Source organism: Streptomyces europaeiscabiei, assembly GCF_036346855.1.
Lineage (GTDB): Bacteria > Actinomycetota > Actinomycetes > Streptomycetales > Streptomycetaceae > Streptomyces > Streptomyces europaeiscabiei.
Window position 1 is genome coordinate 9821585 of record NZ_CP107841.1, and the last position, 57335, is coordinate 9878919.

The window sequence follows — 57335 nt, forward strand, 5'->3', positions numbered from 1 at the left end:
GCGTGTAGTCGCCGCGTATACGGACGGTGTGGTCGCCCGTGGCCAGCGTGCCGCCCTTCACCCGCAGGTCACCGCGGCCGAAGGCCTCCGGCGAGCCCGCCGCGAGGACGCCGGCCTCCACCACGGTGTCGCCCTTGTACCGGTTGGCGCCGGTCAGGGTGAGTGAACCGCTGCCCCGCTTGACGAGACCCCCCGAGCCGTCGATGTCGTTGCGCCAGGTGTCGGCCGCGTCGAAGCCGCCGAGCGCGGCGTCCAGCGTGACGGTGACATCCGAGTCGAAGACGCCATAGCCGTCGGCCGCCGCGAACAGGTTGAGCCGGCCCCACTGCTCCCAGCCGTCCAGCAGGACGTACCCGGACGGCAGCGCCGTCGTGCGCAGCACCTCGCGTCGCTGCGCCGCGTCGAGGTACGGCAGGCGCGTCTCCAGCAGGACCTCGGCGCCCTTCGGCACGGTGAGCCCCTCGGCACCGCCGCGCCGGCGCAGCACGTACGTCAGCTTGGGCTCGACCACACGGGCGTTGGCCAGGCGGTCGGCGTACCGGTCGTCGGCGTCCGAGTGCGCGTAGGCGAACAGTGTGTCGGCGTTGGTGCCGGTCTCAGCCTGGAAGTACTCGGCGGCCTGCTTGCGCGCGGCGGCCTTGAGCGCGGCGTTCTTCGGGTCGGCGAGCGCGGCGGCGGCCAGCGCGGTGGCCATGACCCGGCCACCGAGGACGTCGACCGTGGAGTGCATGCCGGACATGATCCGGGTGTGGCTCAGCTCGAAGGCGCGGGTCACGATCTCCTGGAAGCGCTCCGGGACCGCGTACGCGAACGCCAGCGCCGCCAGGTGGAAGGCGTTGGTGTGGCCGCTGGGGAAACCGCCGTCCTCGGCCGGGTTCTCGCCGCGCTGCCGCAGCAGCTGCTTCACGACGACGACGTCGGAGTCGTAGACGGGGAACCCGAGCTCGTCCGTCCTGCCGGTGTCGACGACCTCGCTGTCCTCGTTCATCCGCCACGGACGCGGGTACTGGAACGTGAACTTGGCGGGGTTGCCCGAGGCGAACGGGCCGCGCACGGTGTCGACGAGCCGGGCCACCTGGCCGAGGTCCGAGTCGTACGAGCCGGCGCCCAGCGCGGAGCCGGCGGGTGCGCCGGCGGGCACGGCGTCGTTGATCTTGCCGGCCGGGATGCCGTCGGGGGCTTCGGTGATCGAGGTGACCGCCTTGGCGCCCGAGCGGTACAGCCCGGCCAGCGGGCCGAGTGCGCCGATCATGGCGTAGCTCTGGTGCTGCCGGTCGTGGACGAACGCCTCGCGGGCCTGCGCCTCCGTACGGCGGCCGGTGAGGCGCGCGCAGTAGCGCATGTTGTCGCGCAGGATCTCCGGCAGCAGCGGGGTGCCGGTGTTCCAGGCGCCACCCGTCTTCCAGATCTCGGCGAAGCCGCCGAGCGCGCGGACCACGGCGTTGGTCTCGGCGGTCTGGTTCGCAGTGATGTTGGTCGTGTAGTCGTCGACGAACGCGGCGAACGCGGTGGCGGCCTTGGCCTCGGGGGCCTGCCACAGGTTCGCGAGGGTCGGAGCGGCGATCAGGCCGGCCGAGACGCCGAGGGAGTTCCTGAGGAAGACGCGGCGGTTGAGAGCGTGGTGCCCGGCAGATGACGGCATGGAGCGCCGCTCCTTTCGCGAGGTGATGATCGGGTGCGGGCTGAGCGTGAGGTTGACGAATGACCGGTCGATGTCCGGTCGGTGACCGGACGGTGATCAGCGGGTGACCGGTCGGAGGAGAGTACGTGAGAGTGCCAACGCCCCTTCGACCGGAGGCACTTGGAGCACATGCGGTCGCGCGGACGGTACAGCGTCCAGGAGTGCTTCGGCGAATGCGGAGTACAGGGCGGGTCTGGAGAGGATCGTCCCGCCGGCCACCACCACGTCGTCCACGGCGACCCCGCGGGCGGCGAGCCGTGCCACGAGCGAGGCGAGCGCGCGGGCTCCTTCGGCGATCACCCGGTGGGCGAGGAGAGATCCCTCCTCGGCGGCCTCGAACACCACGGGCGCGTGCCGGCCCCAGTCGGCGGACACGTCCGTGGCCGCCTCCAGAGCCCCGCCGAGAGCCGGGACCTCGCTCACCGCGAAGGCGGCGACGAGCCGGTCGGCGAGCGCGTCGGGCGCCTCGCCCCGGTCGTGCGCCGCCCAGACGGCACGGGCCGCCTCGCGGACGAGACCGGCGGCGCCGCCCTCGTCGCCGAGAACCGCCCCCCAGCCGCCGACCTGCACCGAGGTGCCGTCGACGGACCGGCCGACGGCCACCGAACCGGTGCCCGCGACCAGGCCCACCCCCCTGTCGAAACCGGCGGCGGGTGCGAGCAGCTCGGCGTCCCCCACCACCAGGCACGGCACCTGAAGCCGTTCCTGGAGTGCGAGACGTATCCCCTCGCACTGCCGGGGTGTCTCGCAGGCATGGGCGCCGACGGCCACGGCGGACGGGCGGGTGTGCGCGGGCAGCACCTCCCCGACCAGCGTGGCCAGCCATGTGGTCGCGGCCGCCGGGTCGTGCGGCCGCCAGCCGCGGCTCGTACGGATGTGATCGGCGACGGAGTCCGTCCCCGCGACAGCACGGAGATGGGTCTTGGTGCCGCCCACGTCGATACCGACCGCGACGGGCCGTGAGTCCTGCACGTAAGGCTTCTTTCGTCGTTGCGTTGCGAGGGCGCAGCGACGGCTGGGCGAAACCGTGCCTGGACACACAGGGTCTGTGGGGGGTGCTAGGGAAGCCCCGGGACGGGCCTCTGCTGGTGCGGCAGGCGAGTACCGCTTGACTTCGTTAGGAAATTAACTAACGAATTAGAGTGCGTCAAGGGTTCGGACCCGGATACCGCACGACCGTGCGGCCGGATGATCGCGGTACGACTGGGGAGAGCATGCAACTGAGCGAGAGCGCCCGCGCTGTCTTCGCCGTACTGGCCGCGTCGAGCACCGCCACTCGCCCCCAACTGGCCACCGGGGCACGGCTTTCCAAGCCGACCGTCTCCACCGCCGTGGCGGAGCTGGAGGCCGCCGGTCTCGCCGCCCGCTCCGGCACCCTCAACGGCGGAACCGGCAGGTCGGCGGCCGTGTACGACCTCGGACTCGCCGCCGGCGCCGTACTCGCCGTCGACCTCGGACCCAGCGTCACCCGGGTCCGGGTCTGCGCCCTGGACGGCACCCTGCTCGCCGAGGGCACCGGCCTGCGGGCGGACACCGTCGACGTGGTCGCGGACGCCCTCGCGGGGCTGTCGGCCGGCGCGCCGCTGCGCGCCATCGTCGTCGCCGTGGGCGATGTCACCACCCAGGGCCGGGAGGGCGCGGCCGTGCGCCCCGCCACCGCCAAGGCGGGCCCCATCTTCGACGCCCTGACCGTGGCGCTCCCGCCCGGAGTGCCCGTCCACGTCGAGAACAACGTGAACTGCGCCGCGCTGGCCGAGCTGCACGAGGGCGCCGCCCGGGGCCGGGACACCTTCGGCTATCTGCGGATCGGCGTCGGCATCGGTCTCGGTGTCGTCATCGGCGGCCAGGTGCTGCGCGGCGCGAACGGCGCCGCCGGTGAGGTGGCCCGGCTGCCCTACCCGTGGGACGCCGACCGGGAACCGCGCCACGAGGGCCTGGAGGCGCACATAGGGGCGGGTTCGCTGCTGCGCCGGGCGGTGGGCGCCTGGCAGGGCCTGGACGACCCGTGCCCCGACACCGTCGACGGGCTGTTCGCGCTGGCCGACGCCGGACACGCCACGGCCTGCGCCGTCGTCGGCCGACACGCCGCCGACGTGGGCAGACTGGCCGCCGCGGCGACCGCGGTCCTGGACCCCGGCCTGATCGTGCTGGGCGGCGCCGTCGGCTCCAAGCCCCGGCTGCTGCCCGGCGTACGGGCCGAACTGGCCCGGCTGAGCTGGCCCACCGAGGTCGTGAGCAGCGCGCTCGGCGACAGCGGCACCGTCGTGGGGGCCAGTCGGCTGGCCGTGGCCCGGGGAATCCAAACCGTGACCGGAGGCGCGGCGGTGAAGCATTGACGGACTCCACCGGCATCTGCCAATGTCCGGACAAGCGCTTTCTAAGTCGGCCGGGACGCCGGCTTGGGGCGAGCCTCCCGCCCGTACTCGACGTACGGCAACCGCACGAGGGCGTGCCCGTGACGGTGACGGCCAGACGGCCGGGGATCCCGCCCCGCGTGGACGACGCGGCCGGGCGAGGCCGTGCCCCCCGGAAAGCAGCCTTCCTGCAAAATGCACCCGTGCCGCCTCGGTCGGCGCCGTGCTCCGTCCCCTACCGAAAAAAAGGGATCGAAGATGACCACTGTGGGTGTGCGGCGCTCAAGCCGACTCGGCCGCGGCGGTATGCGCCGCATGGTTCCCCTCGCTGCCGGTGTCTCGGCGGCCGCCCTGCTGCTCTCCGCCTGCGGAGGAGGGGAATCCGACTCGGGCGGTACCTCCAAGTCGCTGACGTTCTGGATCTCCACGGTTCCGGGGCAGGACGCGGGCTGGAAGAAGATGGTGGCGCAGTACGAGAAGGAGACCGGCGTCAAGGTCAAGCTGGTCAACATCCCCTACGACGGCTACGCGACGAAGCTGCGCAACTCCGCGCAGGCGAACTCGCTGCCCGACGTGGCGGCCGTGCCGGCGCTCGACCCGATCTGGTCGAACAAGCTGATCGACCTCAGCGACATCGCCAACAACAAGACGAACAAGATCAACGCCAACTTCGTCGCCAAGGACTCGTCCGGGAAGGTGCTGTCCATCCCCTCGGACGTCACCGCGTCCGGCATGTTCATCAACAAGTCGCTCTTCGAGAAGGCCGGCGTCGACTACCCGACCTCGCCCGACAAGACCTGGACCTGGACCGAGTTCATCAAGGCGGCCGACAAGGTCCGGGAGAAGACCAAGGCCAAGTACTCCCTGACCTTCGACCAGTCGCCGTCCCGGCTGCGCGCCATGGTGTACGAGATGGGCGGGAAGTACGTCCACGCCGACGACTCCGGCAAGTTCTCGGTGGACGCCGCGACCAAGAAGGCCGTGAACACCTTCGTCGGATGGAACGACGACAAGACCATGCCGAAGTCGGTGTGGACCAGCGGCGCCGACCCGTCGGCCATGTTCCAGAGCGGTGACGTCGTCGCCTACTGGTCCGGCGTGTGGCAGGTCGCCGCCTACGCGGAGAGCATCACGAAGTTCGAGTGGGCGAGCGTCCCGACCCCCGCCCAGCCTGTGCAGGCCAGCGACGTCAACAGTGGCGGCATGACGGTCGGCTTCAACAACAACGCCGACGCGGCAGCCGCCGCGCAGAAGTTCCTGTCCTGGCTGTACGAGCCCGACCACTACCAGGCGCTGTGCGAGGCCTCCGGCTTCCTGCCGGTCGAGAGCGGTCTGAGCCCGAAGTACCCCTTCAAGTCCGAGGCGGCGCAGGCGGCGTTCAAGCTCTACAACGAGTCCATCCCGCTCTACGACCCGATCTCCGGCTACTTCAGCGGCGCGCAGACGAACTGGGTGCTGAAGGGCAAGAGCCTCGCCGACGACCCGACCAAGGCGGAGCTCGGCAAGGCGATCAACGGCGAGCAGTCGGCCGACAAGGCCCTGCAGAACATCGTGGACGGCTACAACCAGCAGGTCGGCGGCTGATCACAGGCCGGTAGTCCCGGGCGGCGGGGTCGAGACACCGCCGCCCGGGACCGCGGACCCCACCCACGTGATGCCGGGCTCATGGCCTGAGCCCCAGGATCCAATCCACCAGCACGGAGTCAGGAAGATGACAAAACGCGCCCCGGACGCTTCGGACGTGTCCGTGAGCCCGCCCAGGAGACGAAGCAAGTACACCCTCGCCCCGCTCGTCCTCATCTCGGGCAACGTCGTGCTCTTCGCGCTGTTCTTCGTCTGGCCGGCGGTGATCGGGCTCGTCTACTCCTTCACGAACTACACGGGCGTGGGGGCGTTCCAGTTCGTCGGACTGGACAACTACCAGAAGCTGCTCGGGGACTCGACCTTCTACTCCGCGACGACCCGCACGCTGCTGTACACCGTGCTCTTCGTCCCGCTGAACTTCGTGTTGTCGCTGCTCATCGCCAACGTGCTGGTGAGCAAGCACGCCAAGGGCACGTCGGTCGCCCGCATCTTCTTCTTCATCCCGTGGCTGCTGTCGCCCATCATCGTGGGTGTCCTGTGGCGGTGGCTGTTCGGTGAGAACTTCGGACTGGTCAACTACTTCATAGAGAAGGTCGGCGGAAGCGCCGTTCCCTGGCAGTCGAACGCGGACCTGTCACTGCTCGTGGTCGTGGTGGCGGCGGCCTGGGCCTGGACGGGCTTCTCCATGCTGCTGTTCATCGCGGCGATCAAGAACGTACCGACGTCGTACTACGAGGCGGCGGCGCTCGACGGCGCCGGTCCGTGGCGCCAGTTCATCAGCATCACCCTGCCGAGCATCGCTCCCACGTCCTTCATCGTCATCCTGCTCAACACGATCCACGCGATGAAGGAGTACGCGGTGTTCGCCTCCCTCAACAACGGTGGACCCGGAACGTCGAACAACCTGCTTGTCCAGTACATCTACCAGACGGGGTTCAAGTCGGGCCAGATCGGCTACGCGAGCGCCGCGTCGTTCGTGCTCATGCTCATCCTGATGGCCGTCGCGATCATTCAGATGATGGTCAACCGGCGGGTGGAGAACCGATGACAACCACAGACATGCCGCGCAAGGTCGACGCCGACTCCGTACGCGCCGTCTCCAAGAAGAGGCCCCGTGGCTCGGCAACCGGAGGGCTTCGGCGCGCGATCGCCCCGACCACTCTGCTGTGGGTCCTGGCGGCCCTCTACGGGATTCCGGTGCTGTGGTTCGTCCTCAGCTCCTTCAAGCCGGCGGGAGACCTGTTCTCCCTTCCGCTGACGGTGTTCCCGGACGACCCCACCGTGTCGGGTTACAAGGAAGCGTGGGCGAGCGCCAACTTCTCCGGGTACTTCATCAACACGATCATCGTGTGTCTGATCGCGACGATCCTCACGGTGGGTGTCAGCTGCTGCACCGGGTACGCGCTGGCCAAGTACGACAACAAGTGGCTCAAGGCCTTCTTCCTCTGCATCCTGGCCACCACGATGCTGCCGGCCGAGGTCATGCTCGCCCCGCTGTTCCTGGTGGTCCGCGACCTAGGCTTCTACAACTCGCTCTCCGGCATCATCCTCCCGGCCCTGCTCACCGCGACCGGCTGCTTCATGTTCCGCCAGTTCTTCCTGACGGTCCCCGACGAACTCATCGAGGCCGCCCGCATCGACGGCGCGAAAGAGCTCTCGATCTTCCTGCGGATCATGGTGCCGCTCTCTCGGCCCATCATGCTGACGCTCGCCATCCTGTCGTTCCAGTGGCGCTGGAACGACTACATCTGGCCGCTGCTGATGCTGAACGACCCCGAGAAGTTCACCGTGCAGATCGGCATCCAGAGCCTCGTCGGCGCGCAGAACATCAACTGGTCGGTGCTGCTCGGCGGATCGGTCATCTCCATGGTCCCGCTGATCGTCGTCTTCCTGGTGTTCCAGAAGTACGTCATGAACGCCGACATCAACGCCGGACTGAAGGACTGACCTTGCCCACCCCGCTCGACCACGAGTTCGTCCGGTCGGCGGCCCGCGCCGCCGACCGGCAGGCCGCCCCGCTCGCGGCCCGCCCCGACGAGGAACCCGCCGGTGTGCCACACCGTGGTCTGGCGCGGCGGGTGAAGACCCTGGTCGCGGCCTACCGTTCCCCGGACTCGGCACTGCACGGCAGCGGGCAGGCCGTCGCCGCCGCGATGACCCATCTCCGCGCCCTGCGGGCCGCGCAGACCACCACCGGCCTCTTCGCCGGCGGCGACAACGTGCAGTCACCGCCGGACTCCGGCTTCACCGTCAACGACGTGTGCGACGCGCACGTCCTCGCCGCCGACGCGGGCCCGGAACTGCGCGACGTCACGGCCGCGCTCGCCGAGATCGCCGGCGCCGCCTCCGGCAGCCTCCTGACGGGTGGGGTGCACACCCCGAACCACCGCTGGGAGCTGTGCGCGGCGCTGGCCCGGCTGCACCGGTCGTTCCCGGACGACCGGCTGCTCGACCGCGTCGAGCAGTGGCTCGCCGAGGGCGTCGACATCGACGCGGAGGGCCTGTACTCGGAACGGAGCGCCAACTACGCGGCCCATGTGTCCAACCCGTCGCTGCTGCTGCTGGCCGAAGTGCTCGGCCGCGCCGACCTGCTGTACGCCGTCGAACGCAATCTCGCCACGACCCTGGACCTGATCAGGCCGGACGGCACGGTGGAGACCGTCCACTCGCGACGCCAGGACCAGTACCACCCGTTCCCGCTGGCGCCCTACCTGCCGCACTACCGGCTGCTCGCGATCCGCACCGGCCGGGGCGACTTCGCACGGGTGGCACGGCTGGCGGCCGCCGGCGGTATCGACGACCCCGACCTGCTCGCCGAGACCCTCCTCACCCCGGACCTGTGCCGCGCCCTGCCGGCCCCGACCGCGCAGACCCTTCCGCGTGACCGGTACCTCACCACCGCAAGCCTCGCCGCCCGCGCCTCGGCCACCGCGCACACGGTGGTGTACGGCGGCTCCGACGTGCCCGAGCACCGGCGCATCCGCTCGGGCCTCGCCTGCAACCCCACCTTCCTGCGCCTGTTCGCCGGCGACGCCGTCCTCGACGCGGTCCGTCTGACGCGGGGGTTTTTCGACCTGGGCCCGTTCCGCGCCGCCGACATGCAACGGTCCGCCGACAACCGGTACCGGCTCACCCAGACCCTCACGGCCGCCTACTACCAGCCGCTCCCGAAGGACGAGAGGCGGGACGACGGCGTCTACCGACTGGTGGACGACGGACGCTTCTCCGCCTCGATGGCCTTCCCGGACCGGCCTCGGGACGAGGTCTCGCACACGACCCGCGTCGAGGTGGACCTGCGGGAGGACGGTGCCGACCTGCGGATCGACATCAGCGGACCACGGGTGCCCTGGGCCCTCGAACTGACCTTCCGGCCGGGCGGCGTGCCGACGGGCGCCGTACCGATCGGCGACGGACGCTGGTGCCTGACGACCGGCCCGATGACCTACCGGGTCGGCGACGACGAGATCCGGGTCGAGGCCGACATCGAGGCAGGCGAACCGCTTGCCGGGCCGGACCGGAGCGACGTACTGCGGTACGACCCGGGTCAGGACTACACGGTGGTGGGCGGCACCGATGCAACGACCGGGAACCATGTCTACATCGGTGGACTCGGCCCGCACACCCTGACCGTCGCACTGCGCGCCCGCCGGCCCGCACCCGTCGTGTGACTCGCTCGACGAACCACGTCATGGCCACCCCAGGCATGAAGGATTGATCCCGTGCACCTCCCACGCCAGCTCGGTTCGCTGCACGACCTGCCGGACACTCCGGAGGCGTACGACGCGGTCCTCGCCGACGTCGTCGAGCAGGCCCTCGCGCGCATCACGCCCGAGGACAACCTCGAACACCCCGACTGTGTCGACGACATCGGCGACACGTCCCTCGGCATCACCTCACTGCTGGCCCTCGCCTGGCACCGCACCAAGGACCCGCGCCTGCCGGAGGCCGTCCGCCGCAGCACGGACTTCCACCTCCGGGAGCGCGTCTACACGGACGACAACCCCGGCTACCCGAACCTGCGCGTGCGCAACTCAGGTTTCCCGTACGCCCGTTACACCCTGGCGCCCGGCGCCCACCCCATCGGCGACTGGCCGAGCACGGTGTGGGCGCTGCTCCAGGCGGTCAACCTGCTCGACCTCGCGGACGGCCTCCTCGACGAGGAACGGACCACCGCCCTGCGGGGGGTGAGCCGCGGCTACTGGCGCTGGCTCACCGAGGCGACCTTCTTCAACCCGCAGGAGGCCGGCAACCAGGCCATCGGCTGTGTCGTCGGCGGCCTGATGCTGGCCCGCCACCTCCCGCCGGAGGAGGGGGAGAAGCTCCGCGCCGACGCGATCGCCCTGTACGCCGAGGAGATCCGCGCCCACCGGGTACACGACCGGGGCGCGCTGCTCCCGCCGGAGCACGGCGGCGCCTGGGACAACAACTACGGCCCGATCTCCCTGTCCTTCCTCGCCCAGGCCCACCGGGTCGGCGGCGAGGAGATCTTCGCCGAGGACGGGGAGGAGGTCGCCCGCTACCTCGACGCCCGCCTCACCAACGGAGGCTTCGACTTCGGCGGCCCCCGCTACAGCGAGCAGCACTCCGGCTTCGAGTCGGTCCTCGGTCTGCGCTACTTCGGTCACCGTATCGGCGCCGACCTGGGCCGCTACCGGGGCGACACCGGCTGGGGCCGGCACGCGGTCAAGCCGGACGGCGGTGTCGACGGCCACTTCGCGTGGATGCTGGTCTGGCAGATGCAGGACACCACCCCTTGGCACCGCACGCCCTCCACCAAGTCGGCGCGGCACCAACTGCGGGCGGGCGGGGTCTCGGTCGCCTTCGACTCGAAGATGACCGCCTCCCTGATCGAGGCGGACGGGACGTACTTCCTCCCGGCCGCCGTCAACCGCCAGCACGGCTTCGGCCCGGTCGTCGACGGCTTCCTGCTCTGCCGCCCCATGGGCGAGACCCGTGTCCGGGACGTCCGGGCCGACGGTCTCGCGGCCAAGCTGGTCACCAAGCCGGTCGTCACCCGCGACCACGTCCTGCGCCACGTCCAGTCCCTGTACGTCACCGACGGCACCCGCCTGTGGACCACGGTCGCCGTCGAACGCCTCCCGGGCGAGCCCTACCTCCTGGCCGGACTGCCGTACCTGTCGGACGACGGCGACGGCCTGCGCCGGATCGCGGACGCCGAGGTCGCCTCCGCCGGTGACCTGTGGCTGACCCACCCGTCCGCCGAGGGCCCGGAGTTCTTCGACGCCCGCGCCGACACCACCCAGGAACTCACCGCCTTCGCCCTCGCCGCCGACCCCCGCGGCTACGGCAACCCCGACGAGGGCTGGTCCCACCTGGTGGCCTCCACGGCCATCGAAGCGACACCGGCACCGGGCGCACCGGACGACCTGAACGTCTTCGCCGTGCGCTACGGCGGCTCCGGAGAGGTCTTCGACCCCGGCTTCACCCGCACCCCGGAGGGCCTGAGGGTGCGCACGGAGGCGTTCACGGCCGTGATCGGTGACCCGGCGGGCGACGAGCGGGGCGAGCCGACCCTGACGCTCCGCGCCTGAGGACCGGCCTCAGACCAGCAGCCCGACGTTCCTGACGACGTCGGGCTGCTTCATGTCCACGCCTGAACCGTCGGCATCGCCGACGCCGGCACCACCAGGTCCGCGCGACGTCTGCTCGCCGCCACCAGGCCGGCGTTGCGCTGGTCCGTGCCGAGGACCCAGGCGACCGCCTCTTCGTGCCCCTTGCCGAACTCCTCGTGGCGGGCGACGAGGCGGCGTACCCGCTCGGCCTCGTCGAGGTCGCAGAACCAGACCTCGTCGAGGTGGGAGCGGACGCGGGTCCAGGGCTCGTGGTCCAGGAGGAGGTAGTTCCCCTCCGTGACGACCAGACGGGCGGTGGCCGGGACCGGGATCGAGCCGGCGATGGGCTGTTCCAGAGTGCGTTCGAATCCCGGTGCGTACACGACGTCGTCCTCGTCGCCGCGCAGCCTCTCCAGCAGGGCCGCGTAGCCCGCGCCGTCGAACGTGTCCGGCGCGCCCTTCCTGTCCCGGCGGCCGAGGCGGTCGAGTTCCACGTCGGCGAGGTGGAAGCCGTCCATGGGGACATGGGCCACCCAGGGCTCGCCGTCGCCGTTGAGGCCCCGGGTCAACCGCTCGGCCAGGGTGGTCTTCCCCGCACCGGGGCTCCCGGCGACACCGAGAAGGGCCCGGCGGCCGGGGCGGGCGAGGGAGGCGGCCCGATGCAGCAGGTCGTCGAAGGTCACAGGCATACGGACGACGGTAGACCCGATCCGGCGTATCCGGCGTACTCGGGCCGAGACCGGGCAGACGAGCCGTGCTGTCGGTCGGAGCGAGCAGGGCGGAAGGTGCCGGATGAGAGAGAGGTCCTGGTCGGAGCCCCACGGCGAGGGCGAGGCGGTGCGGGAGGAACTGACACGGCTGCGCGCGGAGGTACGGCAGTTGCGCAACCGGACGGAGGGCCGGCCGCTGGTCGCCCAGGCCCAGGGCATGCTGCGGGAGCGCTATGCCCTGCCGGACGCCGAGACCGCGTTCGCGCTGCTCCAGCGGGCCTCGCAGCAGTACAACGTCAAGCTGCGCACCCTGGCCGAGGCGGCGGTGAGCGTGCCGCGTCCGGACGGCCCGAGCGCCCTGTGGTTTCCCGGCCGGGCGCGGCACGCGATGCCGACGCTCAGCTTCGAGGAGGCACGCAACCTCCGTGTCGGACGCGGCAACCGGAGCGAGGTCCTGACCGCCGTGCTCAGCCAGGCCCTCTCCGTCGTCGGCACCGACATGGGCAACGTACAGATCGTCGACCGGGCCGAAGGCGGACTGCGCATCGAGCGACACACGGGACACACGGAGGACTTCGTCGACTTCTTCGCGTACGTCGGCGAGGAGGGTACGTCCTGCGCCAAGGCCGCGCGGGACGTCGCCCAGGTGACCGTCCAGGACGTGGCGACGGACCCGGTGTTCAGCGAGGACGCCCGGGCGGCGATCCTGCACGCGGGCAGCCGCGCCTGCCACAGCGTGCCGCTGACCAGCTCCTCCGGGCGGTGCGTCGGCATGGTGTCGGCCCATCTCGAACGCCCGCTGCGGGGTCTGACACGCGCCCAGCTCAAGGCGTTGACCGTCGTGGGCGCCGAAGCCGGCGAGTGGCTGTCCTGGTACGACCGGACCGTCGTGCTCGACGCCCTGGAACACCTCCACACCCTCGGCCGGGCCCACGGCGGCGGCAGCATCAGCCGCCGATGACCGATCTCCCACCTGTCCGGCCCGCTGACTCCCCGCGCCGGAACAGCTCCCGCACCGGCGTCCGGACGGGCTGAGACGCGAGTGCGGGGTGCGGACCGGCGTCGGCCGTCAGCCGCAGAACGTGGACTCCAGCGTGCGGTTCACGGTCGCGTACACCGTGCCGTTGTTGGACGTGTTGGCGAACGACGTCACACTGCGCTTGCCGCTCTTCGAGGTGAACGCCCAGGTGTAGTAGCCCTGCACCGTTCCCGTGTGCCCGTACACCGAGACCCCGCACGACAGATCACGCCGGCGCAGCCCCAGCCCGTACGCCTGGGTGCTGTTCACCGGCGTCCACTTCAGCATCTGCTTCAGCTGGGCGGCCGAGGTGAGCTTCCCCTGCACCAGCGCGGACATGAACTTGTTCAGGTCCTTGGCACTGGACACCAGGGCACCCGCGCTCTGCGCCCACGACGTCGTCTGCTGCGTCGAGTCGATCTTCCGTCCGGCGGAGTCGGCGGTCATGTAGCCACGGGAGTACTTGCCGGGGATCGTGTTCTTCGGGTGGACGTAGAACGTGTCGTCGAGCTTCAGCGGCTTGATGACGCGGTTCTGGTACGCGGTGGCCACCGGCTTCTTGGTGACCTTCTCGATGAGCATGCCCGCGACCACGAAGTTGGCGTTCGAGTACGAGTAGACCGCGCCCGGCTTGTTGGTGAGCGGCTCGGCCAGCGACAGGTCCATCAACTGACGGTAGGTGTAGACCTTGTTCCGCACCTTCTCGAAGCCCGACACGCTGGGGGAGAAGAGGGTGTTGGCGTAGTCGTACAGCCCGCTGCGGTGGCTGAGCACATGGCGCACGGTGATCCGCTTGTCGGGCAGCAGCCCCGGCAGATAGGTGTCGACAGAGGTGTCGAGCTTGATCTTTCCCTCGTCGACCAGCTGCAGCAGGACCACCGCCGTGAACGTCTTGGTGACGCTGCCGACGCGGATACGGTCCCCGGTGCCGAGGGCCCGCTTGGTGGACCGGTCCGCGACACCTTCCGCCAGATGATGCACCGTGCCGCTGTCGTCGATCCTCGCGAACGCGCCCGGAGCTCCCTGCGACAGCGCCGTGCGCAGCAGTTTTCGCAGTCCGGTCGTGTCGGGCCCCGCCTGCGGGGCCGCGTGGGCGGGCACCGTCATGAGGGACAACACGACCGCGCCCAGCGTGGCCACGCCCGTGCCCACCGTTCTCGAAACCATCTGATTCGTCTCCCGTCGCTTTCCGTCATCGACAGGTGCATTGGAGTCGAGTGATCACGGAGAATCAAGTAGCCCGGTGCGGGGGCGAGTTGAGCGACTCGAAAGAGGGACAGTCGCGGCGGATCGGTTTCAGCCGCCGAAGAGCTGGGTCCAGTACGTGCCGGCCGCGCCCCCGCCGGCGAAGCCGACACCTATATGGGTGAAGTCCGGTTTGAGGATGTTCGCCCGGTGCCCGGGGCTGTCCATCCAGCCGCGCACGACCTCGGCGGCTGAACGCTGGCCGCACGCGATGTTCTCCCCGATGGACCGCCGGGTGGAGCCGGCCGCCGCCGCGCGGTGCCAGGGTTCGCCGCCGTCGGGGGAGGTGTGCGCGTAGAAGGCCCGCGCCACCATGTCGGTGCTGTGCGCCTGGGCGGCGTTCGTGAGGAGGGGGTCGCAGGAGAGCGGGGGGAGGCCGGCGGCGGCTCGTTCGGCGTTGGTGAGGGTGACGACTTCGGCGGCGGTCTGCCGGAGGCCGGCGGGGGAGAGGGGGCCGGCCCAGAGCGCCGTCCAGAACTCGGTTCCCGAGCGGGGATCGGTGATGTGTGCCAGGCCCGTCTCGCTGTACGCCCGTTCGTTGAGAGTCCGCCTGGCCTGTTCGGTGGAGAGGCAGTAGTCCACGAACTCGGCGGGGGTGCGGGGGCCGGAGACCAGGTGTTCGCCGATGGTCAGGTAGGTGTAGCCGGTGGCGGTGACGCGTTGGTAGACGGAGACGCCGTCCTCGCCCTCCGAGGCGAGTCGGCCCTGGGCGGCCATCGCGGTGGCGTGGGCCCGGGCCGCGGCGGACAGTCGGGCATTGAGAGAGACCGGTGGGGAACCCGCGGCGGCGCGGGTGGAGTTGACCAGGCCGAGGAAGCCGTCGGGGGTGGGTGTCGACGGGGTTGTGCGTACCGTGCGGACCGGTGCGGGCTGGTCGTACCCACGCGGCGGAGCCGCACAGGTCACGGCCCCGCGCCCCGTTCGGGGCGCTGATGCCGACCGGGATCCCGGTGCGGGCGCATGCGTGGGCGCGTCCTCCAGCACATCCACACCGAAGTCCCTCGCGACCCCGGCCAACCCGTCCGCGTAGCCCTGCCCCAGTGCTCGTAGCTTCCAGCCGGGCCCCTTGCGGTACAGCTCCGCCAACAGCAGTACGGTCTCGCGCTCGGGCCTCGGTGGGGTGAAGCGGGCGATCGTGCGGCCGTCGGGGCCTGTGACGAGCAACGTCGGGGCGGGCAGGTGGCCCAACGGCGTGTCCGGGACGGCCGGGCTGATGGCGACGGTGAGGCGGGTCGCGCCGGGGCGCAGGGCGGACGGGTCCACCGTCAGTGTCTCGCCCCTCAGGCGGGCGCCCGGTGCCGTCGGCTGGTTGTAGAAGACGAAGTCGGCGTCGCCCCGGACCCTGCCCGTGTCGTCGGTGACGAGGGCCGACACGTCGAAGGGGCCCGGCACCCTGATCGTCAGGGTGCCGCCCGGCAGGGGGAGATTGCCCCCGGATACCAGCTCGCTCATCTATGCCGTCCGTCGCAGTGACCGTCGGTCCGACAACGTCTCACCCCCGCAGGGCGGTTCCCGTGCCTTCCTGCCGCTCGGTGGCCAGGGCGTCCTGACGGCCGGAGCGCATCGTCCTCAGGGCCAGGAGGAGGACACCGATGTCGTCCAGGTAGACCGGGTCCGGCACGAGGTCGGTAGGGAGGACGAGATAGAGGACGGCGCCCCAGAAGACCCACTTGGGGCCGGTGGGGAGCCCGGCCCGGTGCAGTTCGCGTCGGGTGCGTACCAGCCGCAGGAGCAGCCAGACGGCCACTGCTAGGACGGCGGCCGCGATCAGCGCGATCGCGGCGATCACAGCCCATGTCCAGGAATCCATCGGTCCCGCCCCTCAGTCGGGCCGGGCGGTGTGCCCGGCCTGTGCCCTGCCCATCGTCTTCCCTTCCGGGGCGCCGTGTACCGCGGCGCGCGGGGAGCGCGGGAGGGTCAGTGCGAGGCGCGGGCGAGCTGGTGGTCCACGAGGGCCCGGCTGACGGCCCGGATGGAGCGGGCCATGTGGTTCAGCTGCATGACCTCGGCGGCGTACATCTTGATGGTGTGCTCGATGACCGACTCGGACATGCCGAGGCTGGGCAGCTCGGAGCGGGCGGTCTGCAGGGCGGTGCGGGCGACCCGGATCTCGTGCTGGACCTGGATCTGGGCGTGGCGGGCGAGCAGTACGGGATGGCGCATCATCGCCGGGTAGCTGCCATATCGGGCCGGCACCAGCTCACGCAGCCACTTGGCCGCGGACCTCTCCCAGTCGTAACTGCCGGGTGTCTTGACCTGACACGGCCAGTCCGTGCGGATGGGCGAGGAGGTGAGGGCCATGTTCAACGCTCCGGTCTTGCATCGACGCCATTGGGTACAGCGGGTGTGGAGTCTGGGCGGCCCCGGCATAGGGGATGGCCGGGGCCGCCTCACCCGGGGCGCCGTGGCGGGTAGGAGCGGACGGACCCGGGTGGACGACGTGACCCGGAGTTCCCCGGGGCACGATCCGCGAGCAGTATTTATATATACCGATGAGTTTGCAAGGGCATGGAAAAATTCATGCCGGGAAAGAGAGGAAGAATCCGCCGCTGTCCTGGCATGTGGGGAGAACGGGATCAGTCCCTGAGGAAGAACTGATGCTGCTCGGAGACCTGCTCGTACGCCTCCAGCCGGGCCTGGGTGCGCTCGGGGTCGGCATCGGTCATGGCCTGGAGCAGGGCGGAGGACATCATCACGGGGGCGGCGTAGGAGTCGAAGACCAGGCGTGAGCCGGTGCCGGTGGTGAAGACGGCGTCGGCCTCGTCCGCGAGCGGCCCGAGCGCCAGGTCGGTGACCAGGGCCACTTTCAGCCCGGCACCCTGCGCGACGCGCAGCGCGGTCAGCGTCTCGTGCGCGTGTCGGGGCATGGAGAACACCAGCACCCAGGTGCCGCCCGCCTCCCGGGACTGCAGCAGGGCGTCGTAGGCGACCGTGCCGCCCTTCGTCACCAGCCGGACATCGGGGTGGATACGGCGGGCGGCGTACGCGAAGTACTCGGCGAGCGCACCGGAGATCCGCAGGCCCAGCACGGTCAGCGGCGCCGAGTGGGACAGGGCGCGACCGATCTCGATCACCTGGTCGGGGTCGGCGAAGTCGCGCCGCAGGTTCTCCAGGTTCTCGATCTCGGCGTCCACGGCGGCCTGCAGTTCGTTGCTGCGGTCCGCCGCGGAGATGCCCGGGGCGCTGCCGAGGGTGGCGAGCGCGATGGACTGAAGCCGCTCGCGCAGTGCCGGGTAGCCGCTGAAGCCGACAGCCGCGGCGAACCGGGTCACCGAGGGCTGGCTCACGCCGACCCGCTCCGCGAGATCCGTGATCGACAGGAACGCGGCCTCGGTGATGTGCTCGATCAGGTACTGGGCGATCCGCCGCTGCCCGGGGGAGAGCCGGGGGCCGTCGAACAGTTCCCTGAGCCGGGACGTGGGCGACTGCTCGGTCTCCGGGGCCGTCCGCCCGGACGTGATCGCTGATGCCTGCGCACGTGCCTGCTGCGGCGATGGCACCCGCGCGCCTCCTTCGTCTCCCACGAGCACAAAACATAGCCCACGGCCCGTGCGCCCCCGGGCGGACCGACTCACGCCCCCGGGCCGTGGGGCGGGGCGGGGCGGGCGGTGCCGTGGGCGGGGCGCCCTCTCACGCGACCTGCGAGAACCCCGTTTCGGGCACACCATGGGGGTACCCGGGGTACCCGCACCGTGTCGCTCACACGAGGGAGAAGGCCCGTGACCCTGCCCAGTCTGCCCGTGTCCCAGGTCGAGGTCGTGCTCTGCGACTGCTCGGCCCAGGACGCCGAACGTGTCTTCGCCTGTCTGCGCGCCCACTTCGAGACGGACCGGCGTTCCGACGATCCGCCGCACGAGACCGGCACCGATCGGCCGACGATGTGGACCGGCATGTACGACACGGCCGCCGCCGTGCCCTCCGGCGCGGGGGTACACCCCGAGCCGCCCTCCGCGCCCGTCACCGTCGAGGTGCAGGGCAGCCCGCCCGCCGTGCGACTGCTGCGGGAGGCCCTGGAGGAGGCGTACAGCGTCCGCCAGGTGGGCGTGGACGCCGGTGACCAGGAAGTTCAGCTCCAGCTGCGGGTCGAGGGGCGGGAGGGGCGCGGCTGATGACGACTCTGGGGGTGGGGCGCGGGCGTGCCGCGCGGGGTTCGGTGACGGAGGGTGCGGCGCGAGCCGGGCTGACCGCGCGTGGCGTCATCTATCTGCTGGTCGGGGCACTGGCCCTGCAGATCGCCTTCGGCGGAAGCTCGGAGCAGGCGGACCGCCAGGGCGCGCTGGCGGAGATCGCCGAGAAGCCGCTGGGCTCCGTGATGCTGTGGGCCCTGGGCACCGGCCTGGTGGGCATGGCGCTGTGGCGGCTGTCGGAGGCCGTGTTCGGCGCGGCGGGTCCGGACGGCCGCAAGTGGACCAAGAGGCTCGCGTCCGCCGCGCGCTTCGTCTTCTACGCCTTCGTCGCCTACTCGGTGCTGACCTTCGCGGCCGGCGAGGGCAGCGGCGGCGGTTCCAGCGACGCGCAGTCCAGGGACGTGACGGCACGGGTCCTCGAACTCCCCGGCGGCCAGTGGCTCGTGGGCGCGGCGGGCGTCGGCGTGATCGGCGCCGGCGTGTGGATCGGCGTACGGGCCGTGATGCGCTCGTACCACAAGCACCTGCGGCTCGGTGAGATGTCCCGGCGCACCCGTCGACTCGTCGACGTCACCGGCGTGGGCGGCGGGGCCGCGCGCGGCCTGGTGTTCGCCATGGCGGGTGTCTTCGCGGTGCGCGCCGCGATCGCGTACGAACCGGACCGGGCCAAGGGCCTCGACGACACCCTTCGCTCCTTCGCCCAGACCCCCGCCGGTCCGGCGCTCCTCGCCTGCGTGGCGGCCGGGCTGATGCTGTTCGGGCTGTTCTCCTTCGCCATGGCTCGCTGGCGCAAGGTGTGAGGCCCATGTGAGGCCCCGGCCGGAGGACGAGGTGTGCGCGGCCGGGAGCGGGATCCGCCGACGGGAGCCGGGAGCGGGATCCGCCGACGGGAGCCGGGCGCCGGATTCGCTTACGGGAACAGCCGGTCGAGGAAGGTGTTCCCGTACACCCGGTGCGGATCGAGCCGGTCCAAAATCTCCACCGCGTCGTCCCAGCCCGGCCCTTCACCGTCCTCGAAGGACTCCGGTACGACGGTGCCGAGCACCTCCTCGTCGCTCCAGGCGGCCTCGTCCGTGTAACCCCAGCCCTTGGACCACTCGACCCGGGTGAGGGCGTGGCCGCCGTCGTACGTCGTGAGCAGGAACCGCTCCAGCTCCCGGAAGAACGCCTCGGCATCCGGTGTCCCCGGCAGCGTCAGCACGTCCAGCCACACGGCCGTGTCCCACTCGGGCCGGTCGGCGCGCGGCCGCAGCGCCGACAGCAGCGGGGCACGCGCCCCCGCCACCCCGACGTCCGCCGGGTCGTCGAGACCGGTCACCCGGATCTCCACCGAGCCGTTCACCGGGAAGCGCCCCCGCGCCGCGTACGCGGTGAGCCGCTCCCGGTAGAACGCGGTGAACTCGCAGACCACACGCTGTACCTGGTCCCGTGAGGTGAGGACCGCGTACCCGTTCGCCGTCACCCGCAGAGTCGTCGGCTTCACATACAGCAGCGTGTTCTTCGACGGGCCCCAGATGTCCGCCGACAGCGTGGTCGTCAGTCCCAGCGAGGCCGTGGTCAGCTGGGCGTCGCCCAGCACCGGAGCCAGATACCAGGCGGCGTCGGACACCATCCGCCCGACGAGGTCGGCGACGACGGTCGGCACGTTGTCCGAGAAGGGATAGTTGTACGGCGAGGTCACACGCCGGGAGGTGAGTGGGCGGGTCGGCTCGACACTCCACACCTTGAACCAGGGGAACTCGGTGAACGCGAACCAGATCGCCTCCAGCCGTCCCGCCTCGTCCAGGAAGCTCGCGAACGTACGCCCGTCGCCGCCCGGCGGGGCGAACAGCTCCCCGGCGGGAATGTCGGTCCGGCTGAGGCAGCGCAGACTGCTGTTCGCCCCCGCCCGCAGCACGAACTCCGTGACCAGCGCCCGCCCGGCATGGGTGAGCAGCGCGGCACCGTCAGCGTCGTCCCGTGTGAACGTCCGCAGTACGTACGCGTCGCTGTCGGCGTCCCACACCACCGCCGTCAGCGACAGCACGAGATTGCTGAGCGAGCCGTACGTGTGACCGGGCAGCCGTGTCTCCCCGGCCGCCGGTACGGCCGTGCCGTGGGCGTCGACGGCCAGGGCGCCGCCGATCGAGAGGTCCCCGGGCGCCGGGCAGGCCGTCACCCCGAGGCCGTGGCCCTCCAGAAAGGTCAGCAGCCCTTCCAGCGTGGCGCCGGAGCCCACGCGGACGGCGGCCGGGCCGGTGGACTCAAGTGTCATACCGGTGAGGTGGGCGGTCGTGTCGACGAGCATCACAGGTGCGCCGGAGTCGGTGCCGGGGGTGATGGTGAGCGGGGACCAGCCGTGGGAGAGGCCGCGCGCCCGGACCGTCCAGCCCTGCCGTCGGGCCCAGTTGACGACCGCCACCACCTGGTCCGCGTCGGCGGGCGCGCACGCCCACAGTCCGGACGCGGTGATCTCCCCGCCCCAGTTGCGGTACGCCGACCGGTACAGCTCGACGTCCGCCGGGAAGCCGGGCAGCTCGGCCGCGGCGGCGGCCGGGTCCTGGCGGACGAACTGGGGGGTGAGGGCGAGCGCGGCGGCACCGAGGAGGAAACCACGGCGGGACGCTTCTGAGGAGTCGGTCACCGCAGCCACGCTAGGCCGAAATTAACACAAGTGACCGATACGCCGACTGGTTTCACTCGTGAGAGTGAAACGAGGGGGTGTGTGCTTGGCGATCGGGGGCACAGCGCCATTGAGGGAAGGGAACATCGACCCAGCCGGGAGGACGCGTGACCGAGGTGCAGGGCGAGGACCGAGGCCGGGACGAGACCGAGGACGAGCGCGCCGACCGCCGCTGGAGCGAACTCATCCAGGAGGTGCGGGTCGCCCAGACCGGTGTGCAGATCCTGTTCGGCTTCCTGCTCACCGTCGTGTTCACCCCGCGCTACGAGGACCTGCCGCAGACCGAGAAGACCATCTACATCGTCACCGTCGTCCTCGGCGCCGCCGCCACCGGCGCCCTCATCGGGCCCGTCTCCTTCCACCGGATCGTCGCCGGACGCCGCATCAAGCCCGCCGCCGTGCAGTGGGCCGCACGGCTGACCGTCGTCGGCCTGGTCCTGCTCCTCGCCACGATGACGGCGGCGCTGCTGCTGGTCCTGCGCGTGGCCACGCACGACGAGTTCGTGCCCTGGCTGGTGGGCTGCGTGCTCCTCTGGTACCTGCTGTGCTGGTTCGTGCTGCCCACGTGGATCCGCCGCCGGCACGCCGACGACTGACACCGGGTGCGGTCACGGCGGGGACTGAGGCACCGGGCGCCTTCGGGCCGGGGAGTGGCACCGGGCGCCTTCGGGCCGGGGAGTGGCGCCGGGCGCCTTCGCGCCGGGGAGTGGCACCGGACTCCGTCACGCCGACGAGCGCTACCGACCGTCGTCACACCGGCGGGTGACATCCCCGATGGCGTGAATGGCGGTGTTGCCCGTGAGCCGCGGGGTGCGCAAGCGTGCGGTGTCATGGACCGTGACCAGAGTCACCGCACCCCACCCCTGACCCGCCGTCAACTTCTCGCCGCCACCGGGGCCACCGGGGCCGCCGCGGTCCTCGGCACCGCCGGAGCGGCCGCCCCCGCCGTCGCCCGGCCCGCCGCCCCCGGCCTCTCCCTCACCTTCACCCGGGCCACCAACGGCTCGGCGACCCTCGCGACCGGCGGCGACACGCTGATCGCCGAGATCCAGAGCGGCCTGTGGTCCCTGCCGCGCGGCGGCGGCAAGGCGGTCCCCCTCACCCCGGCCGGCCTCGAACCCAACCGGCCCACGTACTCCCCGGCCGGCGACCTCATCGCCTTCTGCGCCTACCGGGGCGGCGGCTTCCACCTCTGGACCATGCGCCCCGACGGCACGGAGCTGAAGCAGCGCACCGACGGCCCCTGGGACGACCGTGCCCCGGCCTGGTCGCCCGACGGCACCCGGCTCGCCTTCGGCTCCGAACGCGGCGGCGACCCCGGCAGCCCCGTCAACGGATGCCCCTACCGCGTACACGTCCTGGACCTCGGCTCCGGCGACGTCACCCGCGTCACCGGCCTCCCCGGCCAGGACGGCCCCCTCCAGGACGGCACGTGGGAGGACTTCGACCCCACCTGGTCGCCGGACGGCACCCGGCTGCTGTTCGTGCGCGCCAAGGTCGTCACCACGGGCACCACCCCGTCCGCCGAGTCCCGCACCATCGCCGCCGTGGCCGCCGACGGCACCGGACCGGTGACCGTCGAGCACACCGAGACCGCCGCCGCCCAGGTCATGACCCCGGCCCTCGCCCCCGACGGGCGCCTCGCGTACCTGCGCACCACCGCCGCCCCGAACGGCTCCTGCACCCTCGTCGTAGCCGGAGAGCCCGTCCCGGTCGACGGCGACGTCGCACCCGTGCCGCCCCGCTGGACGGCGGAAGGAGAGCTGCTGCTCACGCTGGACGGCCGGTTCACCCTCGTACGCCCCGAGGATCCCGCGCGGCCGGAAGTGATCCCCTTCATGGGAGTGCTCCCGGTGGACCGCCCGCGCTACCGGATCAAGGAGTACGACCTCGGGGAGGCACGTGTGCGGCCCGCGCGGGGCATCCATCTGCCCGCGCTGTCGCCCGACGGCCGGAGCATCGCGTTCGCCGCCCTCAACTCACTCTGGCTGGCCGGTACTTCGGGTGGACGCCCGCCGAGGATGCTACGGAAGTCGCCGCCCACCCGCTGGCTCCTCGCGCCCTCCTGGGCGCGCGACGGAAAGTCCCTCGTCTACGCCGACGACCGCGACGGCCTCCTCGGTGTGTACCGGCACGATCCGGCCACCGGCGAGGAGACCGCCCTCGCCGGCGGCGGCCGGGTCATGCCCGCGCTCTCGCCCGACGGGCAGCGGCTCGCGTGCCTCGACATGGCCGGACGGCTCGTCGTACGGAACCTGGCGAGCGGCGAGGAACGCGTCCTCGTGGCGCCGCTCGGCGGGGGCGGGATCCCCGGCAGGCCGAGCTGGTCGCCCGACGGCCGGTACCTCGCGCTGTGCGATCGCAACCGTCTCGGCGCCCGATTCCGCGAGGGCTACAACCTGATCCGGATCGTCGACGCCAGGACCGGCGCCGACCGGCTGCACGCGGTCGCGCCCCACACCTCGATCGCCGACCGGTACGACTCCGGGCCCGTCTGGTCGCCCGACGGCCGCCTGCTGGCCGTGATCGTCGAGTCCGCGCTCTGCCTGCTGCCGGTGACCCCGGACGGCACCCCCCGCGGGAAGCTGCGCACCCTCACCACCGAACCCGCCGACCACCCCACCTGGTCCGGTGACTCCAGGACCCTTCTCTACCAGTCGGGCACCCGCCTGCGCCTCATCGACGTCTCCGGCGACCACGCCCGGACCGTCCGGGTGCCGCTAGACCGCACCCGGCCCACACCCGCCGACACCGTCGTCCACGCCGGACGCCTGTGGGACGGCACCGGCGAGACGGTCCGCGACGACGTCGACATCGTCGTACGCGGCGGCCGCATCACCGCTGTCGAACCCCACCGGAACAACCGTCGGGCCGCCCTCCGCCGCGTCGACGCCTCCGCACACACCGTGCTCCCCGGCCTGTGGGACACCCACACCCACCCCTGGCAGAGCACCTACGGCGGCCGCCAGGCCGCCGGGCAGCTCACCTACGGCATCACCACCGCCGTCTCCCTCGGCGGTTTCGCCCACGAACAGGCCCGTATCCGCGAGGAGGTGAACGCCGGGCGGCTCGCCGGACCCCGGCTGCTCACCACCGGCGAACTCCTCGACGGCGCGCGGGTCGCCTACAGCATGGGGCGCGCCCACCGGACGAAGGCGGGCCTGCGCCGCACACTGGAGCGCGCCGAGGCGCTCGACTGGGACTTCGTCAAGACCTATGTACGGGCCCCCGGTTGGGTGATGAGCGAGGCCGCCAGCTTCGCCCACGAACGTCTCGGCGTCCGCACGGGAGGTCACCTGCTCTCGCCGGGGGTCCAGCTCGGACAGGACCTGACGACCCATCTGCAGGCCACCCAGCGAGCCGAGTTCGGCCACGCCATCACCGCGAGCGGGCGGGCGTACGAGGACGTGGTGGAGACCTACACCCGCGAGGGCGTGGACTTCTCCCTCATCGCCACCCCCTTCACGGCCGCGCCCCTCATGGGCGCCGACCCGTCCCTGGCCGACGACCCCCGGGTCACGGTCGTGATGCCGCCGTGGGACGCCGCCCTCGTACAGCAGGGTGCGGGAATTTTGCCGACGCCCGCCCAGCTCGCCGCGCTGCGCACCGAGATCGACATCTACCGGCGGATCCTCGCGGCCGGCGGCGTCATCGCCCTCGGCACCGACCAGCCGCTCGGCCCCGTGGGCCTCTTCCTCCACCTCGCCCTGCGCGCCCTGCACGACGGCGGGCTCACGCCGGCCGAGACCCTGCGCACCGCGACCGCCCTCCCGGCCCGGCTCTTCGGCCTCGACGACGACCTCGGCACGGTCGAGACGGGCAAGCTCGCGGACCTGACCGTCGTCGACGGCGACCCCTTCACGGACTTCGCCGACCTCGTCCGCACGGTGTCGGTCCTGCGGGGCGGAACCCCTTGGACCACCGAGGAACTGGTGGCCGCGTACCGGCCCACGGCGCCGCGCACGAAGGCGGCCGGTACCGAGGAGGACTGGCTGGAGGTGGGCCGGCTGATGCGGCAGGACGGCTGCTGCCACCACGATCACTGAGGAACACCGGCCCGGATCCGGGGCCCTCGCGTCGACGACTGCCGGCCGAGGGCCCCGAGGCGGCCGGGGCTCCGTGCCTGGTGTCGCGCCCCTGGGCCGTTTCTGACGGCTCTTGAAGCCGTTCGCGAGCGGTTACGGACGAGTCAGGTGAGGCGGCCAGTGCCTCACGAGTCACCTCGCGCGGCGCCGATCGGCCGGATGCTCTCCGACCAGGAGCCATCGGAAGCGCCCTAGTGGTCGGTGTCCTTGCCGATGAACAGCTCCGCGAAGGTGGACGCGGCAGCGGGGGAGTCGAGGACGCGGCGGAGCCGGGCGGTCGCGGCGCCCGCCCGGAACGCGTCGCCGGACGACGGCCCGTGCAGCAGCTCCGCCAGCCACTGCGAGAACTCCTGGTAGTGCCAGACCCTGCGCAGACAGGCCTGCGAGTAGCCGCGCAGCCCACTGTCGTCGCCCTTGCCCAGGTGGGCGATCAGGGCGTCCGCGAGGAGCAGGGAGTCGTGCAGCGCGAGGTTCATGCCCTTCGCGGCGATCGGCGCGACGAGGTGAGCCGCGTCGCCCGCGAGGTACAGCCGGCCGTACGCCATCGGCTCGGTGACGTAGTTGTGCATGTCGAGCACCCGCTTCTCGACCAGCGGGCCCTCGGCGAGCGGCCTGGTGCCGGGTACGGCCAGCCGGGCGTGCAGCTCGGACCAGACCCGCTCGTCCGGCCAGTTCGCCGGGTCGTCGCCGGCCGGAACCTCCAGGTAGTAGCGGGTGACCTCGGGGCTGCGCGCCATGTGCCCGGCGAAGCCCCGGGGATGCACACCGAGGATCACGCAGTCGGACGACGGCGGTGCCTCGGCGAGCAGCGCCAGCCAGTCGACCCCGTGATCGTGCCGGGCGACCGTGGCCCGCCCGGCGGGCAGCGCGGACCGCGTGACGCCGCGCGCGCCGTCGCAGCCGGCGATGAACTCGCAGCGCAGAAGCCGGCGTTCGCCCGTCGCCGGATCCACGTACGACACGGACGGCTGCTCGCCGTCGATGTCGTGCAGCTCGACATCGCGCACGCCGAAGCGGATGTCGCCGCCCCGGACGTCCGCGTACTCCCTGACCAGGTCCGTCACCAGCAGCGGCTGCGGATACACGTAGTGGTGGTGCCCGGTGATCTCCGTGTACGGGAACCGCCGTCGCTCACCGGCGAAGCGGAACTCGAACTCGGTGTGCACCGGCGCCCGTTCCACGAGCCGGTCGGCCAGCCCGCGCCGCTCCAGCGCACGCACCGCCCACTCCTCCAGGAACCCGGCCCGGGGCCGCCGCTCGATGAACTCCCGGCTCTCGGTCTCCAGCACCACGCAGTCCACGGAGGCGGCCCGCAGGATGTTGCCGACGGTCAGCCCGGCGGGTCCCGCACCGACGATGACGACCGGGGTGCGCTCGGCCGCGGAAGGGCCCGAGGGGGAGGCCGGGGAGGTGGGGGTGGTCATTCGAGCATTATGCCGGGCACCGTGCGAGCGGCTTCAAATGACGTGCGGGGCAGGGGTGTTGGAGTCTGCGGGCGGCTGGGGCGGCTGGGGCGGCAGTGGCGGCCGGGGTCACCGCAGCCCGAACTGCCTGGCCCAGCCCGTGATGTCGGCCGTGGTCGCGTTGCCGCCGCAGACCACGAGGCCCAGCCGGGCGCCGTCGCCGACCCGCTCCAGCACCTGCCGGGCCGCCGGCAGCAGGCATCCGGCGGCGGGTTCCGTCCACACCTTGGCGTGCTCGGCGAAGTCGAGGACGCCCTGCACCGCCTCGGCGTCGGAGACCACCAGGACGTCCTCGACGAGGGCGGCCACATGGTCGTAGGTGAGCTGGGAGGCGGAGGGCGCGCTGAGCGTGGTGACGATGGAGGAGAGGGGGACGGTCACGGGTCCGCCCGCCGCCACCGCCCCGGTCATGGCCGTGGCGCCGACGGTCTCCACACCCCAGACGCGGACGCCGGGACGCAGGGCCGCGAAGGCCGCCGCGACACCGGCGACGAGCCCGGCCACCACCGATGCTCACGAGCACGTCGGTGAGCGCGCCGGACCGCTGCGTCTCCTCGACGTCCTCGGTGAACTCCAGACCGACGGTGCCCTGACCGGCGATCACCAACGGGTCGTCGAACGGGTGGACGAGGGTGAGACCCTCCGACCGCAGCCGCTCGGTCAGCGCGAACGCCTCCGCCATCCCGTCGGTGAGCCGCAGCGAGGCCCCGGCCGCCTCGACGAGGTCGATGGCGCGCTGTGAGGCGGTCCTCGACATCACCACGGTCGCCTTGATGTGCAGCGTGGCGGCCATGTGCGCCAACGCGATCCCGTGATTACCGCCGCTGACCGCCACGACCCCGGCCGCGCGCTCGGCGTCCGTCAGCGTCAGGAGCTTCGCCGTCGCGCCGCGTGCCTTGAAGGAGCCGGTTCGCTGCAGCAGCTCCAGCTTCGTGGTGACCGGTACGCCGAGGAGGGCGGACAGCCCCGGGCTCGGGATCGTCGGCGTCCGCACGACATGCCCGGCGATCCTCGCGGCCGCGTCCTGGATCTCGGAGATCCCGATCAACACATCCACCTCGTTCCATGCTGCCTGGTGACGACCGGTGCCGGTCCCCGCCGAGACTATCCTCGCCCCCGCAGCCCCTACCCGTCCCTCCCCAGGGGCTGCGCCCCTTCGACCCCCGCCCGCCGGCCGGTCCGTCGTGGTTGCTCGCGGAGTTCCCCACGCCCCTTGAAGGGCCACAGGCCCTTCAAGGGGCGTGGGGAGTCACCGCAGGGCCTCGGTCCAGTTCGGAGGGACGCGGCCCGCGGGCCCCGGCGTCGCCTGGTCGGCCGGATGGCTGAGCGGCGGGACGAGGTCGGGACCGGACTCGTACATCTCGGAGGTCTCGTAGTTCCAGAACCAGGACTCGCCGGGCTCGTAGCTCTGTACGAAGGGATGCCCCGTGGCCCCCGCGTGGGCCGTGGCGTGCTGGGCCGGCGAGGAGTCGCAGCAGCCGATGTGCCCGCACTGGGCGCAGCGTCGCAGATGGAACCACCAGCCGCCGGCCGCGTCGCACTCCACGCATCCGTCACCGCTCGGCGGGACGGTGGGGTCGATTCCGGCGGGCAGGGTCATGAGGCCTCCTCGGGGGCAGGGTCCGGGTCGTCGGCGAGCGTGAGGTCCAGGTCGGCCGACGGTGCCGTGAGCGGCAGGAAGACCTGGAAGCGGGTGTCGCCGGGGCGGGAGTGGACCTCGATATGCCCGTGGTGCTTGTTGACGACGATGCGCCAGGAGATGTCGAGGCCGAGCCCGGTCCCCTGCCCGACCGGCTTGGTGGTGAAGAAGGGGTCGAAGATACGCCCCCGGATATCCGCCGGGATACCGGGACCCGTGTCGCGGAACTCCACGAGCACCTGGTCACGGTGGTCCGGCGCCGTCCGTACCGTCAGCGTGCCCGCGCCGCCGGTGTCGTTGATCGCGGAGACCGCGTTGTCGATCAGGTTCGTCCACACCTGGTTCAGCTCACCCGGATATGCGGGGATGCGCGGCAGAGTGCGGTCGTACTCCTTCACCACCTCGATCCGCTCGCCGATCTTCCCGGACAGCATCAGCAGCGTGCTGTCGAGGAGTTCGTGGACGTCCGCGTTCTGGTACGGGGCACGATCGAGTTGTGAGTACTGCTTGGCCGCGTCGACGAGCCGGCTGACACGGGTGGTGGAGTCCTCGATCTCGTTCATCAACAGCTCGGTCTCGACGGTGTAGTTGAGCCAGCGGACCGCGCCTTCGAGGGTGTGCTCGTCCACGGCGGCCGCGACCTGGTCCAGCCAGTCGGTGTCGAGCCCGGCCTGCACGAAGTTCGGCGCGAGCTGCCAGCCGCCCGCGATGCCGTGGTCGTCGAACCAGTCCGACAGTTCGTCCTCCCGGTCGGAGGCCTCCAGCGGACTGAGCGGGGTCGCCTTGGCGACCTGCTCGGCCGTCCGCTCCTGCAGATCTACCAGCGACTCCAGCGTGGCCCGCTTGTACGGCCCGGCGGCGATGACCCCGAGCTTGTGCCGCATCCCGGCCACCCGCTCCCGCAGCGCGGAGGTGGCCCGTACGGCCGCCGCGGCGGGGTTGTTGAGTTCATGGGTGAGCCCGGCGGACAGCGAACCGAGGGCCAGGAGACGTTCACGCTGGCCGATCGTGCGCTGGGTGTTCTGACTGCCGAAGAACAGGCCCTCCAGCAGATGGACGGCCATGGGGAACCAGTCGCGCATGATCCGGGCGAAGGAGGTCGCGGGGAGAACGAAGAACCGCGAGGGGACCGTGACCCGCATGGAACCCTTGTAACGGGCCTGGTCCGCCTGGTCGCCGAGATACGCCTGGAAGGCGCCCCCGTACACGCCGACCTGGGAGCTGCGGCTGATCTCCACGTCGTCGTCGCCGACCTGCCGGGACATCACCAGCGTGCCCTCCAGGAGCACGAAGAAGCAGGTGGCCGGCTCGCCCTCCCGGTAGACATGACCGGGCTCGAACCGCTCCACCCGGCCCTCACGACAGAGCCGGTCCAACTGCCCGTCGTCCAGCTTCTCGAACAGGAACAGCCTGCTCAGCTCGGCCCGGTCGCACGGCGACGGCTGCCCGCTCACGACGACACCCGTACGGTTGTCATGACTGCTCCAGATACCTGTGCACCAGCATCACGGCCATCGCTCCCTCTCCCACTGCGGACGCGACCCGCTTCGCGGACTGCGACCGCGCGTCCCCGGCGACGAACACACCGGGCACATTCGTCTCCAGGTGGTACGGCGGGCGGTCCAGCTCCCAGCCCGCCGGCGGACCCCCGTCACTGGTCATGTCGGGCCCGGCCACGATGAACCCGCGCTCGTCGCGGAGCACGGTCCCCTCCAGCCAGTCGGTGTGCGGCTCGGCGCCGATGAAGACGAACAGCCACTGCGCGTCGACGAGTTCCTCGCGCCCGCTCGCCAGGTCCTTCAGCGTCAGCTGCTCCAACTGGTTCGTGCCGTGCGCGGCCTCGACGACCGTGCCGGGGCGTACGAAGACGTTCGGCGCCTCGGCGAGCTGCTGGATCAGATAGTGCGACATGGACGCGGTGAGCGACTCGCCGCGGACGAGGAGGGTGACCGACTTGGCGCCACGGGACAGGTACATCGCGGCCTGTCCGGCCGAGTTGGCGCCGCCCACGATGTACACGTCGTGCCCCTGGCAACCGGCGGCCTCGGTGAGCGCGGAGCCGTAGAACACACCGCAGCCGGTGAGGTCCGCGCAGCCCGGCGCGGCGAGCTGCCGGTACGACACGCCGGTCGCCAGGATCACGCTGTGCGCGGCGACCGCCGAACCGTCGGAGAACCGGATGGTACGCGCCGCCCCGTTCACCTCCAGACCGCTCACCTCGCGGGCGGTGAGGATCTCCGCCCCGAACTTGGTGGCCTGGCGCCGCGCCCTGCCCGTGAGCTGGCCGCCGGACACCCCGTCGGGGAACCCGAGGTAGTTCTCGATACGTGAACTCTGCCCGGCCTGCCCGCCTGTGGCCGACCTTTCGACGAGCAGCGTCCGCAGCCCCTCCGACGCCCCGTACACGGCCGCGCCGAGCCCGGCGGGTCCGCCGCCGATGACGACCAGGTCGTAGAAGTCCTGGGCCGGCGTGGTCGCCAGCCCCACCCGCTCCGCCAGCTCCGGGTCCTCCGGCGCGACGAGCGGCGTACCGTCCGGGGTGACGACCAGCGGCAGCCGCTCGCCGTCCGTACCGGCGGCCGCGAGCAGCCGCCGCCCCTCCGGCTCGTCCGACGAGAACCAGCGGTACGGCACCTGGTTGCGCGCCAGGAACTCCCGTACGCCCGACGACCGGGCCGACCACCGGTGCCCGACCACCTTCGTGGTGCCCACACACGTTCGGTCGGCGGCCCGCCAGGCCTGCAGCAGGTCGTCCAGGACCGGATAGAGCTTCTCCTCCGGCGGGTCCCACGGCTTCAGCAGATAGTGGTCGAGGTCGATGACGTTGATCGCGTCGATCGCCGCGCCGGTGTCGGCGTACGCGGTGAGCAGGACGCGCCGCGCCCCCGGATAGACGTCCAGCGCCTGTTCCAGGAACTCGATGCCGTTCATCTCCGGCATCCGGTAGTCGGCCAGGATCACCGCCACCTGGTCCCCGCGCAGCTTCAGCTCCCGCAGGGCATCCAGCGCCGACTGCCCCGACTCCGCCCGCACGATCCGGTACGACTCGCCGTATCTGCGCCGCAGGTCCCGTGCGACGGCGCGGGACACCCCCGGATCGTCATCCACGGTGAGGATCACGTTCCGCGCCGCACCGACAGCCTGAGTCATACGCCTCCACCCCTAGCCAATGGGCCCATCGTATGTTCGGCCGTGAGGGTTCGCCCGGTTTCCCGGCAGCCGGGGCCGTGGCAGCGGCGTCAGCTCCTGCGCGCGGCCAGTACGCAGAACTCGTTGCCCTCCGGGTCCGCGAGCACCACCCATGGCTCGTCACCGTTCTGTCCGACGTCCGCGTGCCGGGCGCCGAGAGCGAGGAGGCGGGTGACCTCCGCCGCCTGGTCGACGGGACGGAAGTCGAGGTGCAGGCGGTTCTTGACGGTCTTGGCCTCCGGATCGCGCCCGAACAGAAGCCCGGGAAGGCGGTCCGGGGCCGGACGGATCTCGTACTCCTCGGGGGAGTCGTCGACCACCACCCACCCGAGCGCCTCCGCCCACCAGCGTCCCAGCGCGACCGGGTCCGCCGAGTCCACCACGATCTGCTCCCACTGCAAGGTCATGCGGCGAGGGTAGTGAAGACTGGGCCTGTCAGCGATGTGACTACAGAGAGGTGGCCGATGACGACGCGCCCGATCACCGCCGCGGTGGACGGCACGCCCGAGAGCCTCGCCGCGCTGGCGTGGGCCGGCCGGGAGGCCGTACGCCGGGGCCTGGCGCTGCGGGTGATGCACGCGTGGCGGTGGGAGCCGCACGAGGCGATCAGTGTGGACCGGGACGGACAGGTGCGGTGGGCCCGGGAGGCACTCGCGGAGGCGGCGCGGGGCGTTTCCGAGCGGCACCCGGGGCTGGCGGTGACGACGGAGCTGGTGGAGGGTCCGCCGGTCGAGACACTGGTCGGCGCCGCCGAGGACGCGGAGACGCTGGTGCTCGGCTCGCGCGGGCACGGCGCGGTGGTCGGCTTCCTGCTGGGCTCCGTCGGGCAGCAGGTGATCGTCGAGTCGCCGCGTCCCGTCGTGCTCGTCCGGGCCGAGGACAGCCCGGCGGGCGAGGCCGCCGGCCGTGAGGTCGTCGTGGGGCAGCAGGGCGCACCGGAGGACAGTGCCGACGTCCTGCGGTTCGCCTTCGAGACGGCGGCGGCCCGTGGGGCGTCCCTGCGCGCGGTGCGGGCGTGGGCGCTGCCGCCGCTGTACGCGTACAGCCCCGGCTCGCTGAAGCTCCTCGACGAGGCCGGCGGCCTGGAACCGTACGAGAGGAAGGCCCTCTCCGCCGCACTGGAGCCGCTGCGGGAGCGCTTTCCCGAGGTGCCCGTCACCCAGCACGTCGAGATGGGCAGCGCCGGGCAGGTGCTGCTGTCCGTGGCGCAGCGGGCCCAGCTGATGGTGGTCGGGCGCCGCGCCCGCCGTACGGCCGTCGGCGCCCGCATCGGCTCGGTGGCCCACGGTGTCCTGCACCACGCGCGCTGCCCGGTGGCCGTGGTCCCGCACGAGTGAGGGCGGCCGGTGCCCCCGGCCGCCCGGCGGCTCACCTGGGCGCGGCGTCCTCCGCAGGCGCCGGCAGCAGCGCCAGTGTCCTCGGAAGGACGTTGTCGATGTAGTCCTTCACCGCCGTGTCGAGGCCGATGTCGTGCTGGGCCCGCTCGGACAGGTACCAGCGGTGTTCGAGGAGCTGGTGGTAGATCTCGGCCCCGTCCATCGAACCGCGCAGTTCGAGCGGGACGGCCCGCACGGTCGGGCGGAACACCTCCCGCACCCAGCGGTGGGCCAGCACCTCGGGACGGGCGCCCAGGGGGTCGCCCGGGGCGTAGTCGTCCTGGGTGACCATCCAGCTCTCCAGGTCGCTCAGGAGCCGCCGGGCCTGGTTCTCCTCGGTGTCCAGACCGGTCAGCCGCAGCAACTGCCGCTGGTGGTGGCCCGCGTCGACGACCTTGGGCACGAAGGTCACCGTGTCACCGTTGCCGGAATGCTCGATCTGCATCTCGGCGACGTCGAAACCGAGTTCGTTGAGCCGACGGATCCGGCGCTCGATGTAGTGGTACTTCCCGGCCGGGTACACCGACCTGCGCGTCAGCTCCTTCCACAGCTTGTGGTAGCGGGAGCAGATCTCGTTGCCGAACTCGATCGGGTCCACCGAGGGGTGCAGCGCCCCGGACGCCTCCAGGTCCAGCAGCTCGCCGCTGATGTTCACGCGGGCGAGATCGAGGTCGTACTCCCGCTGCCCGGAGCTGAGTTGCGTGTGCAGGTCGCCCGTCTCGGCGTCCACCAGATACGCGGCGTAGGCGCCCGCGTCCCGCCGGAACAGTGTGTTGGACAGCGAGCAGTCGCCCCAGGCGAACCCGGCGAGGTGCAGCCGCACCAGCAGGACGGCGAGGGCGTCCATCAGACGGTGCATGGTGGCCGGACGCATGGTCGTCTCGAACATCGAGCGGTACGGCATCGAGCCGCCCAGGTGTCGGGTGATCAGCACGGACTCCAGCGGCTCACCGGCGTCGTCGGTGCGGCCGGTGACCACGCCGAGGGCGTCCACGGCGGGGATGCCGAGCCGGTCCAGGTCACGCAGCAGCTCGTACTCGCGCAGGGCGGGCCGCTCGGCGAGTTCCTTGACGGCGACGACCTCGTCACCGGCGCGGGCGTAGCGCACCACGTGGCGGGAGATACCGCGGGGGAGCGGCACGAGATGGTGCTCGGGCCACTCCTCCAGCGGCACGTGCCACGGCAGTTCGAGCAGCAGCGCGGGGTGTTCCGGGTTGGTGGCGCTGATCTGCAGTGCCATGGGTCCTGGTCCTCTGCCTTCGTCTCACGGTGGTGCGGAGTGCTGACGGGCGGTGGTCTCCCACTTCCGCCCGGAGCATCTCCGCATCCGGAGGACCCTTTCGTCAACCGCCGCCCGACCCGTGGTCAGGTCCGTCGGACAGCGGGCCGGTCCGTGGTCAGGCGGCAACCGGCGCGGTCGGCTTCTCCTTCGGCCGCCGGAGCGCGGACCGCACGTTCCACGCGCCCACGCCCAGGCACACCAGCCCGGTCGCGCCCGGGTACAGCCAGACGCCGTTGTCCCGCTCGACGGCCGTGGTCGACGACTTGTCGTCCACGTAGACGGGCACCAGCCCGGTGGGCTTCGTCGCGAACGTGGTGTCCACCTCGACCGCGGGGATGAGGAAGGAGTCGTCGTCGGCCCGGAAGGACCCGCTGCACTTCCACTCGTCGTCGCCGCGCGACTCGGACACCTCGCACCGTGAGACCACGAACTGCCCAGCCACACCGTTCAGTCGGGTCTCCAGTCGGAGTGCCGCCGCGCCGAACAGAAACAGCCCGCCGCCCAGCGCCACCACCGTGGTGAGCAGCTTTCTCGGCCCCATACCTGCCACTGACGGTTCCCCCGGTTTCTGTTCGATCGGTCGAAGTCCGGGGCAGCGTAGTGGACCGGCGGGGCGGGGAGCGACGGGTTTCGTCGTCAGCGCCGGGCGCGGCGGAACACGTTGTCGGAGTCCTGGTCGTCCCAGCCGGCGACCTCCTCCGACGCGGTGCGGCGGGCGGCTCGCGCCGACGTCGCGTACATCGCCTCGATCTCGGCCTCGTACCGTTGCACGATGGTGTCCCGGCGCAGCTTCATCGACGGGGTCAGCATGCCGTTGGCGAGGTCGAACGGCTCGGGAAGAATGCGGTAGACGCGGATCGACTCCGAGCGCGACACCGTGCTGTTCGCCGCGGCGATCGCCCGCACCACCTCCTGCCGCAGCGCGTTCTCCTCCCGCGCCTCCCTGCCCAGCAGCTCACCCGGCGCGGACAGCGACCCCCGCCAGTGCGCGAGGAACTCCGGGTCCAGCGTGATCAGGGCACCCACGCACGGCCGGTTGTCGCCCACGACCACCGCCTGGTGGATCAGCGGATGCATCCGCAGCTGCTCCTCCAGCGGCGCCGGGGCCACGCCCCTGCCCCCGCTGGTGATGATGATCTCCTTCTTGCGGCCGGTGATGGAGAGATACCCCTCGTTGTCCAGCCGCCCGATGTCCCCCGTGGCCAGCCAGCCGCCCTGGAGCACGGCCCGGGTGCCCGCCTCGTCGTTGACGTAGCCCTGGAACACCGACGGCCCGTTCACCAGGATCTCCCCGTCCCGGGCCACCCGGATCTCGGTCCCCGGCAGCGGACGGCCCACCGTGCCGAACTTCTCCCGGCCCGGCGGCTGGGCGGTGATGCCCCCGGCGGTCTCGGTGAGGCCGTACCCGTCGTGGACGAGGATGCCGATACCGGCGTAGAAGAGCGTGAGGTCGCGGTTGAGGGGGGAGCCGCCGGAACAGCCGGCGCGCACCCGGCCGCCGAGGGCCGCGCGCAGCTTGCGGTACACCGTCTTCTCGTAGAAAGCGTGTTGGAGCTTCAGGTCCATGGCCGGGCCGGGGCCCGTGTCCAGACGCTGCCTTTCGACGGCGAGGGCGTAGTCCTGGGCGGTGCGCACCGCGCGCTCGAACAGTGGGCCCCGGCCCGCCTGTTGGGCCTTGCGCAGGAAGTTCTTGTAGATCTTCTCGAAGAGATAGGGAACACCGAAGAGGAAGGTCGGCCGGAACGACCGCAGAGCCGCGGACAGCGCCTCCTCGGTCGACACCGGCTCATGCGCGAGGAGCAGCCCGCCACGCAGACACATCGCCTGGATCATCAGGCCGTAGACGTGCGAGAACGGCAGGAACGCGAGGATCGCGGGCTGTTCACCCGGCGCGGCGGCGGTCTGCCGCCACCCGGCGAGCAGGACGTCGCAGGGGCTCGCCAGGCTGCGGTGGGAGAGCGCGCAGCCCCGGGGCCGGCCGGTCGTGCCGGACGTGTACGCGATCACCGCGGTGGAGTCCGGCATGACGATGCGGCGCAGCGAGTCCACCGTCGCGTCCGGCACCTCCCGGCCCGCCTCGACGAGCTGCGGCAGGGACTCGGCGTCCAACTGCCAGACGTGCCGCAGCAGCGGGAGCTTGGCGCACACCGAGCCGACCGTCATCACGCCCATCTCGTCCTCGACGACCACGCCCACACAGGCAGCGTCCCGCAGGATCCACTCGATCTGGTCGCGCGACGACGTCGGACAGACCGGCACGATCTCGGCGCCCACGGCCCACAGTGCGACGGCGAGGACCGTCCACTCGTAGCGGGTCCGTGCCATCACCGCGACCCGATTGCCCGGCCGGATCCCGGACGCGATCAACCCCTTGGCCAGCTCGACCACTTCGTCCCGTGTCTCGGCCGCGCTCACCTGTGTCCAGGTGCCCGGGGAGGTGGGGTCGTGGCGCGCGATCTGCGGCAGAGCGGGATGACGGTGCGCCGTCTCGAACAGTGGATCGGCCAGCCCTCCGGCCATGACCGGGCCCGTCGGTGGAGCAATGCCGAAGTTGCCCATGCGACGCTCAGAACCTTCCCTGGACGCGACCTCGCCGAGCGGTGCGCCAACCGGCGGTGATCGAACGTAGCGTACGGCGCCGACGTCCGCTCACGGAATCGGCAAGTCGGCCGCCGCGCATCCGCACCGTGGGCTGTGAACGTGATGTGCGGCACGTGCCGGACCTCCCTTGCGGGGCCCTCCCGTGAATCGTCGCTGCACACGGCTTGATCACGTCTGACCGGCGGTAATACCCCGAACCCGGACGTCATACGGGTGTGGCACTGTGGTGCGCGCGAACGCGGGAGGTGTCCCGCCGATGTGGAGAGGTGGACGGTGCGCGAGCCCAACGTGATCGGGGACTGGCAGGAGTACGACGGCGATCTGGCCGGCCTGCGCGTGCGCGTCCACGGAGTGGAGTGCGCGGAACCCCCGCGTGGACGTGACGACGCCGCCGAGGGCCTGACGTACTTCCGGTTCCGGGTGACGGTGGAGAACCGCGGCGCCGAACACGTCGGCCTCCATCTGGAGGACGGCCAGCTCGACATCCGCACCGGGCCCGACGGCGAGAGCGCCTTCCTCGACTGGCGCAACTCCCGGTTCATCGAGGGCTTCGACCTCTACCCCCTGCGCCGCGCCACCTCCGTGCTGTACGCGGCCGCCGCCGAGGCCCACCTCACGCAGTTCGACATCCAGGTCCAGCTGCGTGTCGACGAGGAGTGGGCCGAGCGGTATCTGTGGTCCGGCGGCATCGGCGTCGACGAGGACCTCCTCGACCCGGCGGGCGGCACGGGCCGGGAGGGTATCGCCGGGCAGATCAGCGCCTTCCTGCACGAGGAGGCCGAGCGGGGCGCGGCGGGCTGAGCGGCACGCCCCGGCTCACCGGGGCTCGACTCGCCACGGCTGCGGTCGTCACCCGGGCCGGGATCGTCACCCGGGCCCGGCGGGCGGGCGGACGCGGGTGACCAGCCGCTTGAGCAGCGGCCACGCCAGCAGCACGGCGATGATCGCGTACACCGTCACCGAGAACGGCGTGTTCACCAGGCCGCTGACGCTGCCGTCGCTGATCTGCAGGGCGCGCCGCAGCTGCTGCTCGGCGTTGGGGCCGAGGATGACGCCGATGACGGCGGGCAGCACCGGCAGGCCGTAGCGGCGCATACCGAACCCGATCAGGCCGATGACCAGCAGGATCACCAGGTCGATCACCTCGCCGCCGACCGCGTACGCGCCGACCGCCGCGAAGAACAGGATCCCCGCGTAGAGGTACGGCCGCGGGATCCGCAACAGCTTCGCCCACAGCGGGGCCAGCGGCAGGTTGAGCGCGAGCAGCAGGACCATGCCGACGAAGAGCGAGGCGATCAGGCCCCACACCAGGTCCGGCTCGCGTTCGAAGAGCAGAGGGCCCGGCTGGATGCCGTACTGCTGGAAGGCGGCCAGCATGACCGCCGCGACCGCCGTGGTGGGCAGGCCGAGGGTCAGCATGGAGACGAGGGTGCCCGCCGCCGAGGCCGACGCCGCCGACTCCGGGCCCGCCACCCCCTCGATCGCCCCCTTGCCCCACTCGTCCTGGTGCTTCGACAGCCGTTTCTCGGTGACGTACGACAGGAAGGTGGGGATCTCGGCGCCGCCCGCCGGGATCGCGCCGAACGGGAAGCCGATGAACGGCCCACGCACCCATGACTTCCAGCTCCGCCTCACATCGGAGCGGCCGAGCCACGGCAGGCCCACCGGGATCGGCTCGGGCGGGCTGCGCCGCAGATGGGCGGCGACCCACAGGGCCTCTCCGATGGCGAAGAGGCCGACCGCGACGATCACGACGTCGACGCCGTCGGCGAGCTGGAGGGAACCGAAGGTCAGGCGCTGCTGGCCGGTCATCTGGTCCAGGCCCACCAGGCCGATCGTGAGTCCGATCAGCAGGGAGGCGAGCCCCCGGATCCGGGACGAGCCCAGTACGGACGTCACGGCGATGAACGCCAGCACCATGATCGCGAAGTAGTCCGGGGCGCCGATGTCCACGGCCAGTTCGGCGACCGCCGGCGCCAGCGCCACCAGCAGGATCGTGCCGATCATGCCGCCCGCGAAGTGTCCGATGGCGGCGGCGGCCAGCGCCTGCGCGCCGCGCCCCGACCTGGCCATCGGGTTGCCCTCCATGGCCGCCACCACGGCCGCGCTCTCCCCGGGGGTGTTGAGGAGGATCGAGGTGGTGGAACCGCCGAACATCGCGCCGTAGTAGATGCCCGCGAACATGATGAACGCGCCGACCGGGTTCAGCCCGTACGTCACCGGCAGCAGCAGCGCCACCGCCATGGCGGGACCGATGCCTGGCAGCACACCGATCGCCGTGCCCAGCAGGACACCGATCGCGGCCCACAGGATGTTGATCGGTGTCAGGGCCGTGCCGAAACCGTCGAGGAGGGAGTTGAGGGCGTCCATGTCAGAGCACTCCCATCAGCGGGCCACCCGGCAGCGGCACCCCGAGCAGGTTGTTGAACACCGCGTACGTGACCAGGGAGATGACCGCCGCGATCAGCGGATCGCGGTCGAGGCGCCGGCTGCCGAGGGCGTAGGCCGCGCCCCAGAACAGCAGCGCGCCCGCTATGGGGAAGCCGAGCGGTTCGATCAGCACGGCCGCGCCGAGGAACACGCCGGCGAGCAGCGCCACCGTGCGCCAGTCGGCGGGCTCGGACAGGTCGATGTCCTCGCCGCTCTCGGCCTGGCCCCGGCCACCGCGCAGCACGTCGACGGCGAGCAGGGCGGCTATCAGCAGCAGCCCGGCGCCGACCGCGATCGGCACGGTCCTCGGGCCGACGGGGCCCCGCTGCGCGATGTCGACGTCCATGGTGAGCGCGTCGGTCAGGACCAGGACGCCGAGTGCCAGCAGCAGGACGCAGACGCCGAGCTCGGAGTGGTCGCGCAGCCAGGAGTGGCGCCCGGCCGCGGGCGCCGGGGGAGTGCCGGTGGTCTCCGTCGTCACAGTCCCAGCTCCTTCAGAACCGACACCACGCGCTTGTCCTGGGCGTCCAGGAAGTCGCCGAACTCGTCGCCGGTGAGGAACGCGTCGTCCCAGCCGTTCTGTTTCATCGACTGCCGCCACTGCGGTGAGTCGTGCAGCTCCTCGATCAGCCGGGTGAGCTTGTCGCGCTGGGCCTCGGTGAGGCCGGGCGGGGCGACGATGCCGCGCCAGTTGGTGAAGTTCACGTCGTAGCCCGCCTCCTGGAGGGTCGGCGCGTCCAGCCCGGCCACCCGCTCCGGGCCGGTCACCGCGAGCAGCCGCAGCTCGCCCGCCTTGATCTGGTCCAGGTACTCGCCCACTCCGGACACCCCGAAGGCGACCTTGTTGCCGAGGATCGACGCGAGCAGCTCACCGCCGCCGTCGAAGGGGATGTAGTTGACGTCCTTCGGCGCGATCCCGGCGGCCTGCGCCATCAGCATCGGCGCCAGATGGTCGGGCCCGCCCGGCGCCGACCCACCGCCCACAGGCAGCTTCCCGGGGTCCTCCTTCCACGCCCCGATGAGCTCGTCGATCGTCTTGTACGGCGAGTCCTTGGCGACCACCACGACGTCCTGCTCCTCGGTGAGGCGGGCGATCGGCGTGGTGTCGGCGAGGGTCTTGGGCGCGTCGTTGGAGCGGACGGCGCCCACGACGCCGAGGCCCATCGACATCGCGAGCTTGCCGTTGCCGTGTTCGCTGACCAGCCTGCTCAGACCGACCGTGCCGCCGGCGCCGGGCAGGTTGAACACCTCGATGTTGTGGGTGAGCCCGGCGTCCTCGGCGTTCTTCGCGGCCGTCCGGGCCGTGATGTCGTAGCCGCCGCCGGGCGTGTTCGGCACCATGAAGCGCAGGCCCGGGATCTGGGTGCCGGTCTCGCTGCCGCTGCCGGTCGTCAGCAGCGGCGGCCCCACGAGCACGAGCACAGCAGCCCCGAGCAGGGCGAGGGGGGTGCGCAGCCGCACGAATGCCACCACCTGTCGGTTGGGTCGAGGGCAACAGTGACCTGGGCCACATCGTGCCCGCGGGGGGCGGGCCTGACGCACTTGCGGAAGCAACGGAGGTTGTGGTCGTAGTGGTCGCGGCCCCTGTCACCTTATGAGCACGTCCCGCACACCTCTCTTTCCCGGACCGCACGCGGGCGCCATGATTGTGCGACCCACCGCACAAGGCGGCGCCCAAGCCGCGGGACCCCGGGTGCGGCGTCGGCAGGAGAGTAGAGCGAGACGCCCGACGTGGCGTCGGCAGGAGAGTAGAGCGAGACGCCCGACATGGCGTCGGCAGGAGAGTAGAGCGAGACGCCCGACATGGCGTCGGCAGGAGAGTAGAGCGAGACGCCCGACGTGGCGTCGGCAGGAGAGTAGAGCGAGACGCCCGACATGGCGTCGGCACGAGAGAAGAGTCCGTCGTGGTGTTCCGTCGCCATACCCTCGCAGGCGAGATGCTGGTCCTCCAGCTCGCCATCGTCGTGGTGGTGCTGGTGGCGGTCGCCGCGGTCTCGCTCACGCAGTCGGCGGCGACCTTCAACCGGGTCGAGGGCCGCCGGGTCACCGCGCTCGCCGAGCAGCTCGCCGCGAACCCCCTGGTCCGCGACCGGCTCGCCCAGTCCGTCGCGCACGAGGCGCTGGCACCCCTGGTGAACTCCACCCAGACCCAGTCGGGGGTCACCTCCGTCACCGTGGCCGATGCCGACGGCCGGATCGTCAGCTCCACCGACCCCACCGTGATCGGTGACCCGATGCCCACCGGCCGGGGTGCCGTCGCGGGCCGCGGCTGGTCCGGCCCGCTGACCTTCGACGGCAGCCGCGAACTCGTCGCCCAGGTGCCCGTGCTCGGCGCGACGACGAAGGACAACCTCGGCCTGCTCCTGGGCACGGTGATGATCGGCGAGGCCTCCCCGACCGCGTGGCAACGCCTCAGCGGCGCCTCCTCCTACCTCCTCGCCTACCTCGGCATCGCCAGTGGCCTCGGCCTCGCCGGCTCCTGGCTGCTCGCCCGGCGCGTCAAACGGCAGACCCTCGGCCTGGAGCCCCAGGAGATCGCCGGCCTCGCCGAACACCGCGAGGCCATGCTCTACGGCATCGCCGAGGGCGTGGTGGCCCTGGACCCCCAGCACCGGCTCACCCTCGTCAACGAGATGGGGCGGCGCCTGCTCGACCTGCCCGAGGACTGCGTCGGCAAGAGCCTGGCCGACCTCGGCGTGGAGGGACGACTGCGGGACGTCCTGGCCGGAGCGCAGGAAGAGGGGCCGCACACACGCGACGAGGTCGTCGTACGCCGGGGCCGGGTTCTGGTGATGAACCGGATGACCGTCACCAAGGACGGCCGCCACCTCGGCTCCGTCACCACCCTGAGGGACCGTACCGAGCTGGCCCGCCTCGAACGGGAGATCGGCTCCTTCCGCAGCTCCTCCGAACTGCTGCGCGCCCAGGCCCACGAGTTCGCCAACCAGCTGCACACCATCTCCGGGCTCATCCAGATCGGAGAGCAGGACGAGGTCGTCCACTACATCCGCGCGCTGAGCCGGCACCGCCACTCCCTCGACGTCACCCTCAGCCGCCGCGTCCGTGACACCACCGTCGCCGCCCTGCTCATGGCGAAGACGTCCCTCGCCGCCGAACGCCGGGTCACCCTGCGGATCTCGGACGCCACCGCACTCGACCGGCTCGCCCCCGAGGACGCCGCCGACGTGGCCACGGTGGTCGGCAACCTCGTCGACAACGCCGTGGACGCGGCCGCCACCACCACGACCGTGCCCGACGATCCCGAGTCCTGGGGCGGCGCCGACAGACGCGAGGCCTGGGTCGAGGTGGAACTGTGTCAGGACGCCTCCAGCGTGGAGATAGTCGTCCGTGACTCGGGCCCCGGCGTGGCCCCGGAACTCGCCCGCGAGGTCTTCTCCCACGGCTTCACCACCAAGGCCGCGCGGGAAGGCGAACGCGGCATCGGACTCGCCCTCACCCGCCTGGTCTGCGAACGGCACGGCGGTGAGATCTCGGTGACCAACACCACCGACGGTGCCATGTTCACCGCCCGCATGACCGTCAGCCACCTCGCCGACGCGGTGGCGGAAGGAGCGACACCATGAACGGCACGAGCAGCCCGCCCGGCACGGTCGACGTGCTCGTGGTCGACGACGACTTCATGGTGGCCCGGGTCCACCGCACCTTCGTAGAACGCGTCGAGCCGTTCCGCGTCGTCGGCGTCGCCAGCACCGGGGAACAGGCGGTCGCGGCCGTCGACGAGCTGCGCCCCGACCTGGTCCTGCTCGACCTCTACCTCCCCGACGGCTTCGGCCTCGACGTCATACCCCGGCTGCGGACCGCGGGACACGACTGCGATGTCATGGTCATCAGTGCAGCCCGGGAGGCCGACAGCGTGCGCGGCGCGGTCCGCCACGGTGTCGTCGACTACCTCCTCAAACCGTTCGAGTTCGAGGAGCTGCGCTCCCGGCTCCAGCGGTACGCCGCCCAGCGCGGCCGTCTGCTCACCACCGTCGTACGCGGCCAGGCCGACGTCGACCGCGTTCTCGCCGGAGCCACCGCGCCCGCCTCGGCGGCCGGCGCCCTGCCCAAGGGCATGAGCGTCGAGACCGCCGAGCTGATCGAGGGCACCCTCCGCGGCACCGACGGAACCCTCTCCGCCACCGAGTGCGCCTCCCTCACCGGCATCTCCCGGGTCAGCGCCCGCCGCTACCTGGAGTACTTCCACGGCACCGGCAGCGCGGACGTCTCCCTGCGCTACGGGGTGGCCGGGCGGCCGGAGCGGCGGTACAGCTGGCGGGCGTGAGGGCGCACGGGACCCGGTCGGCTGCCGCCGCAGCCCCAGGTGCCGTCGTGCGACGTCGAGGACCTCCTCCGGCCGGTCGTCGAGGTGGACGTGGCCGCGGGAAACACGCACATCAGTTCCACACGTCCACACGCCGCTGTCGACCGCTGAGGTCATGGACGAACTCGCTTCCTGTTCCTGGTCGAGGCCGAGGTCGAGGCCGAGGTCGAGGTCGCGCAGGCGTCGATGCTCATGGTCTGCGCCCGAGGGTCACCCGCTGAGGAGGAAGCCCGTGTCGTGCCTCCACCGTCGGTACGCGTTCCAGGACGCCGCCCGCGAAGACGTCGTACAGCGGGAGCGTTTCGAGGTGGACGTACCCGATGTGGCAGTCGCAGACGGACAGGGGACACGGGCGGGGTGCGAGTGCCGTGCGGAAGGAACCGTCGTAGAGGTTGCCCAGTTCGGCCTTGACGAAGTGGCAGCGGCGCACGGTTCCTTCGCCGTCCACCGATATGACCGTCGAGCCGGTACGGCAGGCGCGGCCCGCCGAGCGGTGCGGGTGGCGGCTGAAGGGGAAGAGGGGGTCCAGCTCGCTCCACACCGCGGCCTCTTCGTCGGTGTAGGTGCGCCCCTCGGCGGCGTTCACCCACAGATACACCTGCTCCGGCAGGTCCCCGCGCAGCCGGCGGGCGTGCTCCAGGTGCTCGGGAAGGCCGACGATCCCCACGCTGAAGCGGATCCCCGTCCCGGCCAGCCGACGGGTCTTGTCGAGGAACCGCTCGTACGGGGTCTGCCCGGGGTGGTACGTGCACCACAGGGCCACGGTGTCCGGGTCGGCCTGCGCCAGCCACTCCGTGCGGCAGCTGAGGTTCGTCTGGATCGCCACCCGGTCGATGTGCGGTTCATGGGAGAGGTCGACCAGGGCCTTGCGGTACCAGGAGCGCACCAGCCCCTCGCCCCACGGCGTGAACAGCACCGACAGCCGGTCGCCGGTCTGTTCCCGAGCCCAGGTGGTGAAACGGTCCAGGGCCGCGCGGTCGGCCCGCAGCTGAGCCGTCGAGTCGCGGCGCTTGGCGAACGGGCAGTACGGGCAGTCGTAGTCGCAGGAGGCGAGGGGGCCGCGGTAGAGGATCGTCAGGTCCATGGTTCCGGTCCCGTCACTTCAGCTCGTACTCGGCCATCGCGGCCCGTACGGCGGGGGAGAAGAAGCCGGGCCCGATGGCGTCCGAGTGGGCCAGCCCCTCGGCGGAGAGCTTCAGCAACCCGGTGTCCGTGTCCGCCAGCCAGCCCCGCCCGGCCAGCAGGTCCAGCTCCAGCGGGAAGTCCGCGTACGGGTCCGACCCGAACCGCCGCCCGTATTCCGCCACCGGCAGCCCCCGCGCCTGGAGCAGCGACTGCAGCAGATGGCGGCGCCGCGCCTCGTCCTCGTCGACCTCGCGGCCGTGCACGGCCCGGCCGAAGTCCTCGGTGGCCGTGTAGTCGTCGATGATCGTGCGGATCTGTCCCATGCCGACCGCGTAGTCGAAGGAGTAGTGCAGCTTCGACGTGTAGGAACGCGCGCCGCAGCCCAGGCCGATCATGCCGTCGGTCTGGCAGACGTAGTCGTCCGGCCCCTGCGGCGGCGCGTCCGTACGGCGGAACATCCGCATGGAGACCTGCTCGTAGCCGTGCGCGAGCAGATGGTCGCGGCCCTCGCGGTAGCGCCGCAGCCGGGCCTCGTCCCAGTCGCGGCCCGCCACCTCCGGGTCCGCGTGGCGGCCGAGCCCCGTCAACGGCCGGACGTACAGCGGATAGAGGTAGATCTCCTCCGGCAGCCAGGCGAGGGCGGCGTCCAGCGACACCCGCCAACTGGCCGCCGTCTGCCCGTCGATGCCGTAGATCAGGTCGATGTTGAGGACCGGGATACCCGTGTCGCGGATCCGTGACAGCGCCGCCTCCACATCGGACCGCCGCTGCGGGCGTACGGCCGCACGCGCCTCCTGAGCCACGAAGCTCTGCACACCGAGGCTCAGCCGCGTGGTGCCCCGGTCCGCCAGCACGGCCAGCCGGTCGGCCGTCGCCGTGGCGGGGGAGGCCTCGACCGACAGCGGGACCGCCCGCAGGTCCGCGCCCATGTGCCGCTCGGCGATGTCGCACAGCCGCTCCAGCTCGGCCGCCTCCAGATAGGTCGGCGTGCCGCCGCCGAACGCGGCGTTCGCGAACCGCGTCGGCTCCGCGTCCCCGAGCGCCTCCCGCACCGCGATCGCCTGCCGTTCGAGGGCGTCGAGATAGCGGCCGGTCAGTCCGTCGGGCGCGCCGATCCGCGTGAAGAGATTGCAGAAACCGCAGCGCACCTCGCAGAACGGTATGTGCGCGTACAGCGACAGCGCCTGCCGGGACTCCCCGGCCCACAGGTCCGCGAGCCGTGGGCTGCCGGGCAGCTTCCGGTACGCCGTCTTGTGCGGGTAGGCGTACACGTAGTGCTGATAGGGGCGGACCACGGTGTCGGTCACGGTCATGCGGACGGCTCCAGGAAGAAGTGGCTGTAGGGGACGGTCCACACGGCCTCGTGGCCGAGACGGTGCCCGGTGTAGCCGTCCTCGCCGTACGTGGTCCCGTGGTCGGAGCAGACGACGGCGAAGCAGCGGCGCCGTGAACTCATCGCGGCGAAGAGCCGCCCGATGTGCCGGTCGATGTAGACGAGGGCCGCCGCGTGCGTGACCAGGCTGTCGCCCGCCTCGCGGGTGGCGCCCGGCAGATGGAACCAGTTGGGCTGGTGCAGTGCCGAGGCGTTGAGGAACAGGAACAGCCGATCCTCCGCCGGCAGTTCGGCCACGATCCGCTCGGCGCGGGCCACCTGGGACTCGAAGGACGTCGGTGACGCCACGGAGAACTCCGGCTCCCAGTGGCTCTCCTGGAACAGGCCCGGCAGGACGCTGCCGAGTGCGCCCTGCTTGTTGAAGAAGCCGACACCGCCTACGCACACCGTGCGATAGCCGTGCCCGGCGAGCGCCGACACCAGGTCGGGGCTGTCGAAGACGAAGGTGCGCCCCGCGGTCGTCTCGCTGTCGGCGAACCGGCCGGCGAAGAGACGCGGGTGCGGTCCCGGCGCCGCCGGGGTCGGCAGGAAACCGGCGAACATCGCCTGGTGCGAGGCGTAGGTGAAGCTGCCGGGCGCGTGCCGCTTCTCCCAGGTGCCTCCCGGCAGGTGGGCGGTCAGGTTCGGCAGCCGGCCCTCCGCCGCCAGCTCCACGGCCACGTCGTACCGCAGGGTGTCGAGGGTGAGCAGCAGCAGGTCGTCGCGGCCCACCACTTCGTTCATGTCGGGGGCGCAGGCCGCGCCGGCCGTGTCAGAAGGGTGCATGGTCTTTCCTTGCCCGAGGGTGGTGCGAGGGGGCGGGGGACAGTGCGTCGCGCACCGCCGCGAGCTGTGCCGCGTAGGTGTCCAGGCCCTCCGCCGGGCCGCCCGGCAGGCCGGTCAGCCGGGGCAGCAGATCGCCGAAGGCGTTGACCTCGCCCACGGCGAACCGCCGCCAGCCGATCGCCGGCAACAGGTCCACGCCGACGCACAGCGTGCCCGGGAAGCAGGCGGCGGCCCGTTCACAGATGTCGAGCGCCTGCCTCCAGCGGTCGCCCGCCGCGTCCACGACCGACGTCAGATCGCCCCGGGCCCCGCCGAGATGGAGATTGGTCATCGGGAAACGGCTGGTGCGGACGACCGCGTGCGTGGCCCGGCCCGCCACGACCAGGACCCGCAGATCGGCGGACCTGCCCTGCGCGGACGCCTTCGGCAGCCAGCGCTCGACGTGCAGCCCGTCGGCCGCGAGGACGTCGACGATGCCGGCGATCTCCCGCTCGTCCGAGTAGCGCCGCACCCGCAGCGAGTTGTGCAGCCGAAGCGGGGCGTGCAGCCGGCCGTCGGCGGTCACCTCCACCGAGGTGGTGGCCCTGATCCGTCCGCTCGCCGTCGACTCGACGGCCAGCACACCGGACGCGGAGGACCCGTGGGCCGGTTTCACGAACACACGCGGCATGCCGTGCTCCCGCATCGCCGCCCGCACGTCGTCCCAGCCGCGTACCGGCCGCGCGTCGCCCGAGGTGGGCGACGGGGGCACCGGGACCCCGGCCGCGTCGAGCCGGGCGTGGCACAGCCGCTTGTCGAACAGCACCGGCAGATCCGCCGGATCGTCCAGCCGCAGCCCGCCCCGCAACGACCCCACCGCCGCCAGGAAACGGGTGTACCAGGTGGCCGAGCCCTCCACCCGGGTCGGATCGTCGACGCCCCGCAGCAGCCGGTCCACCTCGGCGTTCTCTCCCGGCGAGTCCAGCCGTACGATCTCGTCGTCGGCGAACATGTGCCCGCCGTCGCGCAGCACGTCCCGCCACTCGACCACACGCGGCGTGCCGACACCGGCGGCCTCCGCCGCCGCGACGAACAGCCCGACCCGCCGGTTCTCCCCGTTACCGACGACCACCCACCTGTACGGGCCGGGCCCCGCCCCCGCCGCACCGCTCCAACCGGACACACCATCCCCCTTTTTCGCTCGCGAGCTTCTACGCGCTCACTCGCCCACCGCGACGAACCGCCAGACCGTGCCGTCCTCCTCCTCGTCCGACTCGGCGTCGTCGGCGTCGACGTCGACCTGGACCCCGGCGGCCTCCAGGGAGTCCCGGAGGCGGTCGCGTATCGCCGCGCTGAGGTAGTTGTGGTGCAGGTCCAGCGTGGTGAGGTGGGTGAGCGGCTGGCCCGTGAGCAGCGCGGTCGCGCCGTCGTCGGTGAGGACGCCCATCGACAGGTCGAGGACGTCGAGGCGGGCCACCACGGGCGCCGAGGCCACGGCCGCGCAGATCTCGTCCTGCATCTCGCTGTTGCGCAGCGCCAGGTGCTTGAGGGCCGGCAGCCGGGTGCCCGCGAGGATCGGCGCCAGGTCGGCCACCTCGGAGTCGCCGCCGTACTCGGACGTGCCCAGCCACAGGTCCAGCTCGACGAGGGCCGGCAGATCGCTGCCCGCGATCCCCCGGACGGCGTCGACGGGCATGCCGCCGGTCTCGACCGTCAGGGACCGCAGCCGCTCGTGCCGCAGCGTCGGGAAGCCGAGTCCCTGGCCGCCCCGCACACCGAACTCCTCCAGCTCGGTGAAGGCGTTCAGCAGCGGGCCCACATCGCCCTGGTTGATCCAGGAGATCTCGCACTCCTCCACCACCATGTCGCCCAGGAACAGCGCGCGCAGCGCGGGCAGCCGGTCCTTCGCCGCGACGAGGGCCTCGACGATCTTCTCGGGGCCGTTGTCGTACGCCTCGCTCCAGGACCCCACGACCAGCGCCCGCACCTGCGTGGTGTCGACCGAGGCCAGGAACCGTGCGAACGCGTCCTCCCACTCCTCCTCGCTGTCGTACGAGTCCACGGCGATGCTCCAGGCCACCGACTCGGGAGCGGGCAGGTGCCCCACGCCCTCCGAGTCCTTCACCGACGTGGGGAAGCGGTGGACCGGCAGGCCGTGGAAATCCTCCAGATGGCTCCCGATGGTCATGTGCGCCCGCCCCTTCGTTCCATGTCCATGGGCGGCAGCCGAGTCCGTACCCGGTGCGCCCGCTGTGCACCCGGAGCACACAGTGCCGCCGGGTAGGGGAGTTGTACCAAGTCCGACTGACATCGTGTGCGGCGGACCCCTGTCCTGTGGACAAACAGTCGTGCCCGACCCGGCGAACCGCCGTGCGCGGGCCGGATGTCAGTCGGTGGCAGAGCCACGAACACCGGAACCCGCTACGAGTATCGATGTCAGTGGCTGCCTCTACGGTTTTTTCGTGGCACACCGAGTGCCCGACGGGAGGGAGACCCATGTACCGGCAAGGAGACGTCCTCATCGCGCCGCTGGCGGAGAGCGCCGTGCCCGGCAGTGCGCTCGACGCAGCCTCGGAACCCCGCGACGGGCGCGGCCGGCTCGTCCTCGCCCTCGGCGAGGTCACCGGTCACGCCCACGCCGTGGTCGGCCCCGGCCGTCTCATCCGCGAGGCGAGCGCGTTCGGGCCGATGCTGCTGCACGTGCCGGAGGGCGCCCGCGTCGTCCACGAGGAGCACGCGGTCATCTCCCTGCCCAAGGGCTGGTACCGGGTCGTACGCCAGCGCGAGTACGTGCCGGGGTCGGTGCGGATCGTGGCCGACTGAAGCCGTGAGGCAGACGGTGGCCGTGGTGTGCGGCGGCCCGCAGGTGACAGGCATCGGGACACAGGAGGAACGGCGTGACGGAACGGACGAGTTGGCGGGCGGTGGCGGCGGCCACCGGGACGGGCGACCGCGCCCGGACCGAGGCGGGCGTACGGCTCGCCTACCGGCGGGCGGGGCTGCGGGAGCCCGAGCGGATCGTGTGGGCCCGCTCGCCCCTGGAGGCGGTACGCCTGCTGTCGGGAGCACCGGCGGAGGGCGGCGAGGCGCTGCCGGCGACCGGGGCGAGCGTCCGCGACGCGGTCCGCAACAGACCCGTCGCCGCCGAACGTGCCCGGCTGCACACCCGGCTGGGCCCCACCGGCTGGAGCGACCACTGGCATGCGACGGGCGCCGACCTCTGGGAGACGACCCGGCCGCTCGTCGACCGCGTCCGCACGGGCGTCATGGAGGCCCTGGCCCCCGCCGACCGCAAGGAGGAGACCGGTATCCGGCTGCTTCTCCTGGATGCCGTCCTGGGCCAGCACGACGCGGCCTGGCTCTCGGCCTTCGACGCGGCCCCCGCTCTCGACGGACTCGCCGAGGTGGCCCGCACGGCCGGCTGGTGGTGGCCGTACGAGAACGTCGCGGTCGTCGCCGAGCGGCCCGTGGAGCTTCACCGGGACGAGGCGGGCCGACTGGACCGCGGCGACGGACCCGCCCTCGCCCACACCGACGGATTCGCCCTGCACGCCTGGCGCGGACTGCCCGTCCCCGGCGAGTTCCTCGACCGGCTGGGCGCGCTGACCCCGGCGGAGATCCAGGCGGAGGAGAACGCGGAGCTGCGCCGCGTGATGCTCGAGTACTACGGCTACGACCGCTATCTGGAGGAGTCCGGGGCGAAGCCGGTGCACCGCGACGAGACGGGTGTGTTGTGGCGCATAGCCCTGCCCGGCGACGAGGACGTGGTGATGGTGGAGGTCGTCAACTCCACGCCGGAGCCGGACGGCACGAGCCGTACCTACTGGCTGCGGGTGCCGCCCACGACGACCACGGCCCGCCAAGGGGTGGCCTGGACGTTCGGGCTGAGCGCCGAGGCCTACGAGCCCTTGCGGCAGACCTGAGCCCCGCCGCGGCTCTCGGGGTCACTCGAACCGTGAGGTGTCGCCGGCGCCCTTGCGGATGATCTCCGCCTCGCCGCTGGAGAAGTCGATGACGGTCGTCGGCTCCGTGCCGCAGTCGCCGGAGTCCACCACCGCGTCGACCAGGTAGTCGAGGCGTTCCTTGATCTCCCAGCCCTGCGTCAGCGGCTCCTCCTCGTCGGGCAGCAGCAGGGTGCTGGAGACGAGCGGCTCGCCCAGCTCCGCGAGCAGGGCCTGGGCCACGCGGTGGTCGGGGATGCGCACACCGACGGTCTTCTTCTTGGGGTGCAGGAGCTTGCGGGGCACCTCCCTGGTCGCGGGGAGGATGAAGGTGTAACTGCCGGGCGTCGACGCCTTCACGGCGCGGAACACGTCGTTGTCGACGTGCACGAACTGACCCAGCTGAGCGAAGTTCTCGCACACCAGGGTGAAGTGGTGCCGGTCGTCGAGCTGCCGGATCGTACGGATCCGCTCGATGCCGTCACGACTGCCGAGCTGGCACCCCAGCGCGAAGCAGGAGTCCGTCGGATACGCGATGAGCCCACCCTGACGGATACTGTCGGCCACCTGCCCGATGGCGCGCGGCTGGGGGTTGTCGGGATGAACGTCGAAGTACTTGGCCATTGACCGAGCTTATGCCTCGGAGGGCCGCCCGCCCGTCGGTGGGGCCGCAGGCCCCTCGAAGAGGCGCGGGGAACTGCGCGACCAGCCACGAACCACCGCAGCCGAACCACGGTCCGCAGTCCCCCCAGCCCTTGAGTGGAGCGCTACGCGCCACTCTCCCGCAGCATGTCCTCACGCTCGACGATCTTCACGCGCGCGCGGCCCTGCGGCTCGCCCAGCGCCTTCTCGGCGGCGTCGAGCTTGTACCAGCCCTCCCACGTCGTGAAGCGGACGTCGCGCTCCGCGAGGAAGGCGTCGACGGCCTCCGGGTCGGGCGCGGTGGGCTCGTGCAGCCGCCCGTTGGCGAAGTCGTCCAGGAGGTTGGAGACGGTCTCGTTGGCGTCGCCCTTGGTGTGCCCGATGAGACCCACCGGACCACGCCGGATCCAGCCGGTGACGTACGTCGACTGCAGGTGCGCGCCGGTCTCCTCGATGACCCGGCCGCCCTCGTCCGGGACGGTGCCCGACTCGACGTCCCAGGGCAGCTTGGGCAGCTTGTCCGAGAGGTAGCCGACCGCGCGGTACACGCCGGTGACGTCCCAGTCCTTGAACTCGCCGGTGCCCTTGACGTTGCCGGTGCCGTCGAGGGCGGTGCGCTCGGTGCGCAGACCGACGACCTTGCCGTCCTCGCCGAGGATCTCGGTGGGCGACTCGAAGAAGTGCAGGAACAGCTTGTGCGGGCGGTCGCCGATGTCGCGGATCGCCCAGTTCTCCAGGGTCTTGGCGACCATGTCGGCCTGCTTGTTGCCGCGCCGGGTCGCGATGGAACCCTCGTCGTAGTCGATGTCCTCGGGATCGACGATGACCTCGATGTTGGGGGAGTGGTCCAGCTCCCGCAGCTCCATCGGGGAGAACTTCGCCTGCGCCGGGCCGCGGCGGCCGAAGACGTGGACCTCCAGCGCCTTGTTGGCCTTCAGACCCTCGTGGACGTTGGCCGGGATCTCGGTCGGCAGCAGTTCGTCGGCCGTCTTGGCGAGGACGCGGGCCACGTCGAGCGCGACGTTGCCGACCCCGAGGACGGCGACCTTCTCGGCCTCCAGGGGCCAGGTGCGCGGGACGTCCGGGTGGCCGTCGTACCAGGAGACGAAGTCGGCCGCGCCGTAGGAGCCGTCGAGGTCGATGCCGGGGATGTCGAGCGCGCGGTCGGCCGTCGCGCCCGTGGAGAAGATCACGGCGTCGTAGAACGCGCGCAGATCGTCCAGGTTGATGTCCCCCGGGTAGTCGACGTTGCCGAAGAGACGGATCTGCGGCTTGTCGAGCACCTGGTGCAGGGCGGTGATGATGCCCTTGATGCGGGGGTGGTCGGGGGCCACGCCGTAACGGATGAGTCCGAACGGGGCGGGCATCCGCTCGTAGAGGTCGATGGACACACCGGGCTCGGTGGCCACGTCGGACTTCAGCAGCGCGTCGGCGGCGTAGATCCCGGCGGGTCCGGCTCCGACTATGGCTACCCGCAGAGGGCGGGGCATGTTCAGGTTCCCTTCGAGCGGAGGAAAGCAACTCGACGGCAACCCTAAACTAAGGTGACCCTTACCAGGTACGCGGGTCGGGTCTATGACCTCATAAAGCGATCTTATGCCATGCGGAGGAATGGACAGACGGCGGGGGAGGGCCGGGACCGGCGGCGGACACCGGCGTCCAGCCATGTGTTTGCCGAGGCGATGAACGGCAACGCGGTCTCCATGAATCGACCGAACAAGGACCCGAACGAGAACTCCGCGTCCGCCGAGACGGCCGCGGCCAAGGCCCGCCGGACCACCGGCAGGGCAACGGCACCGGCCACCCAGGGGGCGAAGACGGCCTCGATCAAGCTGGACGACGCGGCTTCGTCGGCCAAGGCCGGCGCCGGGCGCGCGGCCGACACGACCAAGCGCGCGGTCGACAGCACCAACAGTGCCGTGCACAGCGCGGTCAAGGGCGTCGAGGCGGGCCGCCAGGCGGTCGTCCAGGCCTCCGGCCAGGTGGCCGCCACCGCCAGGACGGCCATGACCGTCATCGCCCACCGCAAGCTCGTCGCCGCCGGTGTGGGCGCGGGCCTGACGGCCCTGACCGCCGCTTCCTACGCGGTCGGCCGCCGCTCCGGACGCCATGTCCAGGGCCCGCTCACCCGGCTCACGGGCGGCCGCATCTGACGGCCGGCCGCCGCCAGGGCCACGCGCGGGAAGCGGCTCACCCGGCCGTTTCCCGCGCGACGGCTCGCCGTACCCGACGGTCCTACCAGCGGCTCTCCACCTGCTCCTTGATGCGCCGGTCGTACAGGTCCCGGATCGCCGTGAGCGTCCCGTCGGACAGCTCCGGCAGCGCGGCGGCCGCCGCGTTGGCGCGAGCCTGGTCCGGCGTGCGGGCACCCGGGATGACCGTGGTGACGCCCGGCAGCTGGATGATCCAGCGCAGTGCCAACTGGGCCGGGGTGTAGCCGTTGGGAGCCAGCGCGGCGAACTCGACCGCCGCCTCGACGCCCGTGCCGTAGTCGACGCCGGAGAAGGTCTCGCCCTGATCGAAGGACTCGCCGTGGCGGTTGTACGTACGGTGGTCGTTCTCCGCGAAGACCGTGTCCTTCGTGTACTTGCCGGACAGCAGCCCCGAGGCCAGCGGAACCCGCGCGATGATCGCGACCCCCGCCTTCTCGGCCGCCGGGAGGACGTCGAGCAGCGGTTTCATGCGGAACGGGTTGAGGATGATCTGCACGCTCGCCACGTTCGGCCGGGCGATCGCCGTCAGCGCCTCGGCGCAGGTCTCCACGCTGACGCCGTACGCGGCGATGCGCTCCTCCTCGACCAGTGTGTCGAGGGCGTCGAACACCTCGTCGGAGGAGTAGACGGGCGTGGGCGGGCAGTGCAGCTGGACCAGGTCGAGACGGTCCACGCCGAGGTTGCGGCGGGACCGGTCGTTCCAGGCCCGGAAGTTGTCCAGGACGTAGTTCTCGGGGATCTGGTCCACGCGACGGCCCATCTTCGTCGCGATGAACACATGGAGGTCGGGCCGGCTCCGCAGGAACGTGGCGATGGTCTGCTCGCTGCGCCCGTCGCCGTAGACGTCTGCGGTGTCGAAGAAGGTCACCCCCGACTCGGCCGCCGCCTCCAGCACCGCCAGGGCCTCCGTGTCGTCGACGTCACCCCAGTCGGCGCCGAGCTGCCATGTACCGAGACCGACGACGGATGCGTGCTGATCCGACCTACCGAATGCGCGTTCTTCCATGGCGCCAGTCTGTCACCTGCCCTGTCGTCCGCTCCGCAGGGCCAGTGGCATGGCCGCCGACACGGTCAGTGCGGGAAGGCGCGCGGCTGGCGCTGCCGGGGCAGCTCGTCCCGGAACTCCTCGACGACCGAGCTGATCTGCCGGGTGAGTTCGGTCTTCTCCAGCCGGTCCAGGTAGAGGTTGCGGTGGGCGAGTCCCACCGCGTCCACGCAGAAGTACATCGCCATCAGCGGGTTGATGAACAGTTCGCTGTTCCGGGTCCGGTCGGTGAAGCGGACGTCGCCGAACTCGCCGCGCACGGCGGCCGCGACCGAGCCGTTGACGATGCTGGGGTGGGTCGGCGTGCACTGCTGTGCGTGCGCCACCGCGTCCACGTACAGGGCGCCCTCACGGCTGTCGCGGGGCAGCGAGAAAGCGCCGAGGTAGGCGCCGTCACGCTCCAGCGCGGCCAGGTTCTCCAGGACCAGCGAGTGGTTGACCCCGTGGTAGGCGTCCACGCCGAAGCCCAGACAGGCCACCAGCCGCTCAGGGACCTCGTCGAGACCGGCGACGGCGCCCAGACTCGCCATGTCCTCCTCCGGCGTCCCGAGCCCGTGCTCGTCGCCACGCATCAGGATGTCGGTGCCGCCGTCCACCAGGACGACGGCGTCCACCCCGCCCAGATGTGCGATGAGCGCGCGGTAGGCAGCCCGCAGGGGTGCCACACCCGTACGGGACAGCGCGTACACCGTGCTGGGCAGCCGGTGCAGGGCCAGCCACTGGGCGAGGGCGCGCTCGGGGAAGTAGTCGCCGCGGAACGTGGTGTCCGGGCCGATGGCCGCGACGTCCTGCTCCAGCCACACGTCCATGCTCAGGCCGTACAGATCGGCGAAGGACAGGTTCGCGAGGTGGACCTCCTTGCCGGCCGACCGCAGGGAGAGGGCCAGCGGCAGGCCGGCGTAGACGTCGAAGCCGCCGCCGGCACCGGCTATGAGCACGCGCCGCGCGTCGCGCAGGCGCGTGAAGAAAGGGGGTTGCTGGAGGGAGAACACCGGGGGAAGTTAACAGGGTGGTGCGCGGGGTGCCCGCGAATTGCGGGAGCGATGCCCGGGACCCACGGGAACCGATCCGAGAACATCCCGGATTTCCTCGGCGAACGACGGTGACGCGGGGCCGGGCCGCCGGTTACCGTACCGGTCGGTAACCGGATCGCAAGCACCGCAGGAGGCCCTCATGCCGCAGCTCGAAGTCGACGGCGCCGCGCTGACGTACGACGACGAGGGCCCCCGCGACGGCGACGGCGTGCCCCTCGTGTTCGTCCACGGCTGGACCGCGAACCGGCACCGCTGGGACCACCAGGTGGCGCACTTCGCCGCGAAGCGGCGCGTGATCCGGCTCGACCTGCGCGGGCACGGCGAGAGCGGCGGCGCGGGGGTGCGCACGATAGAAGAGCTGTCGAGAGACGTGCTCGCCCTCCTGGATCACCTGGAGGTCGAGCGGTTCGTCCTCGTCGGCCACTCCATGGGCGGCATGATCTCCCAGACCATCACCCTCGCCCACCCCGAGCGGGTCGAGCGCCTGGTGCTGGTCAACTCCATCGGCCGCATGACCTACAGCCGTGGCCGTGGCCTGCTGATGGCGGCCTCCGCCCGTGTCCCCTTCAAGCTGTTCGTCGCCGCCAACATCCAGCGGGCCTTCGCTCCCGGCTACCCCCGCGAGGAGATCCGCGCGTACATCCGCGCCTCCGCGGCCACCCCGCGCGAGGTCGTCATGACCCTGTACGGCGCCATGCGTGCCTTCGACGTCCTCGACCGCCTCGGCGAGATCGGTACGCCCACCCTCCTCGTCCACGGCTACCACGACATCCAGCTGCCCGTCTCCCAGATGCTCCGCATGGCCAAGGCCTGCCAGGACGCCGAGGTGCGCATCCTGGACGCCGGCCATGAACTGCCCGTGGAGAAGCCGGCGGAACTCACCGCCACCCTCGACCGCTTCCTCACCGGCACCCGCTCCTGAGCCCCGCCCGCCGATCGCCGACCGGGCCGGGCGTGGTCAGCGCGAGTGTGTCCTCCCCCGGCCCAGCAGGCCGCCAAGAGTCCGCAGCCACCCGAGGGCGGCGCCGACGACCGCGCGGGTCCGGGGCAGGCGGTCGATGTCCGCGGCGAGGGACAGGGCCGCGCCCGTCCAGGCGAAGCCGAAGGACCACACGGAGAGCCACTCGCACAGGTACAGGGGCGTGATCAGCCAGTCGTCGCCCACCTTGGTGGCCGCCGCCGCGGCGGCGAGCGCCATGAAGACGAGGATCAGCACACCGGCCACGAGGTAGGGGCGCCGTACGTAGGACCGTTCCTTGATGCCCGGAGCCCCGTACATGAAGAGGCAGAAGGCCGCCATCGCCGTCAACAGGCCGATGGCGAAGACCTGGTGGAACACGGAGACCGTCTGCTGGCCCGTGTCGCCCCCGGAGCCCGGCGCCGTGGGGAAGAGGGCGACACCCAGGGCGAAGACCCCGGCGACCGTGCCCAGGATGTCGTGGAACTTGTTGAAGCGGTACACGACCAGGAAGATCCCGAGGGCGCACAGCCCGCCGACGAAGATGTCGCGGGTGCTGGTGTAGTACGAGCCGCTCATGGAACCGGGCCAGGCGTCCTCCCCGGCCCGGCCGTCGAGCCGCGCCGCGATCCAGTTGCCGGCCGGCAGCGCCAGGGGCAGCAGGACACCGATGACCCCGACCCCCAGGCGCAGCCGCATGACCGTCCGCGCGTCCTGGTCCTTCTTCCCGGCCGCCACCCTGTGCCGCAGGGGCTCGGCGGCGCTCCCGTCCGTCGCGCTCACGGGCACCTCCTCACGCTCACGAAGCGCGCGAGGCGAAGGCGTGCCCGCCACCTGACGATGTCCGGTGGCGATCGAACACAAACTCGAACGCAGGTTCAGGGGCCGTGCGTATCA

General features: G+C 71.6%; 50 protein-coding genes and 1 pseudogene (2 of these 51 running past the window's edge). 19 read left to right on the forward strand and 32 right to left on the reverse strand.

Features of this window, described 5'->3' with window-relative positions; translation table 11 throughout:
• Together OG858_RS42660 and OG858_RS42665 are read right to left on the reverse strand one after the other, a co-directional pair.
• Positions 1–1642, reverse strand: the 5' portion of a protein-coding gene (locus tag OG858_RS42660; RefSeq protein ID WP_086750259.1) for a phosphatase PAP2 family protein. Its footprint begins 263 nt before the window's first position; the window shows 1642 of its 1905 coding nt (coding positions 1–1642); the start codon lies at positions 1640–1642; its stop codon lies off the left edge, out of view.
• A gap of 96 nt (positions 1643–1738) precedes the next feature.
• Complete coding sequence (locus OG858_RS42665; RefSeq protein WP_327725789.1) at positions 1739–2653, reverse strand: BadF/BadG/BcrA/BcrD ATPase family protein; 915 nt, start codon at positions 2651–2653, stop codon at positions 1739–1741.
• Positions 2654–2895: 242 nt separating this feature from the next.
• Here OG858_RS42665 and OG858_RS42670 point away from each other — a divergent pair, with 242 nt between their 5' ends.
• From OG858_RS42670 to OG858_RS42695, 6 genes are all read left to right on the forward strand, one after another.
• Positions 2896–4017: an ROK family protein gene (locus tag OG858_RS42670; RefSeq protein ID WP_328543885.1), complete on the forward strand. Its 1122-nt coding sequence runs from the start codon at positions 2896–2898 to the stop codon at positions 4015–4017.
• A gap of 276 nt (positions 4018–4293) precedes the next feature.
• Positions 4294–5619, forward strand: coding sequence for an ABC transporter substrate-binding protein (locus OG858_RS42675; RefSeq protein WP_086750256.1), 1326 nt, complete (start codon positions 4294–4296; stop codon positions 5617–5619).
• Positions 5620–5746: 127 nt separating this feature from the next.
• Positions 5747–6667 carry a carbohydrate ABC transporter permease gene (locus OG858_RS42680; RefSeq protein WP_086750255.1) on the forward strand — a complete coding sequence of 307 codons (921 nt, stop codon included), beginning with the start codon at positions 5747–5749 and terminating at the stop codon, positions 6665–6667.
• Positions 6664–7566: a carbohydrate ABC transporter permease gene (locus tag OG858_RS42685; RefSeq protein ID WP_086750254.1), complete on the forward strand. Its 903-nt coding sequence runs from the start codon at positions 6664–6666 to the stop codon at positions 7564–7566. Before OG858_RS42680 ends, OG858_RS42685 begins: the two co-directional genes overlap by 4 nt.
• 2 nt (positions 7567–7568) lie before the next feature.
• A complete protein-coding gene (locus OG858_RS42690) occupies positions 7569–9287 on the forward strand; it encodes a hypothetical protein (RefSeq protein WP_319065356.1) in 1719 nt (572 codons plus the stop codon).
• A 51-nt stretch (positions 9288–9338) separates the two neighbouring features.
• Positions 9339–11171, forward strand: a complete 1833-nt coding sequence (locus OG858_RS42695) for a hypothetical protein (RefSeq protein WP_086749067.1) — start codon at positions 9339–9341, stop codon at positions 11169–11171.
• A 50-nt stretch (positions 11172–11221) separates the two neighbouring features.
• On the opposite strand, the gene OG858_RS42700 is transcribed toward OG858_RS42695, so the two are convergent.
• Positions 11222–11881, reverse strand: a complete 660-nt coding sequence (locus OG858_RS42700; RefSeq protein WP_319065355.1) for a nucleoside/nucleotide kinase family protein — start codon at positions 11879–11881, stop codon at positions 11222–11224.
• A 103-nt stretch (positions 11882–11984) separates the two neighbouring features.
• On the opposite strand from OG858_RS42700, the gene OG858_RS42705 reads away from it, so the two are divergent.
• Entirely contained in the window at positions 11985–12863 is an 879-nt protein-coding gene (locus OG858_RS42705; RefSeq protein WP_319260036.1) for an ANTAR domain-containing protein, read from the forward strand.
• Positions 12864–12971: 108 nt separating this feature from the next.
• On the opposite strand, the gene OG858_RS42710 is transcribed toward OG858_RS42705, so the two are convergent.
• The 5 genes from OG858_RS42710 to OG858_RS42730 form a co-directional block, all read right to left on the reverse strand.
• Positions 12972–14087: a serine hydrolase domain-containing protein gene (locus OG858_RS42710; RefSeq protein ID WP_319065353.1), complete on the reverse strand. Its 1116-nt coding sequence runs from the start codon at positions 14085–14087 to the stop codon at positions 12972–12974.
• A gap of 129 nt (positions 14088–14216) precedes the next feature.
• Positions 14217–15617: a CAP domain-containing protein gene (locus OG858_RS42715; RefSeq protein ID WP_086750327.1), complete on the reverse strand. Its 1401-nt coding sequence runs from the start codon at positions 15615–15617 to the stop codon at positions 14217–14219.
• Between the two features lie 40 nt (positions 15618–15657).
• A complete protein-coding gene (locus tag OG858_RS42720; RefSeq protein ID WP_086750326.1) occupies positions 15658–15975 on the reverse strand; it encodes a YkvA family protein in 318 nt (105 codons plus the stop codon).
• A gap of 107 nt (positions 15976–16082) precedes the next feature.
• A complete protein-coding gene (locus tag OG858_RS42725) occupies positions 16083–16466 on the reverse strand; it encodes a hypothetical protein (RefSeq protein WP_037698395.1) in 384 nt (127 codons plus the stop codon).
• Positions 16467–16741: 275 nt separating this feature from the next.
• Entirely contained in the window at positions 16742–17665 is a 924-nt protein-coding gene (locus OG858_RS42730; RefSeq protein ID WP_179201214.1) for a MurR/RpiR family transcriptional regulator, read from the reverse strand.
• Positions 17666–17884: 219 nt separating this feature from the next.
• On the opposite strand from OG858_RS42730, the gene OG858_RS42735 reads away from it, so the two are divergent.
• Both OG858_RS42735 and OG858_RS42740 read left to right on the forward strand, forming a co-directional pair.
• Complete coding sequence (locus tag OG858_RS42735; RefSeq protein WP_328543884.1) at positions 17885–18274, forward strand: hypothetical protein; 390 nt, start codon at positions 17885–17887, stop codon at positions 18272–18274.
• Positions 18274–19092, forward strand: coding sequence for a DUF1206 domain-containing protein (locus OG858_RS42740; protein WP_319065350.1), 819 nt, complete (start codon positions 18274–18276; stop codon positions 19090–19092). The genes OG858_RS42735 and OG858_RS42740 overlap by 1 nt, the downstream gene beginning before the upstream one ends.
• Before the next feature lie 110 nt (positions 19093–19202).
• Here OG858_RS42740 and OG858_RS42745 read toward each other — a convergent pair whose 3' ends face one another.
• Positions 19203–20915: a cholesterol oxidase substrate-binding domain-containing protein gene (locus tag OG858_RS42745; RefSeq protein WP_319065348.1), complete on the reverse strand. Its 1713-nt coding sequence runs from the start codon at positions 20913–20915 to the stop codon at positions 19203–19205.
• 146 nt (positions 20916–21061) lie between these two features.
• Here OG858_RS42745 and OG858_RS42750 point away from each other — a divergent pair, with 146 nt between their 5' ends.
• Together OG858_RS42750 and OG858_RS42755 are read left to right on the forward strand one after the other, a co-directional pair.
• Positions 21062–21550 (forward strand): DUF6328 family protein, encoded by a 489-nt coding sequence (locus OG858_RS42750; RefSeq protein WP_319065346.1) that lies wholly within the window; start codon positions 21062–21064, stop codon positions 21548–21550.
• 234 nt (positions 21551–21784) lie between these two features.
• Complete coding sequence (locus OG858_RS42755) at positions 21785–25000, forward strand: amidohydrolase family protein (protein ID WP_319260049.1); 3216 nt, start codon at positions 21785–21787, stop codon at positions 24998–25000.
• Between the two features lie 230 nt (positions 25001–25230).
• Here OG858_RS42755 and OG858_RS42760 read toward each other — a convergent pair whose 3' ends face one another.
• The 6 genes and pseudogenes from OG858_RS42760 to OG858_RS42785 all read right to left on the reverse strand — a co-directional run bounded on the left by OG858_RS42760 (position 25231) and on the right by OG858_RS42785 (position 31737).
• Entirely contained in the window at positions 25231–26463 is a 1233-nt protein-coding gene (locus OG858_RS42760) for a 4-hydroxybenzoate 3-monooxygenase (protein WP_319260052.1), read from the reverse strand.
• Positions 26464–26571: 108 nt separating this feature from the next.
• A pseudogene (locus OG858_RS42765) lies at positions 26572–27550 on the reverse strand (threonine/serine dehydratase).
• 201 nt (positions 27551–27751) lie between these two features.
• Positions 27752–28102 carry a UBP-type zinc finger domain-containing protein gene (locus tag OG858_RS42770; protein ID WP_086748973.1) on the reverse strand — a complete coding sequence of 117 codons (351 nt, stop codon included), beginning with the start codon at positions 28100–28102 and terminating at the stop codon, positions 27752–27754.
• The gene (locus OG858_RS42775) at positions 28099–29595 is read right to left on the reverse strand and encodes an ATP-binding protein (RefSeq protein WP_328543883.1); all 1497 of its coding nucleotides are present in this window, start codon (positions 29593–29595) and stop codon (positions 28099–28101) included. The genes OG858_RS42770 and OG858_RS42775 overlap by 4 nt, the downstream gene beginning before the upstream one ends.
• 19 nt (positions 29596–29614) lie before the next feature.
• Positions 29615–31291: an FAD-dependent oxidoreductase gene (locus OG858_RS42780; RefSeq protein WP_319065340.1), complete on the reverse strand. Its 1677-nt coding sequence runs from the start codon at positions 31289–31291 to the stop codon at positions 29615–29617.
• A gap of 89 nt (positions 31292–31380) precedes the next feature.
• On the reverse strand, positions 31381–31737 hold the full coding sequence (locus OG858_RS42785; protein WP_328543882.1) for a VOC family protein: 357 nt from the start codon (positions 31735–31737) through the stop codon (positions 31381–31383).
• Positions 31738–31794: 57 nt separating this feature from the next.
• On the opposite strand from OG858_RS42785, the gene OG858_RS42790 reads away from it, so the two are divergent.
• Positions 31795–32667, forward strand: a complete 873-nt coding sequence (locus OG858_RS42790; RefSeq protein WP_086748969.1) for a universal stress protein — start codon at positions 31795–31797, stop codon at positions 32665–32667.
• 31 nt (positions 32668–32698) lie between these two features.
• Here the strand turns inward: OG858_RS42790 and OG858_RS42795 are convergent, their stop codons facing one another.
• The 3 genes from OG858_RS42795 to OG858_RS42805 all read right to left on the reverse strand — a co-directional run bounded on the left by OG858_RS42795 (position 32699) and on the right by OG858_RS42805 (position 36547).
• On the reverse strand, positions 32699–33946 hold the full coding sequence (locus OG858_RS42795; RefSeq protein ID WP_086748968.1) for a DUF4032 domain-containing protein: 1248 nt from the start codon (positions 33944–33946) through the stop codon (positions 32699–32701).
• Between the two features lie 157 nt (positions 33947–34103).
• Positions 34104–34529 carry a hypothetical protein gene (locus OG858_RS42800; RefSeq protein ID WP_086748967.1) on the reverse strand — a complete coding sequence of 142 codons (426 nt, stop codon included), beginning with the start codon at positions 34527–34529 and terminating at the stop codon, positions 34104–34106.
• A 95-nt stretch (positions 34530–34624) separates the two neighbouring features.
• A complete protein-coding gene (locus tag OG858_RS42805) occupies positions 34625–36547 on the reverse strand; it encodes an AMP-dependent synthetase/ligase (protein WP_328543881.1) in 1923 nt (640 codons plus the stop codon).
• 315 nt (positions 36548–36862) lie between these two features.
• On the opposite strand from OG858_RS42805, the gene OG858_RS42810 reads away from it, so the two are divergent.
• A complete protein-coding gene (locus OG858_RS42810) occupies positions 36863–37390 on the forward strand; it encodes a hypothetical protein (protein ID WP_037698362.1) in 528 nt (175 codons plus the stop codon).
• Between the two features lie 66 nt (positions 37391–37456).
• Here the strand turns inward: OG858_RS42810 and OG858_RS42815 are convergent, their stop codons facing one another.
• Genes OG858_RS42815 through OG858_RS42825 form a run of 3 tightly spaced genes read right to left on the reverse strand, consistent with a single transcriptional unit; the run spans position 37457 to position 40480 of the window.
• Positions 37457–38959 carry a tripartite tricarboxylate transporter permease gene (locus tag OG858_RS42815; protein ID WP_319065336.1) on the reverse strand — a complete coding sequence of 501 codons (1503 nt, stop codon included), beginning with the start codon at positions 38957–38959 and terminating at the stop codon, positions 37457–37459.
• A 1-nt stretch (position 38960) separates the two neighbouring features.
• Positions 38961–39500 carry a tripartite tricarboxylate transporter TctB family protein gene (locus OG858_RS42820; RefSeq protein ID WP_086754602.1) on the reverse strand — a complete coding sequence of 180 codons (540 nt, stop codon included), beginning with the start codon at positions 39498–39500 and terminating at the stop codon, positions 38961–38963.
• The gene (locus OG858_RS42825; RefSeq protein ID WP_046706780.1) at positions 39497–40480 is read right to left on the reverse strand and encodes a Bug family tripartite tricarboxylate transporter substrate binding protein; all 984 of its coding nucleotides are present in this window, start codon (positions 40478–40480) and stop codon (positions 39497–39499) included. The genes OG858_RS42820 and OG858_RS42825 overlap by 4 nt, the downstream gene beginning before the upstream one ends.
• Positions 40481–40956: 476 nt before the next feature.
• On the opposite strand from OG858_RS42825, the gene OG858_RS42830 reads away from it, so the two are divergent.
• A complete protein-coding gene (locus OG858_RS42830) occupies positions 40957–42603 on the forward strand; it encodes a sensor histidine kinase (protein WP_086751644.1) in 1647 nt (548 codons plus the stop codon).
• Entirely contained in the window at positions 42600–43304 is a 705-nt protein-coding gene (locus tag OG858_RS42835; RefSeq protein WP_086751642.1) for a response regulator, read from the forward strand. Before OG858_RS42830 ends, OG858_RS42835 begins: the two co-directional genes overlap by 4 nt.
• Positions 43305–43533: 229 nt before the next feature.
• Here OG858_RS42835 and OG858_RS42840 read toward each other — a convergent pair whose 3' ends face one another.
• From OG858_RS42840 to OG858_RS42860, 5 genes are read right to left on the reverse strand one after another with little or no spacing between them, the layout of a single operon-like run.
• A complete protein-coding gene (locus OG858_RS42840; protein WP_319065334.1) occupies positions 43534–44427 on the reverse strand; it encodes an STM4011 family radical SAM protein in 894 nt (297 codons plus the stop codon).
• A 13-nt stretch (positions 44428–44440) separates the two neighbouring features.
• Positions 44441–45781, reverse strand: a complete 1341-nt coding sequence (locus OG858_RS42845) for an STM4012 family radical SAM protein (protein WP_328543880.1) — start codon at positions 45779–45781, stop codon at positions 44441–44443.
• On the reverse strand, positions 45778–46584 hold the full coding sequence (locus OG858_RS42850; protein WP_327726141.1) for an STM4013/SEN3800 family hydrolase: 807 nt from the start codon (positions 46582–46584) through the stop codon (positions 45778–45780). Before OG858_RS42850 ends, OG858_RS42845 begins: the two co-directional genes overlap by 4 nt.
• A 28-nt stretch (positions 46585–46612) precedes the next feature.
• Complete coding sequence (locus tag OG858_RS42855) at positions 46613–47788, reverse strand: STM4014 family protein (protein ID WP_319065333.1); 1176 nt, start codon at positions 47786–47788, stop codon at positions 46613–46615.
• Between the two features lie 36 nt (positions 47789–47824).
• Positions 47825–48793 (reverse strand): STM4015 family protein, encoded by a 969-nt coding sequence (locus OG858_RS42860; protein WP_086748571.1) that lies wholly within the window; start codon positions 48791–48793, stop codon positions 47825–47827.
• A 308-nt stretch (positions 48794–49101) separates the two neighbouring features.
• On the opposite strand from OG858_RS42860, the gene OG858_RS42865 reads away from it, so the two are divergent.
• Together OG858_RS42865 and OG858_RS42870 are read left to right on the forward strand one after the other, a co-directional pair.
• Entirely contained in the window at positions 49102–49428 is a 327-nt protein-coding gene (locus OG858_RS42865) for a hypothetical protein (RefSeq protein ID WP_037698336.1), read from the forward strand.
• Positions 49429–49502: 74 nt separating this feature from the next.
• Positions 49503–50528, forward strand: coding sequence for a DUF6745 domain-containing protein (locus OG858_RS42870; RefSeq protein WP_086748570.1), 1026 nt, complete (start codon positions 49503–49505; stop codon positions 50526–50528).
• A 21-nt stretch (positions 50529–50549) separates the two neighbouring features.
• Here OG858_RS42870 and OG858_RS42875 read toward each other — a convergent pair whose 3' ends face one another.
• The gene (locus OG858_RS42875; protein WP_086748569.1) at positions 50550–51170 is read right to left on the reverse strand and encodes an L-threonylcarbamoyladenylate synthase; all 621 of its coding nucleotides are present in this window, start codon (positions 51168–51170) and stop codon (positions 50550–50552) included.
• Positions 51171–51313: 143 nt separating this feature from the next.
• Complete coding sequence (locus tag OG858_RS42880) at positions 51314–52678, reverse strand: FAD-dependent oxidoreductase (RefSeq protein WP_086748568.1); 1365 nt, start codon at positions 52676–52678, stop codon at positions 51314–51316.
• A 177-nt stretch (positions 52679–52855) separates the two neighbouring features.
• On the opposite strand from OG858_RS42880, the gene OG858_RS42885 reads away from it, so the two are divergent.
• Positions 52856–53341 (forward strand): hypothetical protein, encoded by a 486-nt coding sequence (locus tag OG858_RS42885; RefSeq protein WP_086748567.1) that lies wholly within the window; start codon positions 52856–52858, stop codon positions 53339–53341.
• Positions 53342–53423: 82 nt separating this feature from the next.
• On the opposite strand, the gene OG858_RS42890 is transcribed toward OG858_RS42885, so the two are convergent.
• The gene (locus OG858_RS42890; RefSeq protein WP_086748566.1) at positions 53424–54407 is read right to left on the reverse strand and encodes an aldo/keto reductase; all 984 of its coding nucleotides are present in this window, start codon (positions 54405–54407) and stop codon (positions 53424–53426) included.
• A 65-nt stretch (positions 54408–54472) separates the two neighbouring features.
• Positions 54473–55438: a DUF1152 domain-containing protein gene (locus tag OG858_RS42895; RefSeq protein WP_086748565.1), complete on the reverse strand. Its 966-nt coding sequence runs from the start codon at positions 55436–55438 to the stop codon at positions 54473–54475.
• 181 nt (positions 55439–55619) lie between these two features.
• Here OG858_RS42895 and OG858_RS42900 point away from each other — a divergent pair, with 181 nt between their 5' ends.
• Positions 55620–56402 (forward strand): alpha/beta fold hydrolase, encoded by a 783-nt coding sequence (locus OG858_RS42900; RefSeq protein ID WP_319316615.1) that lies wholly within the window; start codon positions 55620–55622, stop codon positions 56400–56402.
• 36 nt (positions 56403–56438) lie between these two features.
• Here OG858_RS42900 and OG858_RS42905 read toward each other — a convergent pair whose 3' ends face one another.
• Positions 56439–57221 (reverse strand): hypothetical protein, encoded by a 783-nt coding sequence (locus OG858_RS42905; RefSeq protein ID WP_328543879.1) that lies wholly within the window; start codon positions 57219–57221, stop codon positions 56439–56441.
• Between the two features lie 111 nt (positions 57222–57332).
• A protein-coding gene (locus OG858_RS42910) for a Gfo/Idh/MocA family protein (RefSeq protein ID WP_086748562.1) crosses the window boundary here: on the reverse strand, positions 57333–57335 show its final stretch. It continues 885 nt past the right edge of the window; the window shows 3 of its 888 coding nt (coding positions 886–888); its start codon lies off the right edge, out of view; its stop codon occupies positions 57333–57335.

Bases quoted from the DNA above. Each gene is read 5' to 3' on its own strand.
- OG858_RS42680 (WP_086750255.1), top strand. From the start codon at position 5,747: ATGACAAAACGCGCCCCGGACGCTTCGGACGTGTCCGTGAGCCCGCCC.
- OG858_RS42740 (WP_319065350.1), top strand. From the start codon at position 18,274: ATGACGACTCTGGGGGTGGGGCGCGGGCGTGCCGCGCGGGGTTCGGTG.
- OG858_RS42880 (WP_086748568.1), bottom strand. From the start codon at position 52,678: ATGCCCCGCCCTCTGCGGGTAGCCATAGTCGGAGCCGGACCCGCCGGG.
- OG858_RS42780 (WP_319065340.1), bottom strand. From the start codon at position 31,291: ATGACTCAGGCTGTCGGTGCGGCGCGGAACGTGATCCTCACCGTGGAT.
- OG858_RS42840 (WP_319065334.1), bottom strand. From the start codon at position 44,427: ATGGACCTGACGATCCTCTACCGCGGCCCCCTCGCCTCCTGCGACTAC.
- OG858_RS42845 (WP_328543880.1), bottom strand. From the start codon at position 45,781: ATGACCGTGACCGACACCGTGGTCCGCCCCTATCAGCACTACGTGTAC.
- OG858_RS42800 (WP_086748967.1), bottom strand. From the start codon at position 34,529: ATGGGGCCGAGAAAGCTGCTCACCACGGTGGTGGCGCTGGGCGGCGGG.
- OG858_RS42790 (WP_086748969.1), top strand. From the start codon at position 31,795: ATGACGACGCGCCCGATCACCGCCGCGGTGGACGGCACGCCCGAGAGC.
- OG858_RS42830 (WP_086751644.1), top strand. From the start codon at position 40,957: ATGCTGGTCCTCCAGCTCGCCATCGTCGTGGTGGTGCTGGTGGCGGTC.
- OG858_RS42890 (WP_086748566.1), bottom strand. From the start codon at position 54,407: ATGGAAGAACGCGCATTCGGTAGGTCGGATCAGCACGCATCCGTCGTC.
- OG858_RS42900 (WP_319316615.1), top strand. From the start codon at position 55,620: ATGCCGCAGCTCGAAGTCGACGGCGCCGCGCTGACGTACGACGACGAG.
- OG858_RS42670 (WP_328543885.1), top strand. From the start codon at position 2,896: ATGCAACTGAGCGAGAGCGCCCGCGCTGTCTTCGCCGTACTGGCCGCG.
- OG858_RS42715 (WP_086750327.1), bottom strand. From the start codon at position 15,617: ATGAGCGAGCTGGTATCCGGGGGCAATCTCCCCCTGCCGGGCGGCACC.
- OG858_RS42785 (WP_328543882.1), bottom strand. From the start codon at position 31,737: ATGACCTTGCAGTGGGAGCAGATCGTGGTGGACTCGGCGGACCCGGTC.
- OG858_RS42755 (WP_319260049.1), top strand. From the start codon at position 21,785: ATGGACCGTGACCAGAGTCACCGCACCCCACCCCTGACCCGCCGTCAA.
- OG858_RS42865 (WP_037698336.1), top strand. From the start codon at position 49,102: ATGTACCGGCAAGGAGACGTCCTCATCGCGCCGCTGGCGGAGAGCGCC.
- OG858_RS42770 (WP_086748973.1), bottom strand. From the start codon at position 28,102: ATGACCCTGCCCGCCGGAATCGACCCCACCGTCCCGCCGAGCGGTGAC.
- OG858_RS42675 (WP_086750256.1), top strand. From the start codon at position 4,294: ATGACCACTGTGGGTGTGCGGCGCTCAAGCCGACTCGGCCGCGGCGGT.
- OG858_RS42705 (WP_319260036.1), top strand. From the start codon at position 11,985: ATGAGAGAGAGGTCCTGGTCGGAGCCCCACGGCGAGGGCGAGGCGGTG.
- OG858_RS42725 (WP_037698395.1), bottom strand. From the start codon at position 16,466: ATGGCCCTCACCTCCTCGCCCATCCGCACGGACTGGCCGTGTCAGGTC.
- OG858_RS42685 (WP_086750254.1), top strand. From the start codon at position 6,664: ATGACAACCACAGACATGCCGCGCAAGGTCGACGCCGACTCCGTACGC.
- OG858_RS42795 (WP_086748968.1), bottom strand. From the start codon at position 33,946: ATGGCACTGCAGATCAGCGCCACCAACCCGGAACACCCCGCGCTGCTG.
- OG858_RS42850 (WP_327726141.1), bottom strand. From the start codon at position 46,584: ATGAACGAAGTGGTGGGCCGCGACGACCTGCTGCTGCTCACCCTCGAC.
- OG858_RS42805 (WP_328543881.1), bottom strand. From the start codon at position 36,547: ATGGGCAACTTCGGCATTGCTCCACCGACGGGCCCGGTCATGGCCGGA.
- OG858_RS42875 (WP_086748569.1), bottom strand. From the start codon at position 51,170: ATGGCCAAGTACTTCGACGTTCATCCCGACAACCCCCAGCCGCGCGCC.
- OG858_RS42815 (WP_319065336.1), bottom strand. From the start codon at position 38,959: ATGGACGCCCTCAACTCCCTCCTCGACGGTTTCGGCACGGCCCTGACA.
- OG858_RS42700 (WP_319065355.1), bottom strand. From the start codon at position 11,881: ATGCCTGTGACCTTCGACGACCTGCTGCATCGGGCCGCCTCCCTCGCC.
- OG858_RS42835 (WP_086751642.1), top strand. From the start codon at position 42,600: ATGAACGGCACGAGCAGCCCGCCCGGCACGGTCGACGTGCTCGTGGTC.
- OG858_RS42860 (WP_086748571.1), bottom strand. From the start codon at position 48,793: ATGACCATCGGGAGCCATCTGGAGGATTTCCACGGCCTGCCGGTCCAC.
- OG858_RS42760 (WP_319260052.1), bottom strand. From the start codon at position 26,463: ATGACCACCCCCACCTCCCCGGCCTCCCCCTCGGGCCCTTCCGCGGCC.
- OG858_RS42710 (WP_319065353.1), bottom strand. From the start codon at position 14,087: ATGGTTTCGAGAACGGTGGGCACGGGCGTGGCCACGCTGGGCGCGGTC.
- OG858_RS42720 (WP_086750326.1), bottom strand. From the start codon at position 15,975: ATGGATTCCTGGACATGGGCTGTGATCGCCGCGATCGCGCTGATCGCG.